The sequence below is a fragment of the Pseudooceanicola sp. genome (assembly GCF_029213205.1).
Lineage (GTDB): Bacteria > Pseudomonadota > Alphaproteobacteria > Rhodobacterales > Rhodobacteraceae > Pseudooceanicola.
In genome coordinates, this window is record NZ_JARGNH010000015.1 from 1 (window position 1) to 57091 (window position 57091).

Annotated in this window: 49 protein-coding genes and 1 pseudogene (1 of these 50 cut by a window edge); 24 read left to right on the top strand and 26 right to left on the bottom strand. The window is 64.8% G+C overall.

The features are described 5' to 3' along the window. Positions 1-1095 (top strand): annotated as a pseudogene (locus P1U48_RS11950) (beta-eliminating lyase-related protein); the annotation flags it as partial. 242 nt (positions 1096-1337) lie between these two features. On the opposite strand, the gene P1U48_RS11955 reads toward P1U48_RS11950, so the two are convergent. Both P1U48_RS11955 and P1U48_RS11960 read right to left on the bottom strand, forming a co-directional pair. After that, positions 1338-3887, bottom strand: a complete 2550-nt coding sequence (locus P1U48_RS11955) for an FtsX-like permease family protein (RefSeq protein WP_301069231.1) — start codon at positions 3885-3887, stop codon at positions 1338-1340. Continuing rightward, the gene (locus P1U48_RS11960) at positions 3884-4594 is read right to left on the bottom strand and encodes an ABC transporter ATP-binding protein (RefSeq protein WP_301069232.1); all 711 of its coding nucleotides are present in this window, start codon (positions 4592-4594) and stop codon (positions 3884-3886) included. The genes P1U48_RS11955 and P1U48_RS11960 overlap by 4 nt, the downstream gene beginning before the upstream one ends. 118 nt (positions 4595-4712) lie before the next feature. Between P1U48_RS11960 and P1U48_RS11965 the strand changes: the two genes are divergently transcribed. Further along, a complete protein-coding gene (locus tag P1U48_RS11965) occupies positions 4713-5276 on the top strand; it encodes an arylesterase (RefSeq protein ID WP_366142882.1) in 564 nt (187 codons plus the stop codon). Between the two features lie 3 nt (positions 5277-5279). On the opposite strand, the gene P1U48_RS11970 is transcribed toward P1U48_RS11965, so the two are convergent. Then, complete coding sequence (locus P1U48_RS11970) at positions 5280-6185, bottom strand: alpha/beta hydrolase (RefSeq protein WP_301069233.1); 906 nt, start codon at positions 6183-6185, stop codon at positions 5280-5282. A 113-nt stretch (positions 6186-6298) separates the two neighbouring features. Here P1U48_RS11970 and trxC point away from each other — a divergent pair, with 113 nt between their 5' ends. After that, positions 6299-6742: a thioredoxin TrxC gene (trxC, locus tag P1U48_RS11975; RefSeq protein WP_301069234.1), complete on the top strand. Its 444-nt coding sequence runs from the start codon at positions 6299-6301 to the stop codon at positions 6740-6742. Positions 6743-7076: 334 nt separating this feature from the next. Here trxC and P1U48_RS11980 read toward each other — a convergent pair whose 3' ends face one another. Together P1U48_RS11980 and P1U48_RS11985 are read right to left on the bottom strand one after the other, a co-directional pair. Next, positions 7077-7664: a L,D-transpeptidase gene (locus P1U48_RS11980; protein ID WP_301069235.1), complete on the bottom strand. Its 588-nt coding sequence runs from the start codon at positions 7662-7664 to the stop codon at positions 7077-7079. 156 nt (positions 7665-7820) lie between these two features. Then, positions 7821-8717, bottom strand: a complete 897-nt coding sequence (locus tag P1U48_RS11985) for a LysR family transcriptional regulator (RefSeq protein ID WP_301069236.1) — start codon at positions 8715-8717, stop codon at positions 7821-7823. Between the two features lie 120 nt (positions 8718-8837). Here P1U48_RS11985 and P1U48_RS11990 point away from each other — a divergent pair, with 120 nt between their 5' ends. Further along, positions 8838-10064 (top strand): acyl-CoA dehydrogenase, encoded by a 1227-nt coding sequence (locus P1U48_RS11990; RefSeq protein WP_301069237.1) that lies wholly within the window; start codon positions 8838-8840, stop codon positions 10062-10064. A gap of 102 nt (positions 10065-10166) precedes the next feature. Here P1U48_RS11990 and rsmD read toward each other — a convergent pair whose 3' ends face one another. Further along, entirely contained in the window at positions 10167-10727 is a 561-nt protein-coding gene (gene rsmD, locus P1U48_RS11995; RefSeq protein WP_301069238.1) for a 16S rRNA (guanine(966)-N(2))-methyltransferase RsmD, read from the bottom strand. Positions 10728-10843: 116 nt separating this feature from the next. On the opposite strand from rsmD, the gene P1U48_RS12000 reads away from it, so the two are divergent. Beyond that, complete coding sequence (locus tag P1U48_RS12000) at positions 10844-11332, top strand: peroxiredoxin (protein WP_301069239.1); 489 nt, start codon at positions 10844-10846, stop codon at positions 11330-11332. Between the two features lie 22 nt (positions 11333-11354). Here P1U48_RS12000 and P1U48_RS12005 read toward each other — a convergent pair whose 3' ends face one another. From P1U48_RS12005 to P1U48_RS12035, 7 genes are all read right to left on the bottom strand, one after another. Continuing rightward, the gene (locus tag P1U48_RS12005; RefSeq protein ID WP_301069240.1) at positions 11355-12236 is read right to left on the bottom strand and encodes a mechanosensitive ion channel domain-containing protein; all 882 of its coding nucleotides are present in this window, start codon (positions 12234-12236) and stop codon (positions 11355-11357) included. Beyond that, positions 12236-12544, bottom strand: coding sequence for a 4a-hydroxytetrahydrobiopterin dehydratase (locus tag P1U48_RS12010; RefSeq protein WP_301069241.1), 309 nt, complete (start codon positions 12542-12544; stop codon positions 12236-12238). The genes P1U48_RS12005 and P1U48_RS12010 overlap by 1 nt, the downstream gene beginning before the upstream one ends. Further along, positions 12544-13728: a GNAT family N-acetyltransferase gene (locus P1U48_RS12015; RefSeq protein WP_301069242.1), complete on the bottom strand. Its 1185-nt coding sequence runs from the start codon at positions 13726-13728 to the stop codon at positions 12544-12546. Before P1U48_RS12015 ends, P1U48_RS12010 begins: the two co-directional genes overlap by 1 nt. Before the next feature lie 83 nt (positions 13729-13811). Then, entirely contained in the window at positions 13812-14600 is a 789-nt protein-coding gene (locus tag P1U48_RS12020) for a glycerophosphodiester phosphodiesterase family protein (RefSeq protein WP_301069243.1), read from the bottom strand. Continuing rightward, entirely contained in the window at positions 14600-15061 is a 462-nt protein-coding gene (locus P1U48_RS12025) for a RidA family protein (protein ID WP_301069244.1), read from the bottom strand. Before P1U48_RS12025 ends, P1U48_RS12020 begins: the two co-directional genes overlap by 1 nt. A gap of 80 nt (positions 15062-15141) precedes the next feature. Next, positions 15142-16458: an HlyD family type I secretion periplasmic adaptor subunit gene (locus P1U48_RS12030; protein WP_301069245.1), complete on the bottom strand. Its 1317-nt coding sequence runs from the start codon at positions 16456-16458 to the stop codon at positions 15142-15144. Beyond that, positions 16455-18218, bottom strand: a complete 1764-nt coding sequence (locus tag P1U48_RS12035) for a type I secretion system permease/ATPase (protein WP_301069246.1) — start codon at positions 18216-18218, stop codon at positions 16455-16457. Before P1U48_RS12035 ends, P1U48_RS12030 begins: the two co-directional genes overlap by 4 nt. Positions 18219-18449: 231 nt before the next feature. Here P1U48_RS12035 and P1U48_RS12040 point away from each other — a divergent pair, with 231 nt between their 5' ends. Together P1U48_RS12040 and P1U48_RS12045 are read left to right on the top strand one after the other, a co-directional pair. After that, entirely contained in the window at positions 18450-19193 is a 744-nt protein-coding gene (locus P1U48_RS12040; protein WP_301069247.1) for a VacJ family lipoprotein, read from the top strand. Then, a complete protein-coding gene (locus P1U48_RS12045) occupies positions 19171-19800 on the top strand; it encodes a phospholipid-binding protein MlaC (RefSeq protein WP_301069248.1) in 630 nt (209 codons plus the stop codon). Before P1U48_RS12040 ends, P1U48_RS12045 begins: the two co-directional genes overlap by 23 nt. Before the next feature lie 33 nt (positions 19801-19833). On the opposite strand, the gene P1U48_RS12050 is transcribed toward P1U48_RS12045, so the two are convergent. After that, complete coding sequence (locus tag P1U48_RS12050; protein WP_301069249.1) at positions 19834-22044, bottom strand: PBP1A family penicillin-binding protein; 2211 nt, start codon at positions 22042-22044, stop codon at positions 19834-19836. Between the two features lie 253 nt (positions 22045-22297). Here P1U48_RS12050 and P1U48_RS12055 point away from each other — a divergent pair, with 253 nt between their 5' ends. The 3 genes from P1U48_RS12055 to P1U48_RS12065 all read left to right on the top strand — a co-directional run bounded on the left by P1U48_RS12055 (position 22298) and on the right by P1U48_RS12065 (position 25414). Beyond that, the gene (locus tag P1U48_RS12055; protein ID WP_301069250.1) at positions 22298-22636 is read left to right on the top strand and encodes a P-II family nitrogen regulator; all 339 of its coding nucleotides are present in this window, start codon (positions 22298-22300) and stop codon (positions 22634-22636) included. Positions 22637-22663: 27 nt separating this feature from the next. Further along, positions 22664-24004 (top strand): ammonium transporter, encoded by a 1341-nt coding sequence (locus tag P1U48_RS12060; protein WP_301069252.1) that lies wholly within the window; start codon positions 22664-22666, stop codon positions 24002-24004. 192 nt (positions 24005-24196) lie between these two features. Then, positions 24197-25414 (top strand): urate hydroxylase PuuD, encoded by a 1218-nt coding sequence (locus P1U48_RS12065; RefSeq protein ID WP_301069253.1) that lies wholly within the window; start codon positions 24197-24199, stop codon positions 25412-25414. 422 nt (positions 25415-25836) lie between these two features. On the opposite strand, the gene P1U48_RS12070 is transcribed toward P1U48_RS12065, so the two are convergent. Next, entirely contained in the window at positions 25837-26694 is an 858-nt protein-coding gene (locus P1U48_RS12070) for an LOG family protein (protein WP_301069255.1), read from the bottom strand. Between the two features lie 125 nt (positions 26695-26819). Here P1U48_RS12070 and dapD point away from each other — a divergent pair, with 125 nt between their 5' ends. Continuing rightward, positions 26820-27647, top strand: coding sequence for a 2,3,4,5-tetrahydropyridine-2,6-dicarboxylate N-succinyltransferase (dapD, locus tag P1U48_RS12075; RefSeq protein ID WP_301069256.1), 828 nt, complete (start codon positions 26820-26822; stop codon positions 27645-27647). Between the two features lie 89 nt (positions 27648-27736). Here the strand turns inward: dapD and P1U48_RS12080 are convergent, their stop codons facing one another. Continuing rightward, positions 27737-28549, bottom strand: a complete 813-nt coding sequence (locus P1U48_RS12080) for a crotonase/enoyl-CoA hydratase family protein (RefSeq protein WP_301069257.1) — start codon at positions 28547-28549, stop codon at positions 27737-27739. A 179-nt stretch (positions 28550-28728) separates the two neighbouring features. On the opposite strand from P1U48_RS12080, the gene P1U48_RS12085 reads away from it, so the two are divergent. The 6 genes from P1U48_RS12085 to rnr all read left to right on the top strand — a co-directional run bounded on the left by P1U48_RS12085 (position 28729) and on the right by rnr (position 34782). Beyond that, complete coding sequence (locus P1U48_RS12085; protein WP_301069258.1) at positions 28729-29484, top strand: YHYH protein; 756 nt, start codon at positions 28729-28731, stop codon at positions 29482-29484. A 135-nt stretch (positions 29485-29619) separates the two neighbouring features. Continuing rightward, positions 29620-29952 carry a hypothetical protein gene (locus P1U48_RS12090; RefSeq protein WP_301069259.1) on the top strand — a complete coding sequence of 111 codons (333 nt, stop codon included), beginning with the start codon at positions 29620-29622 and terminating at the stop codon, positions 29950-29952. Between the two features lie 380 nt (positions 29953-30332). Then, on the top strand, positions 30333-31493 hold the full coding sequence (gene dapE, locus P1U48_RS12095) for a succinyl-diaminopimelate desuccinylase (RefSeq protein ID WP_301069260.1): 1161 nt from the start codon (positions 30333-30335) through the stop codon (positions 31491-31493). After that, the gene (locus P1U48_RS12100; RefSeq protein ID WP_301069261.1) at positions 31490-31873 is read left to right on the top strand and encodes a GNAT family N-acetyltransferase; all 384 of its coding nucleotides are present in this window, start codon (positions 31490-31492) and stop codon (positions 31871-31873) included. The genes dapE and P1U48_RS12100 overlap by 4 nt, the downstream gene beginning before the upstream one ends. Beyond that, the gene (locus P1U48_RS12105) at positions 31866-32483 is read left to right on the top strand and encodes a TIGR04282 family arsenosugar biosynthesis glycosyltransferase (protein WP_301069262.1); all 618 of its coding nucleotides are present in this window, start codon (positions 31866-31868) and stop codon (positions 32481-32483) included. Before P1U48_RS12100 ends, P1U48_RS12105 begins: the two co-directional genes overlap by 8 nt. Before the next feature lie 31 nt (positions 32484-32514). Further along, a complete protein-coding gene (gene rnr, locus P1U48_RS12110) occupies positions 32515-34782 on the top strand; it encodes a ribonuclease R (RefSeq protein WP_301069263.1) in 2268 nt (755 codons plus the stop codon). On the opposite strand, the gene P1U48_RS12115 is transcribed toward rnr, so the two are convergent. Continuing rightward, positions 34779-35207: a DUF1801 domain-containing protein gene (locus tag P1U48_RS12115; RefSeq protein WP_301069264.1), complete on the bottom strand. Its 429-nt coding sequence runs from the start codon at positions 35205-35207 to the stop codon at positions 34779-34781. The two genes, rnr and P1U48_RS12115, sit on opposite strands and share 4 nt — an antisense overlap. A 176-nt stretch (positions 35208-35383) precedes the next feature. On the opposite strand from P1U48_RS12115, the gene P1U48_RS12120 reads away from it, so the two are divergent. After that, positions 35384-36808 (top strand): lytic murein transglycosylase, encoded by a 1425-nt coding sequence (locus P1U48_RS12120; protein ID WP_301069266.1) that lies wholly within the window; start codon positions 35384-35386, stop codon positions 36806-36808. Between the two features lie 16 nt (positions 36809-36824). Here the strand turns inward: P1U48_RS12120 and P1U48_RS12125 are convergent, their stop codons facing one another. The 4 genes from P1U48_RS12125 to P1U48_RS12140 all read right to left on the bottom strand — a co-directional run bounded on the left by P1U48_RS12125 (position 36825) and on the right by P1U48_RS12140 (position 44856). After that, the gene (locus tag P1U48_RS12125) at positions 36825-38225 is read right to left on the bottom strand and encodes an FAD-binding oxidoreductase (protein ID WP_301069267.1); all 1401 of its coding nucleotides are present in this window, start codon (positions 38223-38225) and stop codon (positions 36825-36827) included. Between the two features lie 92 nt (positions 38226-38317). Next, positions 38318-40129 carry a hypothetical protein gene (locus P1U48_RS12130; RefSeq protein ID WP_301069268.1) on the bottom strand — a complete coding sequence of 604 codons (1812 nt, stop codon included), beginning with the start codon at positions 40127-40129 and terminating at the stop codon, positions 38318-38320. Between the two features lie 81 nt (positions 40130-40210). After that, entirely contained in the window at positions 40211-41869 is a 1659-nt protein-coding gene (amrB, locus tag P1U48_RS12135; protein WP_301069269.1) for an AmmeMemoRadiSam system protein B, read from the bottom strand. Positions 41870-41871: 2 nt separating this feature from the next. Continuing rightward, complete coding sequence (locus tag P1U48_RS12140) at positions 41872-44856, bottom strand: caspase family protein (protein WP_301069270.1); 2985 nt, start codon at positions 44854-44856, stop codon at positions 41872-41874. A 238-nt stretch (positions 44857-45094) separates the two neighbouring features. Here P1U48_RS12140 and P1U48_RS12145 point away from each other — a divergent pair, with 238 nt between their 5' ends. After that, the gene (locus P1U48_RS12145; protein ID WP_301069271.1) at positions 45095-45865 is read left to right on the top strand and encodes a VOC family protein; all 771 of its coding nucleotides are present in this window, start codon (positions 45095-45097) and stop codon (positions 45863-45865) included. Positions 45866-46131: 266 nt separating this feature from the next. Here P1U48_RS12145 and P1U48_RS12150 read toward each other — a convergent pair whose 3' ends face one another. From P1U48_RS12150 to P1U48_RS12160, 3 genes are read right to left on the bottom strand one after another with little or no spacing between them, the layout of a single operon-like run. Continuing rightward, the gene (locus P1U48_RS12150) at positions 46132-46545 is read right to left on the bottom strand and encodes a Rieske (2Fe-2S) protein (protein ID WP_301069273.1); all 414 of its coding nucleotides are present in this window, start codon (positions 46543-46545) and stop codon (positions 46132-46134) included. Continuing rightward, positions 46545-47651: an amidohydrolase family protein gene (locus tag P1U48_RS12155; protein WP_301069274.1), complete on the bottom strand. Its 1107-nt coding sequence runs from the start codon at positions 47649-47651 to the stop codon at positions 46545-46547. The genes P1U48_RS12150 and P1U48_RS12155 overlap by 1 nt, the downstream gene beginning before the upstream one ends. Next, positions 47648-48748, bottom strand: a complete 1101-nt coding sequence (locus P1U48_RS12160; protein ID WP_301069275.1) for an amidohydrolase family protein — start codon at positions 48746-48748, stop codon at positions 47648-47650. The genes P1U48_RS12155 and P1U48_RS12160 overlap by 4 nt, the downstream gene beginning before the upstream one ends. 163 nt (positions 48749-48911) lie before the next feature. Between P1U48_RS12160 and P1U48_RS12165 the strand changes: the two genes are divergently transcribed. Genes P1U48_RS12165 through P1U48_RS12175 form a run of 3 tightly spaced genes read left to right on the top strand, consistent with a single transcriptional unit; the run spans position 48912 to position 51004 of the window. Beyond that, entirely contained in the window at positions 48912-49298 is a 387-nt protein-coding gene (locus P1U48_RS12165) for a carboxymuconolactone decarboxylase family protein (protein WP_301069276.1), read from the top strand. Then, positions 49295-50203 (top strand): NAD(P)-dependent oxidoreductase, encoded by a 909-nt coding sequence (locus P1U48_RS12170; protein WP_301069277.1) that lies wholly within the window; start codon positions 49295-49297, stop codon positions 50201-50203. The genes P1U48_RS12165 and P1U48_RS12170 overlap by 4 nt, the downstream gene beginning before the upstream one ends. Before the next feature lie 6 nt (positions 50204-50209). Further along, positions 50210-51004, top strand: coding sequence for an N-acyl homoserine lactonase family protein (locus P1U48_RS12175; RefSeq protein ID WP_301069278.1), 795 nt, complete (start codon positions 50210-50212; stop codon positions 51002-51004). 34 nt (positions 51005-51038) lie between these two features. On the opposite strand, the gene P1U48_RS12180 is transcribed toward P1U48_RS12175, so the two are convergent. Together P1U48_RS12180 and P1U48_RS12185 are read right to left on the bottom strand one after the other, a co-directional pair. After that, complete coding sequence (locus P1U48_RS12180; RefSeq protein ID WP_301069279.1) at positions 51039-52250, bottom strand: FAD-dependent oxidoreductase; 1212 nt, start codon at positions 52248-52250, stop codon at positions 51039-51041. A gap of 134 nt (positions 52251-52384) precedes the next feature. Beyond that, positions 52385-54064, bottom strand: a complete 1680-nt coding sequence (locus P1U48_RS12185; protein ID WP_301069280.1) for a hypothetical protein — start codon at positions 54062-54064, stop codon at positions 52385-52387. A 211-nt stretch (positions 54065-54275) separates the two neighbouring features. Between P1U48_RS12185 and P1U48_RS12190 the strand changes: the two genes are divergently transcribed. Next, positions 54276-55688 carry a hypothetical protein gene (locus P1U48_RS12190; protein WP_301069281.1) on the top strand — a complete coding sequence of 471 codons (1413 nt, stop codon included), beginning with the start codon at positions 54276-54278 and terminating at the stop codon, positions 55686-55688. A 300-nt stretch (positions 55689-55988) separates the two neighbouring features. Further along, positions 55989-57091, top strand: the 5' portion of a protein-coding gene (locus tag P1U48_RS12195) for a polysaccharide biosynthesis tyrosine autokinase (protein ID WP_301069282.1). 1096 nt of this gene lie beyond the right edge of the window; the window shows 1103 of its 2199 coding nt (coding positions 1-1103); it begins with the start codon at positions 55989-55991; its stop codon lies beyond the right edge, outside the window.

Sequence of the window (57091 nt, forward strand, 5' to 3'; positions counted from 1 at the left end):
CATCGCAATGTCTGCCTGATCCCGACCTCGGCCCATGGCACCAACCCGGCCTCGGCGCAGATGGTCGGCTGGAAGGTGGTGCCGGTGAAAAGCCGTGACAACGGTGACATCGACCTCGACGATTTCCGCGCCAAGGCCGAACAGCACGCCGCCGAGCTGGCCGCTTGCATGATCACCTATCCCTCGACCCATGGGGTGTTTGAGGAAACCGTGCGCGAGGTCTGCCAGATCACCCATCAGAATGGCGGGCAGGTCTATATCGACGGGGCCAATATGAATGCCATGGTCGGTCTCAGCCGCCCCGGCGATCTGGGGGGCGACGTCAGCCATTTGAACCTGCACAAGACATTCTGCATCCCGCATGGCGGCGGCGGCCCCGGCATGGGGCCGATCGGGGTCAAGCCGCATCTGGTGCCGCATCTGCCCGGCCATCCGCAGTTTGGCAGCGACGGCGCGGTGGCGGCGGCGCCCTATGGCTCGCCCTCGATCCTGCCGATTTCCTGGGCCTATTGCCTGATGATGGGCGGCGAGGGGCTGACCCAGGCGACGCGGGTGGCAATTCTCAATGCGAATTACATCGCGGCGCGGCTGAAGGGCGCGTTCGAGGTGCTCTACAAAGGGCCGACCGGGCGGGTGGCGCATGAATGCATCCTCGACACACGGCCCTTTGCCGACAGCGCGGATGTCAGCGTGGATGACATCGCCAAGCGGCTGATGGATTGCGGCTTTCACGCCCCGACCATGTCTTGGCCAATTGCCGGGACATTGATGGTCGAGCCGACCGAAAGCGAAACCAAAGCCGAGCTGGATCGCTTCTGTGACGCGATGCTGGCGATCCGCGCCGAGATTGCGGATATCGAGGCGGGCCGCATCGACGCCGCGCAATCGCCACTGAAATTCGCGCCGCACACGGTCGAGGATCTGGTCGGCGATTGGGACCGCGCCTATTCCCGCGAACAGGGCTGTTTTCCCCCCGGCGCCTTTCGGGTCGACAAATACTGGCCGCCGGTCAATCGGGTCGACAATGTCTGGGGCGATCGCAACCTGACCTGCACCTGCCCGCCGATGTCGGATTACGCCGAGGCGGCGGAATGACGTGACCCCGGGGCTGCCGCATCCGGTCGCAGGCATCGATCGGAAGGGCGAGCGACATTCTCCAGCCTTGGCTTTGCAGCGGCAGAAGTGCCGCGCGTCACGATGTCCATGCGCCTGCGGTGCATTCCATCCAAGGCTTTTTGGGGCTCTGCCCCAAACCCCGGGATATTTGGGACCAGAGGAAGCTGGAGATCGTTTCCGGCTTCATCTTGCCAGAAATATTCCCGCCGGAGGCCTGAAATCTAATCGCGGGACCGCAGCACCTGGGCCGGACGGGCGGATAGCGGCGCCCAGGCGAAGGCCAGCCCGGCGGCGAGATTGGCGAGCAGCCCGCCCGCGACAATCGCCAGGGCCGAGGGCCAGATGATCGCGAATTTGGTTTCCATCACGAAGCGGCTGACCGCCCAGCCGCCGGTGATCCCGGCCACCAACGCAACCAGACCCGCCGCCGCCCCCAGCAGCGCGGCGCGCAGGACCAGCGAGGTCAGGATGCGCCGTCGGCTGGCGCCCAGCGTCTTCAGGATCGCCGCCTCATGGATGCGGGCCCCTTCGCCCGAGAGGGCGGCGCCGATCAGCACCAGAAAGCCGGTCAGCAGCGTCGCGGCCGCGCCGTAGGAGGTGGCCGAGGCCAGCCCGGCGAGCAGGGTGCTGACCCGCTCGATCGCGTCGCGGACCCGGATCGCGGTCACATTTGGAAACATGTTCGAGACATCGCGCAGGATCACCGGTTCGGCCGCCTCATCGGTATAGAGCGTGGCGATAAAACTATGCGGTGCGCCGCTGAGTGCTGCCGGGTTCATCGCGGTGACAAAGCCCATGCCGGCGGTCGAGAAATCGACCTCGCGGAACGAGGTCAGCGTCGCGGTGATGTCGCGGCCAAGGATGTTGACGGTGATCTTGTCACCCAGCTTCAGGCCCATTTCACCGGCCTCTTCGGCGGCAAAGCTGATCTGCGGCGGGCCGGTGTAATCGACCGGCCACCAGGCCCCTTGGGTGAGTTTGGTGCTGGCAGGCTGTTCAGCGGAATAGGTCACCCCCCGGTCACCGCGCAGCACCCAGTGGTCCCCCGCCACCTCGCGCGCCGGGCGGTCGTTGATCCGGGTGATCACCCCGCGCAGCATCGGCGCGGTGTCGACCCGGCTGACCGCCGGATCACTGCTGACCCGGGCCAGAAAGGCGTCGATCTGGTCCTTCTGGATATCAACGAAAAAGAACGACGGCGCCCGTTCGGGCAGATCCCGCGAAATCGCGGCGCGCAGGTTGCCGTCGATCTGCCCGACCGCGGCGAGGACCGACAGGCCAAGCCCGAGCGACAGCACCACCGCCACCGCGTCGCTGCGCGGCCCGCCGATCGCCGCCAGTGCCCAGCGCAGTGGCGGGCGGCCCTCGGCACGGCGGCGCAGGCGCCGGGCCAGCGCGCGGATGCCCCAGCCCGCCAGCGCCAGCAGCGCCAGCGCAAAGCCGACGCCGCCCGCAGTCCACAGGGTCAAGCGCAGATTGCCTGAGAACAGCGCCGCGGTCGCCACCAGCAGCGCGGTCAACGCCAGTATTGCCAGCAGGTAGCCGAAGGGCGGCAGCAGGCGGCCCGAGTCCATCGCGTCACGAAACAGCGCCGCGGCGCGGATGTCCCCGGCCCGCGACAGCGGCCACAGAGTAAAGACCAGCGCGGTGAGCAGACCATAGACCGCCGCCTCGGCCAGCGGGCCCGGGTAGATCCCGAAGGCCGCCGGCACCGGCAGCGCGCCCGAGATCAGCGGCGCCAGCGCCAGCGGTGCCAGCCCGCCGAGGATCAGCCCCAGCGCGATACCGGCCAGGGCCAGCACCCCGATCTGGATGAAATAGGTGGCAAAGATCACCCGCCGCTCGGCCCCGAGCGTGCGCAGGGTGGCGATCACCGCGGTCTTGTCGGCCAGGTAGCCGCGCACCGAGGCGGCGACGCCGACGCCACCCACCGCCAGCCCGGACAGGCCGACGAGGATCAGGAACGCCCCCAGCCGGTCGACAAAGGCCCGCACCCCCGGCGCGCCGTTGCGGGAATCGCGCCAGCGCAGACCGGAATCGGCAAAGGCCTGCTTGGCCGCGCGCGCGGTTTCGGCCAGCGGCTGACCCTCTGGCAGGTCCAGCCGGTAATGTGAATCAAACAGGGTCCCAGGCTGCAACAGCCCCGAATTCGCCAGATCGCGGCGCAGCACGATGCTGCGTGGACCAAGGGTGAAGCCGGCCGCCCCCGCGTCCGGCTCATGCGTCAGCGCCGCCATCAACACAAAGCCCTGGGTGCCGAGACGGAACCTCTCTCCAAGGCTCAGCCCCAGCCGGGCGATCAGCAGCGGGTCCATCACCGCGCCGGGCAATGTCCCATCCCCCGCCAGCGCCTGGGCCAGCGGCATCTCGGGGGTCAGTTGCACCTGTCCGACCAGCGGATAGGCGGCATCCACCGCCTTGACCTGGGTCAGCCCGCGTTCGGCGCTGTCCCCTTCGCCGACCACCGCCATCGAGCGGAAATCGGCGATTTCCGACACGGCGACGGCATTGGCCTGCATCCAATCACGCTCTGCCGGTTCGGCAAAGCGATAGGTGAATGACAGTTCCGCGTCACCGCCGAGCAGGGCCGCGCCCTCGCGGGCCAGCCCGGCCTCGATCGCGGCACGAACGCTGCCGACCCCGGCGATGGCGGCGACACCCAGCGCCAGACAGGCGATCAGGATGCGAAAGCCGCGCAGCCCGCCACGCAATTCACGCAGCGCCAGCCGGGCGGCCAAACGCAGGTCGGCGCCCCAATGTGCCAGGCTCATTCCGCCGCCTCACGCGCGCCCGGCGCAGCCGCATCCGGCGCAACCAGCCGCCCGTCGCGCAGGCGGATCACCCGGTCGCAACGTGCCGCCAGTTCCTGTGAATGCGTGACCAAGATCAAGGTCGCCCCATGCCGGTCGCGCAGATCGAACAACAGATCGACGATGGCGGCGCCGTTGGCTTCGTCCAGATTGCCGGTGGGCTCATCCGCCAACAGGATTGCCGGGCGGGTGACCGACGCCCGCGCCAGCGCCACCCGTTGCTGTTCACCGCCCGACATCTGGCTGGGGTAATGATCGGCGCGCAGCGACAGGCCCACCGCGGCAAGCTCGGCCCGGGCGCGATCAAAGGCATCCGGCGCTCCGGCCAGTTCCAGCGGCGTCGCCACGTTCTCCAGTGCGGTCATCGTCGGAATCAGGTGGAAAGATTGGAACACCACGCCCATATGATCCCTGCGGAAGCGGGCCAGCGCGTCTTCGCCCATCGCGGTCAGATCATGGCCCAGCGCCTCGATCCGGCCTCCGGTGGCACGTTCCAGCCCGCCCATGAGCATGAGGAGTGACGATTTGCCCGATCCCGACGGCCCCACCAGACCCAGGGTTTCGCCACGCGCGACCGCCAGCGTGATGCCATGCAGGATGTCCACCCGTCCGGCATTGCCATCCAGTGACAGGCGGACATCGCTGAGAGAGAGAATCGTTTCGGTCATCCGGGGCGCCTTTTCGGGATCGGGGTCAGTCACATATGGGCGGCGTTGGCTGCGTCACAAGGCGGCAGCGGCAATTCTGCTGATCCTACCGGGGTTTGCCCTGGCGGACGAGGTCACTTTGCTGGCCCTCGGCGACAGTCTGACAGCCGGCTATGGCCTGCCCGCCGAAGACGGGCTGGTGCCGCAGCTTGAGGCCTGGTTGCGGGCGCGCGGTGGCGATGTCCGGGTGATCAATGCCGGGGTATCGGGCGACACCACCCGGGGCGGGCTGGCCCGGGTCGACTGGTCGCTGACGCCCGAGGTCGATGCGATGATCGTGGCGCTGGGGGGCAATGACATGCTGCGCGGCATGGATCCCGCCGCCAGCCGCGCCAATCTGGACGGGATTCTGGCGGTGGCGGCGGCGCGCGATCTGCCGGTGCTGCTGGTCGGGCTGCCGGGGCCATCGAATTACGGCCCGGACTACAAGGCCGCCTTTGACGGGATCTACCCCGAACTGGCCGAGAAATGGGGCACGCTGCTTGCGCCGAATTTCTTTGCCGGGCTGGCGGCAGAAGGCGATCCGGCAGCGGTGCGCAAGCTGATGCAGGCGGATGGTCTGCACCCGAGCAAGCAGGGCGTGGCGCTGATCGTCGCGGCATTGGGGCCAAAGGTGGAAGCGTTGGTCGCGGCAGTGAAGTGAGGCTCAGCGGCGCGGCGGCAGGTCAAAAAACCGGCGCACATCCTCCCACAGGGTTGGGGCGGTGACGAACAGCAGATGCCCCTGCCCCGGATAGGTCGCCATCATATCGGCGGGGATCCGGGCCGCGAAACGCCGGGTTTCGGCCAGGTCAAAGATCGAATCCTCGGCGCCGTGAAACACCCCGACCCGCGCCTTGGCCAGGCCCGAATCGCGCGGCAGGGTCCATTGCATCAGGTCCGTGGTATGGGCCAAGGTCAGCCTTGTTGTCGGGGTGCGCAGCGATCCGCGCTGGTGTTCGGCCAGATTTCGGCTGAGGTTTGCCTGCCGCTTCTTGCCGAAATGATTCCGCCCGAACAGCAGGGTGCGATAATTCTCAAGCCAGGCCTCTTCCAGCGATTTGCCATGTGCCCGCGACAGCGCCTCGATCACATCGAAGAACCCGATGATTGAGGCTTTGATCCCGGATGGAAACGGCCCGGCAGAGGAGATCAGCGCGACGCTGACCTGCTTGTCGCCCAGTCGCCGCGCCGCCTCAAGCGCCACCGGGCCGCCGGTGGAAAAGCCGATCAGATAGACCTCTTTGACCTCCAGCGCCCGCATCGCATCGGCGATCAGCGCCCCGGCCTCGGCAAGGTCGAGCCGATGATCCAGCTTGAGCCCGTCGAGCCCGGGAAACCGATAGGCCATCACCGCCCCGTCCGGCACGTTCCAGTCCAGCACCGGCTCATAGATTCCGACCGAGGCCAGGGCACCGGGCACCACCACCACCGCGCGGGTCATGCCGCGCCGGGCCTTGCCATCATGGACCAGCGGCTGCGCCCCGGCCTCGTGCAGGGTCGGCAGGGTCGAACAGCCGGCCAGCAGGGCCAGCGCCAGAACCGGAAGCAGATGAAAGATGCGCGCGAACATTTGGCCAGATATTGCGGGGCCGGTCGGCAGGGTCAAGCGGCAAGGCAGCTGTCGGGCTTGCGGCGGTGAAAGAACAACATATATAACATGCAGAATGTGATGGAGTGTTTGAAATGGCAGGACGTAAAATCGTGTGCCTGGACTGTGGACAGGCCAACCGGGTGCCAGAAGAACGGCTGAGCGCCGGTCCCAAATGCGGCACCTGTGGCGCACCGCTGATGGCCGCGAAACCGGTCGAGATCGACGCCGCAACCCTGGCCAAGGCCGCCCGCACCGATGACGTGCCGCTGGTGGTGGATTTCTGGGCGCCCTGGTGCGGCCCCTGCCGGACGATGGCCCCGCAATTCGCCGAGGCCGCCAAACAGCTGGCCGGGCAGGCACGATTGGCCAAGGTGAATACCGAGGATCATCCCCAGGCCGGCGCAGCGCAGGGCATTCGCGGCATTCCGACGATGGTGATCTTTCGCGGCGGTCGCGAAGTGGCGCGCCAATCCGGCGCGATGCCCGCCAAGCAGATCGTCGATTGGATACGCCAGCAGGTCGGCGTCCGCGCCTGAGGGCGGCGCGCCGGGCGTGATTTTTCGTGAATCGGCAGCGTAGATGACACGGATCGGCCCGGTAGGGCGGTTGACCGAAAGCCACTGACCGCCACCGCCGAGTCCGGCCACGAACGGCGGCGCAAGACAGCCGTCATATCCAGTCTTTTGCCCACTCAGGGTGATGGGTGACGGGGAATGGACTTTGGCCAGCCCTCTCACCCGATCTGCTGACCCTCCGCCTGGCGCGGCCCATCAGCAGCTTAGCAATAAAACTAAGAGACACGAAAAGCGAAACGAGCGACACCTTGCAAGGCGCCGCCCGTGTTCTGTCCCTCATCCACGACTGCGCGTGTCAGAGCACTGTCACCTTGGTGCCGAGTGGAACCCGGTCGTATAGGTCGATGACATTTTCATTCAGCATCCGGAAACACCCCGACGAGGCCGCGCGCCCGATGCTGCTGGGCGCGATGGTGCCATGAATCCGGACATAGGTGTCAATGTTGCCTTCGTAGAGATACATCGCCCGCGCCCCCAGAGGGTTGCCCGGCCCGCCCGCCATCCGCTCGTTTGTGCCCTTGTACTTGCCGTAATGGGCCGGGTCGCGGTCGATCATCTCATCGGTCGGGCGCCAGGTCGGCCATTCGACCTTGCGCTTGATCTCGGCGGTGCCGCGCCAGCCGAGGCCGGGTTTGGCAACGGCGATGCCATAGCGCAGCGCCTTGCCGGGCGCGGTGACGTAATAGAGGAAATAGGCACGCGGCAGCACCACGATCTCGCCTGGTTGATACGCGCTGGAAATCGTCACCTGCTGCTTGGCCAGAATGTTGGCAGCCGGTTTCGCCGGGACCGCCGGTTTCACCTGGGCCAATGCCGGCGCAGGCAGCGCCAGCGCCGCGGCACCGGCGGCGGCTTGGGTCAGGAAAAGGCGGCGGCTGGTCATGGGGCGACTCCGATGGGTTGCGGTGAGCTCTTCGTTACAAGTTACGGCGAACCGGCGATCAACGCCCGCGACTTTGCCCAACTGGCCGGTCGACTGTTGCCGGGATGCCGCGCCTCTCACCGCAATGTGAACACTCTGCGAGTTGGGTGACGGCGCTCAGCCCCAGATGCCTTCGATTTCGGCGCGAATCCAGGCGCGGAAGCGGATGAACTGCGCCATCTCCTCGGCCCGGTCAGGATGGATCAGCGTATAGGCCTGACCGCTGTCCATCTCGCGGGTATTGGCGCGGATCAGCGCGCCCTCCTGTAACGGGCCACGCGCCAGGATTTCCGGGACCAGCGCCACCCCGAGACCGGCAATCGCGGCATCGATGACCATGTCGAAATGATCGAACCTTGCGCCGCGCAGGATCCGGCGCGGGTCCAGTTGGGCGTGGCGGAACCAGTCCAGCCACAACGTCGGCCGGGTGGTCTGTTGCAGCAGCGGCAGGGTCAGGATGTCACGCTCATTCAGCGCGCGCGGGCCGATCAGGCTGGGGGCGGCGACGGCGATCAGGGTCTCGTCGAGCAGATGCAGGTGGTTGGCGGCGCCGGAACGATGCTGCGAGCGCTGGATGGCCAGATCGAAAGGTTCCGTGGTGAAATCCACCGGGTCGAGCCGGGCGGCAATATCGACCGAGGTGCCCGGCGCCGCCGCCAGAAAGGAACCAAGCCGCGGGATCAGCCAGCTGCGCCCGAAGGTCGGCAGCACCGCGATCCGCAGCACCGTCGACTGGCCGCCAAAGGCCATCACCCCGACCGCCGCCGCGTTCAGATCAGCCAGCAGGGTGCGAGCCTTTGGCAGAAAGGCGCGACCGGCATCCGACAGGAACATCCGCTGGCGCTGGCGCAGGAACAGGGCAACGCCCAACCGATCCTCAAGACTGCGGATCGCCCGGCTGACGGCGGTCTGGCTGAGATGCACCCGGCGTGCTGCCAAATGGGTGGTGCCGGATTGTGCCAATTCGCAAAAGGCTTCAAGTTCGCGGATCGTCGGTATGAAATTTTCGGGCATTCAGCGGTATCCGATGCGATTAGGTAATCAACTTTCGCGAATTCCTCGTTAGCAAAGACCGCGCCGCGCGACTAGTCTGCGCGGGAATTCATGTGATGGGCCTGGCCCCGAGGAGGAACGATGACCGACGACACCCGCCCCAAGATCAAGGACAAGGATCGCCCGAATATGGCGTCATTCGCCTGGGAGGATCCCTTTCTGCTCGACGATCAACTGGATGAAGACGAACGGATGATTCGCGATTCGGCACATGCCTTCTGTCAGGAAAAGCTGATGCCGCGGGTCGAGTCGATGTATATGGAAGAGGGCGTTGACCCCTCGATTTTCGCCGAGATGGGCGAACAGGGGATCCTCGGCGTCACCGTGCCCGAGGAATACGGCGGCATCGGCGCAAACTATGTCTCCTACGGGCTGGTCGCGCGCGAGGTCGAACGGGTCGACAGCGGCTTCCGCTCGATGTGCTCGGTGCAATCCTCGCTCGTCATGTATCCGATCTACGCCTATGGCTCGGAAGCGCAGCGCAAGAAGTACCTGCCGAAACTGGCCAGCGGCGAGTGGATCGGCTGCTTTGGCCTGACCGAGCCCGAAGCCGGATCGGATCCGGGCGGGATGAAGACCCGGGCGGTGAAAACCGACGGCGGGTATGTGCTGAACGGCGCCAAGATGTGGATTTCCAACGCGCCAATCGCCGATGTCTTTGTGATCTGGGCCAAATCCGACGCCCATGACGGGGCCATTCGGGGATTCGTGCTGGAAAAAGGCATGAAGGGGCTGAGCGCACCGAAGATCGGCGGCAAGCTGAGCCTGCGCGCCTCGATCACCGGCGAAATCGTGCTGGAGAATGTCGAGGTCGGTGAAGAGGCGCTGCTGCCGCATGTCTCGGGCCTGAAGGGGCCGTTCGGCTGTCTGAACCGGGCGCGCTACGGCATCGGCTGGGGCGTGATGGGCGCGGCCGAGGATTGCTGGTTCCAGGCGCGGCAATACGGGCTGGACCGGACCCAGTTCGGCAAGCCGCTGGCCGGCACCCAGCTCTACCAGAAGAAACTGGCGGATATGCAGACCGAGATCGCGCTGGGTCTGCAGGCCTCGCTGCGGGTCGGACGGCTGTTCGATGCGGCCCGCGCGGCGCCGGAAATGGTGTCGATCATCAAGCGCAACAATTGCGGCAAGGCCCTGGATATCGCGCGGATGGCGCGGGACATGCATGGCGGCAACGGCATCCAGATCGGTTACAAGGTGATGCGGCACGCGGCGAACCTGGAGACGGTGAACACCTATGAGGGCACCCATGATGTGCATGCGCTGATCCTGGGCCGGGCGCAGACCGGATTGCAGGCTTTTGTCTGAGGATTGAGAATTGCGGGACGGGTGGGGGCGCTGCCCCCACACCCCCGGAATATTTCTGGCAAGATGAAGAATGGACGGCGGCGCGAGATGGCGCCGCCGTTTTCATGTCAGGCGCAGAAAGGTGACATGGGTGTCACCGTAGCGGCGGCTGTCGAGCCGGGTAAACCCGGGCGGCGGCGGTTGCGGGGCATTGTCCTCCCAGACCACCAGAGCCTTGTCCGCGATCCAGCCTGCGGCCAGGGCGGCGGCCAGGGCGGGCGCGCCGAGGGCCTTGCCATAGGGCGGATCGAGGAACACCAGCGTCGCGGCGGCGCCGGTGTTGGCTGGCAGGCGGCGGGCGTCGCGGGTGATCAGACGGCTGCGGTCGGCGCAAGCCAGGCTGGCGATGTTCTGGCGGATCAGGCTCTGCGCCTTGCGCCCATCATCGACGAAGGTGGCGTGGTCGGCACCGCGCGACAGCGCCTCAAGCCCGAGCGCGCCGGTTCCGGCAAAGAGGTCGAGCACCTGGGCATCGGTGATCGGGTCGTCAAAATGGCCGCCGCTGAGGGTCGAGAACAGGCTTTCGCGGATCCGGTCGGTGGTCGGGCGCAGATGGGTGCCGGGATCGCCCTTGCCAACCGTGGCCAAATTTCGCCCCCGCCAACTGCCCGCAATGATCCTCATGCTGTGATTTGGTGCATCTCTGGCCCCGATTTTCCGGTTGTTGTCGCTTGTCGTCCATCTATATCTGCCGGGTGAGTGAACACAACGGACCGAAACCAAACACGGACGGAGCGACCATGACCATAGCCATCGGTGACAAACTGCCCCAGGCCACCCTCATTGCAACCGCGGGCGACAAGCCGGCGCCGGTTACGCTACCGGATTATGTCGCCGGGCGCAAAGTGGTGGTTTTCGCCCTGCCCGCCGCCTTTAGCGGCACCTGCACCACTGCCCATGTCCCGAGCTTCATGCGCAATATGGACGCGCTGAAGGCCAAGGGCGTGGATGAGGTGATCTGCCTGACCGTGAACGATTATTTCTGCGTGAAAGCCTGGGATGAAAGCATGGGGGCCAGCGCTGCCGGGATCACCATGCTGGCCGATGGCATGTCCGAATTCACCAAGGCCGTGGGCATGAATGTCACCGCGCCGGCGGTCGGGTTCGTCGACCGCTCCAAGCGCTATTCGATGCTGGTCGAAGACGGGGTTGTGACCCAGTTGAACCTGGAAGTCGTGCCCGGCGCCTGTGAGATCGCCGCCGCCGAGACCATGTTGGACAAGATGTAAGACCATCGGGCGCGGGCGCGGATTAGTCGCCCGCGTCCTGTCCGGGCTGAATGCCCGAAGGCTGAGCGGCATAATGCACCGTCTGGGTCGGGAACGGTATGTCGATCCCACCCGCATCCAGCGCCTCTTTCACCGCGCGTTTCATATCCGCCTGATAGGCGAAATAGACAGCTGAATCACACCAGGCCCGGACCAGGAAATCGACCGAGCTGGCGCCGAGGTTGTTGACCTGCACGAATGGCGCCGGGTCGGCGTGAGTGCGCGAATCCGCCTCGACGGTGTCGCGGATAATGCTTTCGGCGCTTTTCAGATCGCTGTCATAGCTGACCCCAAAACCCCATTCCGCACGCCGTTTCGGGTAGCTCGAATAATTAGTGATGGTGTTGCCCCAGACCGAGGCATTGGGGATGATGATCTGCACATTGCCGGTGCTGGCCAGTTCGGTGAAATTCAGGGTAATGTCGCGCACGCTGCCCATCTGGCCACCGACCTCGACAAAATCGCCGGTCTTGAAGGGGCGAAACAGGATCAGCATCATCCCCGCCGCGACATTGGACAGGGTGCCCTGCAGCGCCAGGCCGATGGCCAGCCCGGCGGCGCCGATGATCGCAACCACGCTGGTGGTCTGCACCCCGAAGGTGTTGAGCACAAACAGACAGGCAAAGCCGATGATCGCATAGCGCACCAGCGAGCCGAGAAAGGCGAACAGGGTGTCATCGAACGCGGCGTGGCGGCGCGCCAGCGCCTTGATCCGGCGATTGGCCCATCCGGCCAGGATGTAGCCCAGAAAGAGGATCGCGGCGGCCGAGAGCACGCTGCCGACAATCGACACCAGAAAGTCGAGCGTCACCAGGTCGTTCAGGCTGTGGCCGTTCCAGATTTCGCGGTTCAGTAGGTCGAGCATCAAATCTCCGTCAATTGGTCCAGTTTTCCGGCGAGCCTGGCGTCGCGGGCGGTGAGGCCGCCGCTGTCATGGCTGGTCAGCAGCACTGTGACGCGGTTGTAGCTGTTGTGCCAGTCGGGATGGTGATCCCATTTCTCGGCCCAGAGCGCGGCGCGGGTCATGAAGCCAAAGGCCGCGATGAAATCGCTGAAGGTGAAGGTCTTTTCGATGGCGTCCTGCCCGGTGGCGGTCTGCACCCTGGCCCAGCGATTGGCCAGCAGCGGCGCGAAGAGGACGGCATCGGGGGAGTTGGCGCCTGGCTCTGACATCAATCCTGTTCCTCGATCTGGTCGCGACGGAACGGGCCATAGGCGGTCAGCACCTCGATATCCTCTTCGACGGCGGCGCGTTCCTGTTTCAAGAAACTTTCGACGGCGCGGGCAAAGCCGGGCTCGGCGATCCAATGCAGCGAATGGCATTCAGCCGGCAGATAGCCGCGCGCCAGCTTGTGTTCGCCCTGCGCCCCGGCCTCGACCCGGGCCAGCCCCTGGCGGATCGCATAGTCGATGGCGCGGTAATAACAGGCCTCGAAATGCAGGCAATCGTGATGCTCGATGCAGCCCCAATAGCGGCCATAGAGCACCTCACGCCCGATCATGTTCAGCGCCCCAGCCACCGGCAGCCCGTCGCGTTCGCAGATCACCAGCAGGATGTCGTCGCGCAGGGTCTCTTGCGCGATGTCGAAAAATTCGCGGGTCAGATAGGGGGTGCCCCATTTGCGGCTGCCGGTGTCCTGGTAGAATTGCCAGAAGGCATCCCAATGCTCCGGTTCGATCTGGTCGCCGGTCAATTCGTGGATGGTGCCGCCGAATTCATTGGCGCGCTGGCGCTCCTTGCGGATCACTTTGCGCTTGCGCGAGGACAGCGAGGCGAGGAAGGCGTCGAAATCCGCATAGCCCTGGTTCTGCCAATGGAACTGCTGGCTGGTGCGGCGCATCAGCCCCATCGCTTCGCCCGCCAGCGCCTCGGCTTCGGTGCAGAAGGTGACATGCAGCGAGGACAGCCGATTGTCGGCGGCCAGCTTCACTGCGCCCTGCACCAGCGCCGCCATGCCGTCGGCCTCGGCCCCCGGCCTTGTCAGGAAACGGCGACCGGTGGCGGGGGTGAAGGGCACCGCGATCTGCAGTTTCGGGTAATAGCGCCCACCCGCGTTTTCATAGGCATGCGCCCAAGAGAAATCGAAGATGTATTCACCCTGGGAATGGCCCTTGGCATAGAGCGGCGCGACGGCGATCACGTCACCATTCTTGCGGGCAATGAGGTGGCGCGGCTCCCAGCCGGTGCCGGGCCCGACCGAGCCGCTGTCCTCAAGCGCCTTGAGAAAGCGGTGGGTGGTGAAGGGATCGAAGGGGCGGCCCCCATCCGCCGCCTCGGGGCAGGCGCAGGCATCCCAATCGGCGGCGGCAATGCGGGCGAGACTGGTCAGAACGTCGATTTCGATCACATCGTCCATCGGCGTTTTGACTCCTTCAATTTCGGCCCCATATCTTTTTGGCCTCGCATTTTCGCCGGTCCCGCCGCGCGATCAAGCGGATCTTAACCCGACAGGGCGGCGGCATAGCCTTCAAAGGTGACATTGTCGGCATATTTGCGCGCCTCGGCCTCTTGTTCGGGCGAACGGATGGTCCAGCACAGCACCGGCAGGCCCCGCGCGCGGATCTCGGCCACCCGGGGGCGAGCCAGATCCTCCGCCTCATGGCTGATAAACGCGGCACCGGCTCCGTCAATGTCGGGAATGCCACGCAGACGCACCCTTGTGGCGGCAGGGACCAGCATCCAATCCTTGGGCCGATAGGCCGAGGTGACGATGCCACGCGGGATATCCGGGGCCAGGCCTGAGAGCACCCGCACCGAATGCGGGTTGAACGACATGAAGGCAAGCGGGCCGCCATAGCCTGCCGCATCCCGCGCCGCCGCCGCCTCCAACTGGCCGATGCCGGGACCGAGGGCGCCGTCCTGATCCTTGATCTCGACCAGCAGCGGCACCCGCCCGGCGACCAGGGCCAGCACCTCGGTGAACCGCGGGATGGGGCTGGCGCCGCCGGTCAGGGTGATCTGCCCCAGTTCGGCGGCGCGGCTCTGGCGGATTGCGCCGGTCTGGCCGGTCAGCCGTTCCAGCGCGTAATCGTGAAACACCATCGCCGCGCCGTCGGCGGACAATTGCAGATCGATCTCGATGCCATAGCCCGCGGCCATTGCCGCCGCGATCGCCTCGCGCGAATTTTCGGGGCGGCCCTGGCTGCGGTCATGCAGCGCGCGATGCGCGATCGGGGCCTGTAGAAAGGCGGTGGGGAGCGGCGGCACCTGCATCGGGCGTTTTGGCATCAGTCGATCTGAAAGATGCCTTCGATTTCGACCGCGACACCGAATGGCAGCGCCCCGGCGGAAACTGCGGACCGGGCGTGGCGCCCGGCGTCGCCCAGCACCTCGACCAGGAAATCCGAGGCGCCGTTGACCACCTTGGGCTGATCGCCGAAATCGGGGGAGGAATTGACAAAGGCAGTCAGCTTTACCGCGCGTTTCAGCCGCGACAGATCACCGCCACAGGCCGCCTTGACCTGGGCCAGCAGGCCAATGGCGCAGCTGCGCGCAGCAACGGCGCCCTCTTCGACGCTAAGGTCAACGCCGAGCTTGCCGGTGATCAGTTTGCCCTCGGCCATCGACACCTGGCCCGAGATATAGAGCGTGTCACCGACCTGCACGAAGGGGATGTAATTGGCCGCCGGCGCATTGGCTTTCGGCAGGGTGATGCCCATTTCGGACAGGCGGGTTTCGATGGCGTTCATGACATTCCTCGGGCTGACCATATGGGCGGGACGCTAAGCGCCCAGCCCGGGAATGCAACCGGATTCCGGCGCGGGCCGGGTCAGTCTTCGCGCAGGGCGTGACGGAAATAATCGGCCACCGGTGCCATCAGATAGGACAACGGCGTGCGCTCTCCGATCAGGATGAAGGCCTCGACCGGCATTCCGGGCAACAGGTCGATACCGTCTTGGTGGCTCCCATCCGGTCTGAGATCGGACTCGATCGCGATCTCGACCCGGTAGAAATCCCGCATCGTGTTGGAATCGGTAAAGGCATCGGGCGAGATCATGGTGATGCGGCCCTGGACCTCGGGTGCCGCCATCCGGTTCAGTGCCGGAAAGGTCAGCCGCACCGGTTGGCTGCGACTGACCTGATCGACCACTGCGGGATCAATGTGCACCGTCACGATCAGCGGCCGATTCTGCGGCACGATATAGGCCAACGGCTCGCCGGAATGCACCACCGCGCCGCGGCCGAACACCGTCAGCCCATAGAGCACCCCGGCCACCGGTGCGCGGATTTCCAGCCGGGCGATCCGGGTGCCGAGCGCGCGTACCCGTTCGGTCAATTCGCGTTCGCGCGGCGCTAGGTCGCGCAGATCGGCCCGAGCAGCGTCGCTGACGGCGGTGGCAACGCGGGCGGCCTCTAGCCGGAGTTCGGCCAACCGCGCCTCGGCCTCGTCACGGGCGGCGTTCAGGGCCCCGTCCTGGCCCTTCAACTGCGCCCTTTCGCGGCGCAGCGCGATCAATCGGGCGCTCGGGGCCAACTGACGCGCGACGAGGGATTCCTGGGCGCCGAGCTCTTGATCGACCAGGGAAATCTGGCTCATCAGGGCCTGCACCTGGGCCCGGTTGCCAGCGATCTGGCTGATGACCTGCTGGCGTTGCGCGGCGACCTGCGCGCTGTCGCGCAGCAGAGCGGCACGGCGGGCGGCAAAGATCGCCCGTTGCGCCGAGATCAGCTGCCGGGCGGCCTCGGCACCTGCCAGATCCGACAGACTCGGATCGAAGGTCACCCGCTCGGCGCCGTCACGCTCGGCCTCAAGGCGGGCGCGGCGGGCGATCAACTCGGCCAGCGCAGAGCGGGTCAGCGCCTGTTCGGCGATCAGATCCCCGGGCTCCAGCCGGATCAACAGCGAATCCATCGCCACGGTCTCGCCCTCGTTGACCAGCAGCGCGTCGACGACGCCGCCATCGGGATGCTGCACCACCTGCCGATTCCGTTCAACCTCGACCCGACCGGGCAGGATCAGGGCGCTGGACAACTGCGCGGTGGCGGCCCAGGTGCCGAGACCGCCAAACAGCCCGAACAGGGCCAGGAACCCGATCAGCAGCGGCTTGGCGGCGGACCAATGGGGTATCGACGGTTCGTCGGTCATGGCTTGGCTCCGCCCTCCGAGGCGCGCTTGATCGCTTCGTGATTGGCGACGGCGTTTTGCAGCACCTCGTTCTTTTCGCCAAAGGCGGTGCCGCCGCCATTTTCCAGGATCAGCAGCAGGTCGCATTCCTGCACCGCCGCCGGGCGATGCGCGACGATCACCACCGCGCCGCCTGCCGCCTTGTGCGCCCGCACCGCCCGGTTCAGCGCAACGCTGCCGCGATGATCCAGATTGGAATTGGGTTCATCCAGAACCAGCAGCACCGGGTCACCGAACAGCGCCCGGGCCAGCCCGATCCGCTGCGCCTGCCCGCCGGAAAAATGTCCGGCCCCGGCGCTGACCCTGGTGTCATAGCCCTGTGGCAGGCTCAGGATCATCTCATGCGCATCGGCCCGCTTGGCGGCCTCGATCACCTTGTCAGGATTGGCGTCGATGCCCAGGCGGGCGATGTTTTCAGCGACGGTGCCGTCAAACAGGCTGACCCGCTGCGGCAGATAGCCGACCAGGAGCCCATGCGCATCGCCGTCATAGAGGTTGAGCGGCGCACCACCCAGCAGGATGGTGCCGTCAAGCACCGGCCAGGTTCCGGTCAGGGCCCGCGCCAAGGTGGATTTGCCCGCCCCCGACGGGCCGATCACCCCCAGCGCCTGCCCCGGTTCCAGCTGGAAACTCACCTTGTTGAGTGTCACTTGGCCGCTTTCCGGCGGCCCGATGCAGGCCTGTTCCGCGACCAGCCGCGCCTCGGGACGGGGCAATGCGGTATGCGCCGCCTCTGGTGGTGATTCCGCCAGCAGCCGGGTCAGGTTGCGCCAAGCCTCGACCGCACGCAGGATCACCGGCCATTGGCCGATGGTCAGTTCCACCGGCGCCAGCGCCCGGCCCAGCATCAGTGTTCCGGCGATCATCGCCCCCGGCGAGAGTTCATTCTGCAACACCAGATAGGCGGCACCGCCCAGCATCGCCGATTGCAGGAATTGCCGCAGACTCTTGGCGCAGGCGGTGAATGCGGTGCTGAGATCGTTGGCGAGCAATTTGCGGCGCTGCGCCTCGGTCCTTGCCGCGGTCCAGCGGTTGAAGGCGGCCTGCCGCATGCCCAGGGCGGTCAGCGATTCGGCCCCTTCGCGCATGTTGCTGGCCATCAGATCGGCCCGGGCCGAGGCCAGTTGCGCCTGCGCCTGAGGTTCCCGGGTCAGGGTCTGGTTCAACGCCGTCACCAGCACCACCAGACCGCCGCCGACAAAGGCCAATACCCCCAACCAGGGATGGAACAGGGTGATCCCGGCCAGAAAGATCGGCGTCCAGATCAAATCGAACAGGGCGATCAGCGACGGCGAGGCGAACATCCGCTGCAGCGCCTCGACATCGCGCAGCCCGCTGGCAGCCAGGGTATCGGACCGGACCGCGGCGCGGCGCAACACCGCATCAAAGGCGCGCCCGTCCAGACGGGATTGCATCCGCGCCCCGATCCGGGTCAGCACCCGCGCCCGCGCCGCGTCGAGCATCCAAAGGATGAACAGCAGGAACATCACCAGGGTGGTCAGCACGATCAGCGTCGGCACCGAGCGCGAGGCCAGCACCCGGTCATAGACCTGAAGCATGTAAAGCGGCCCGGTCAGCATCAGCAGGTTGGCCACCATGCTGAACCCGAATACCGCCCAGAGCAGCGGCAGATTCTCATGGCGGGCGGCACGCAGTTCCGCCCGGGCGCCCAACTCAAAAACGCTGAATTCATCGGATCGCGTCGCATGGAAAGGTTGCATCAGTGAGTTTCCGCCGTTTACCGGTTGTGCTACGCTTTTCATGCGACAAACTGGCAAATCATTGGTTTATGCATTGCTTTAAAGTCACAGCGACACCAAATCGTGTTTAGCCATTCGGGCTTTTGCGCCAGTATGCAGCCAATGGCGGCAAACGGATCGAACCAGGATTCCAGTGTGGGCAGAGACGTGGCAAAATCGAACGACAGCAGAACCCGCGGCTTGCGGCGCGGATTGGCGATTGTCGTTCTTCCACTGCTGCTTTCGGCCTGTTCGGGCAGTTTGAACGGTGCGGACGGGATTCATGACCCCTATGAGGCCACCAACCGCGTGATCCATGAAAACAACAAACGCATCGACCGCGCGGTGATCCGACCGCTGGCGCTGGCCTATGTCGAAGGGACTCCGCCGGGCCTGCAGGAATCAATCCGGAATTTTCGCATAAACTTTTCCACACCGGGCATGGTGGTGAATGATCTGCTGCAGCTGAACGGCGAAGACGCGCTGGTCAACACACTGCGCTTTGCGTTGAACACCGTGGTCGGGCTCGGCGGCCTGGTCGATGTCGCCGGGCTCCATGGCCTGCCAGCGCGCGAGACGGATTTTGGCGAAACCCTGCATTTCTGGCGGGTGACCGAAGGCGCTTACCTGGAATTGCCGCTGCGTGGCCCGACCACCGAGCGCGACGCGGTCGGCGGTCTTGTCGATTTCTTCCTCAACCCGATGCGCTATCTGCTGCCGGTGCCGGAACGCTATGCGGGCAGCGTCGCGCGGGTGTTTGACCTGGCCGGAAGCCGGGGCCGTTTCGCCGAAACCGTGGACAGCGTGCTATACGACAGTGCCGACAGCTATATTCAGTATCGCAACACCTACCTGCAGCGGCGGCGCTATGAGCTGGGCGGTGATGAGACCATTGGCGACCCTTACTTGGACCCCTACGGAACAGGTGACCCCTATGTTGATCCCTACACCGAATAATCCCCACACCAGCCTGACCCGGCGCAGCTTGTTGTCTGGAACGGCGGCGCTGGCGCTGGTTGCGCTGTTGCCACGCGACGCCTTGGCCTTGACCGATGCAACCGCACGGACCTTGGTCGACAAGCTCGTCGCCGAAATCAACCGGGTCATCGATTCCGGTAAATCGGAATCTGCGATGATCCGGGATTTCACCGGCATTTTCGACCGCTATGCGGATGTACCGATCATCGCCCGCTCCTGCCTCGGGGCAGACGTGCGGAATTATTCTTCGGCCCAGATCGCCGCCTACACCGCAGTATTTCGCGGCTACGTCGGGCGCAAATACGGCAAGCGGTTCCGTGAATTCATCGGTGGCAAGGTGATTGTGATCGGGGTGCGGCCAGTGAAGACCTGGCACGAGGTTTCGGCCCAGGCGATCCTGACCGCCCGCGCGCCGTTTGAGGTGCGGTTCCTGGTCTCGGACAAATCGGGCAAGCCGCTGTTCTTTGACCTGTTCATCGAAGGCGTGTCGATGCGGCTGACCGAACGCACCGAAATCGGCTCGATGCTGGACCGGGCGCGTGGCGACATTGCCAAGATGACCGAGGCGCTGAAATCCGCAGGCTGATCGGGCGTCGGTCATTGCTGCCGGTCGTCGGCGCTAATTGACCCCGAGGAGATCCTTCAACAGCCGCTCGATCGGGTTTTCCCTGGCCTTTTCCCTGGGCTCAGAGCCATCGCCATCCAGCGGTTCACCCGGCACCTCGGGCACCAGCATCGGCAGCGGGCGATGTTCACGTCCCTCATGCACCCGCACCATGGCCTCGCGCCAGATTTCGGCCGGAAGGCCGGATCCGGTAACCCCGGTCAGCGGCGTGTTGTCGTCATAGCCCATCCAGACCCCGGCGACGTAATCCGCCGAAAAGCCGACGAACCAGGCGTCGCGGGCGGCCTGGGTGGTGCCGGTCTTGCCCGCCACCTCAAGCCCGTCGATATTGGCGCGCGAGCCGGTGCCGGACAGCACCACCTGGCGCATCATCCAAATCAGCTCACGCGCGGCGGATTCGCGGATCACCCGCTCGCCGATGCCACTTTCGTTTTCCATCAGCGGTTCGGTTTCGCCCTGCAGCGTCAGGCTGGTCAGCCCGTAGGGGGTGACCGAAGACCCGCCATTCAGGATGCCGGCATAGGCGCCGACCATTTCGATCAGGGTGCTTTCCGACACCCCCAGTGCCAGCGCCGGACCATCGGCCAGGTCGCTGCGAATACCGAAGTCGCTGGCGATCTGGCGGACATTGTCCAGCCCGACCGTCGTGGCCACCCGCACCGCCGGGATGTTCAGCGAATATTTCAGCGCATCGGCCAGGGTGACGGTGCCGCGAAATTTGTGATCATAGTTTTCCGGGCTCCACGGCCCCGATCCCGGCACATTGATGGTCAGCGGCTCATCCTGAACCGTGGTAAAAGGGCTGTGGCCCAGGTCCAGCGCGGCGGCATAGACAAAGGGTTTGAACGAAGATCCGGTTTGCCGCAGCGCCTGGGTGGCGCGGTTGAAGGCGCCTGACACCTTGGTGCGGCGGCCACCGACCATGGCGCGCACCGCGCCGTCGGCGCTCATCACCACGATCGCCGCCTGCGCCTTGGAGCCTTCTTTCACCTTGTCCGAAAAGATCGTTTTCATTGCCGCCTCGGCAGCGGCCTGAATGCGCTGATCCAGGGTGGTGACGATGGTCACGTCCTCGGTGGTCTTGCGGGTCAGGAATTCCGGGCCCGAGGCCATCACCCAATCGGCGAAATAGCCGCCCGCCTTGGCCTCGGCCGCTTCGGACAATTGCGCGGGATTGGCCAGCGCCTCGGCGGCGGCACTGTCAGAGAGATAGCCCTGCTCGCGCATCAGCCCGATGATCACCCCGGCGCGGTTCTGCGACCGGGTCAGGTCATTGGTCGGCGCATAGCGGGTCGGGGCCACCAGCAGCCCGGCCAGCATCGCCGATTCCGCCGGGGTGACCGAGGCGGCGGATTTACCGAAATAGCGCTGGCTGGCGGCCTCAAAGCCGCGCGCCCCGGCGCCGAGGAAGGCCCGGTTCATGTAGATCGTCAGGATCTCGGCCTTGGTGTATTTCATCTCGAGACCGACCGAAAACACCGCCTCTTTGGCCTTGCGCCACAGGGTGGTACGGCGGCAGTCCGCCTCGTATTCGGTTTCGTTTTTCCAGATCTTGGGATCAAACGGCGTGCCCAGGCACAGCAGCTTGGCGGTCTGCTGGGTGATGGTCGACCCGCCATGGCCCTGCAGCGGCCCGCGCCCTTCGCGCAGATTGATGCTGATGGCGCTGGCAATGCCGCGCGGCGACACGCCGAAATGTTTGTAGAACCGCTTGTCCTCGGTGGCGACAATGGCGTTGCGAAGATGTGGCGATACATTTTCCGCCGTCACCACACCGCCGAACTGATCGCCGCGCCAGGCAAAGACCTGACCCTCGGCATCCAGCATCGTCACTGATCCACGGGCGCGGCCATCCAGCAGATCGCTGACCGGCGGCAGGCCTATGGCGATAAAACCGGAAACGCCAAAGATGATCAGCGCGGTGATGGCGCCCAGCCGCCAGGACAGGCCCCAGACAATCCGCCAGACCCAGCGCAGCACCGCCAGCAGCGCTGCGACGATCGGATTGCGCTTGGCCTTGGCGGGCGCGCGTTTGCGCGGCGTAGCGCGTTTGGCGGGGGGCTTGCCGCGGCCACCACCGTTGCCGCCCTTGCCGCCGCCGGTTCCACCACCCGTGCGGGAAGGGCCGACGCGGCTGGACGCTGCGGATTTCTGCGGATACCGCCGGTCCGCGACCAGCGGCTTGCGCTTTTTAGACTCACTCATGCTGCCCTGCCCGGCGCCTTTTGTTTGTGGGCACAATACAGGCTGCGCGGGCCGATGTTGAGGATTGAATAGAGGTCAGGGCGTTTTTCATTTGCCTATTTTTTGGGCTAAAGCAAGTAGCTGATTAACAATTAGGCAAATATTCTCGTTTCGCCCGAAGATTCCGCCGTGAAACCTTTCTTGCACCCGGGCGCGGCGGCTTAGTGACCCCTGCGACCGGCGGGAGTGGCCCGCGTCCAGGAAGGGGATCACAGTGAAACTCATCATCGCAACGATAAAACCGTTCAAGCTTGAGGAGGTCCGCGAAGCGCTGACCGAAATCGGCGTACGCGGTATGATGGTTACGGAAATCAAGGGCTTCGGCTCACAATCCGGGCATACGGAAATCTATCGCGGCGCCGAATACGCCGTGAATTTCGTGCCCAAGATCAAGCTTGAAATCGCGGTCAGTTCGGCGATGGCCGACCAGGTGGTCGATACGATTACCGCAACCGCAAAAACCGGCAAGATTGGCGACGGCAAAATCTTCGTTCTCGATATCTCGCAAGCAGTTCGTGTGCGGACCGGCGAGACGAACGAAGACGCTCTCTGAGCGCAGAACAGGGGAAAGGAAATGCAAATGAAATCCGTAACGAAACTGGGCCTCGCCGCGACATTGATCGCGCTGCCCAGCCTGGGGTTGGCGCAGGACGCCGATATGACCCCGCCGACTGGCGAAGTCGGCTATATTTTCAACACGTTCATGTTCCTGGTCACCGGCTTTCTGGTGATGTGGATGGGCGCTGGCTTCTCGATGCTCGAGGCCGGGCTGGTGCGCCAGAAGAACGTCACCATGCAGCTGATGAAGAACGTCTCGCTCTTCGCGATTGCCTCGATCATGTATTACGTCATCGGCTACAATCTGATGTATCCGGGCGATGGCTGGTCGATTGACGGCATCCTCGGGGCGTTTTCAACCGCATCGGTGGAACCTGTCGGGCTGGCCGACACGGAAACCGACCTGACCTATGCCTCGGTCGGCTCGGACTTCTTCTTTCAGCTGATGTTCTGTGCGACCACCGCGTCGATCGTTTCCGGCACCCTGGCCGAGCGGATCAAGCTGTGGCCGTTCCTGATCTTCACCGTCGCGCTGACCGCGGTGATCTACCCGATCCAGGCCTCCTGGAAATGGGGCGGCGGCTTCCTGGCGCCGGGCACCGAAGGCGTGACCGACTTCCTCGATTTCGCAGGCTCGACCGTGGTGCATTCGGTTGGTGGCTGGGCGGCTCTGACCGGGGCGCTTATCCTGGGACCGCGGATCGGCAAATACAGCAAAGAAGGCCGCACCATCCCGATGCCGGGTTCGAACCTGACGCTGGCGACGCTGGGCACGTTCATCCTGTGGCTGGGTTGGTTCGGCTTCAACGGTGGGTCGCAGCTCTATATGGACACCGCTGGCAATGTGGCTGACATCAGCCGGATCTTTGCCAATACCAATACGGCGGCTGCCGGTGGCGCGATTGCCGCGCTGTTGCTGACCCAGGCGCTGTACAAGAAGCCTGACCTGACCATGGTGCTGAACGGCGCGCTGGCCGGTCTGGTGTCGATCACCGCCGAACCGCTGACCCCGTCACTGGGCGCGGCCACGCTGATCGGTGCCTTTGGTGGTATCCTGGTGGTTCTGGCGGTTCCGCTGCTGGACAAGCTGAAGATCGACGATGTCGTCGGGGCGATCCCGGTGCACCTGGTCTGTGGCATCTGGGGCACGATCGCGGTGGTTCTGACCAACCCCGACGCGTCGCTGGGCAAGCAGCTCTATTCGATCGTGGTTGTCGGCATCTTTGTGGTCGTCTCCTCCGGGATCGTCTGGTTCATCCTCAAGGCGACGATGGGCCTCAGGGTCAGCGAAGAGGACGAGATCATGGGCCTCGACATGGCCGAGCTGGGGATGGAAGCCTATCCCGAATTTTCCAAGGGCTGATATCCTTCCAATCCGTCTCTTGTGACCGGCCCGGGCGTTCGCGCCCGGGCTTTTTTGTGCCACCGTGCCAAGGGGTGAAGAGTTTTCGCGAAAAGAATTGGCACAAGGCGGGTGTCAGGCCAGGTTCGCAACCGTCGCGATTGCGGTGCGGCGCGGCGCGGCGTAGCCTTTGACAAAAGACGAGGGACTGCCATGTATGATCTTGCCGCCATCGGGGCCTGGCTGGAATTCGCGCTGCGCTGGGTGCATGTGATCACCGCCATCGCCTGGATCGGGTCGTCGTTCTATTTTATCGCGCTCGACCTCGGGCTGCACCGGGACCGCAACCTGGCCTCGGGCGCAGATGGTGAGGAATGGCAGGTGCATGGCGGCGGCTTTTACCATGTGCAGAAATACCTGGTCGCCCCGGCGGCGATGCCGGACGATCTGATCTGGTTCAAATGGGAAAGCTATTCGACCTGGCTTTCGGGCTTTGCCATGCTGATCCTGGTCTATTACCTCGGTGCCGAATTCTATCTGGTCGATCCGGCGGTGATGGATCTGGCAGCCTGGCAGGCGATCCTGATCTCGCTCGGCTCACTCGGCTTTGGCTGGCTGGCCTATGACCGGATCTGCAAATCGAAATTCGGCGACAACAACACCCGGTTGATGCTGGCGCTTTATCTGATCCTGGTCGGGCTCGCCTATTTCTACACCCATGTCTTCACCGGTCGCGCTGCGATGCTGCATCTGGGCGCCTTCACCGCCACGATCATGAGCGCCAATGTCTTCTTCATCATCATGCCGAACCAGCGGATCGTGGTGGCCGATCTCAAGGCCGGGCGCGTGCCGGATGCCAAATACGGCAAGATCGCCAAGCAGCGCAGCACCCATAACAACTACCTGACCCTGCCGGTCATCTTCATGATGCTGAGCAACCATTACCCGCTGGCGTTTTCCACCGAATGGACCTGGCTGATCGCCAGTCTGGTGTTCCTGATGGGGGTGACGATCCGGCATTATTTCAACTCGGTCCATGCCCGCAAGGGCAACCCGACCTGGACCTGGGCGGTGACGGCGGTGCTGTTCATTGTGGTGATGTGGCTCTCGACCGCGCCGATGTTCCGGGACGAGCCGGAAGAGGCACAGGGCGCCGCGCTGCGCTTTGCCGAGGCGGAGGGGTTTGAGGCGGTGCATGACATCGTGCTGGGCCGCTGTTCGATGTGCCATGCCGCCGAACCGGCCTGGGAGGGGCTGCTCTGGCCGCCCAAGGGCGTGCGGCTGGAAACCGAAGCGCAGATCGCGCGGGCGGCGCGGGCAATCTATTTGCAAGCCGGGCTGGGCCATGCGATGCCGCCCGCCAATCTGAGCTTTATCGAGCCGGAGGAGCGGGCGAAGATCGTGGCCTGGTATCAGGCGGCGGTGAAGTGAGAAGCCCTGCCTGATTTTGACTTAGTAGAACTCGCTTACGAAGCAGATGATATGATCCGTCAGCCTTAGCGGGTTGCTGAACGAGCCCTGCCTCGACAGGGCTTTGAGAACATGAGTCACCCTTTTGGCCGCACCGACGGGGTGAGGATGCGCGGGACGGACGAGACGAGCGGGTCGCGGTTCATCCTGACAATGGCTGCCAACCACCTCGCCAGACCACCCCGGTTGCGTGCCGCATGACCCGAAGAGACGACCCACGGGGCACATGTCGAGCCGCCAAAGGGCATCGCGATCAGGCGAAACAGCCCTGATGCGGGGACAGCCTTCCTGATAAGGGAAGTTTCGGCACCCTATTCGGCCAGCAAAGCACAGCGAACGCCTGTTACCTCCCACCCCTCACCCGCCTCGACAGAAACACTAGTTCACCCCCCTCTCACCGCCCCGGAATCTCCCCCCCGCTTCTCGCCCGCGCCCGGCCAGGTCTCGATCGCTTCCATCGCCTCTTCGGCGGTTTCGACAAAGCGGAACAGCTTCAGATCCTCTGACGAGATCGTCCCGGCCTCGGCCAGCGCCTCCCAGTTGATGATCTTTTCCCAGAATGCCCGGCCAAACAGCAGGAACGGCACCCGCTCCATCCGCCCGGTCTGGATCAGGGTCAGCGCCTCGAAAGTCTCGTCCATGGTGCCAAAGCCGCCGGGAAACACGCAGACCGCCCGCGCCCGCATCAGGAAATGCATCTTGCGGATGGCGAAATAGTGGAAGTTGAAGCACAGGTCCGGCGTCACCCATTCATTCGGCGCCTGTTCATGCGGCAGCACGATGTTCAGGCCGATGGAATGCCCGCCGACGTCATCGGCACCGCGATTGCCGGCCTCCATCACCCCCGGGCCGCCGCCGGTGCAGATCACCCATTCGCGGCCATAGCTGTCCAGCGATTTCCGGGTGATCAGCTGCGCCAGCTTGCGGGCCTCGTCGTAATAGCAGCTGAGATCGGCCAGCGCCGTGCTGCGCGCGGTGTCGCGCTTGTCGGGCGCCGGGATCCGCGCGCCGCCGAACAGCACCACGGTGGATTCGATGCCGCGCTCCTCCATCACCATCTGCGGTTTCAGCAGTTCCAGCTGCAACCGCACCGGGCGCAGTTCGTCCCGGCAGAGGAAATTATCGTCGGCAAAGGCCAGCCGGTAGGCCGGGGCGCGGGTCTGCGGGGTGTCGGGCACCTCACGCGCGGTTTCGATATCGGCATGGGCCTTGCGGAACGGATGGCGGTGGTCGTCGTTCATTGGGATCTCCTGTTTGCCGCCCTGCCTATCGCGCCGGGCAAAGACAGGCCAGTGCCGCCCGCGATTGCGCCCGCGCCCGGCGAAGGCTATAGCCGCGACAACAGTAAGACACCGGAGATGCCGCCATGAACCTTGCCCAACTTGAATCTGCCATCGAAGCCGCCTGGGAGGTCCGCGACACCATCACCCCGGCCACCAGTGGCGAAACCCGCGAGGCGATCGAAGACACGCTGAACGCGCTGGACAGTGGCGCCCTGCGGGTTGCCCAATGCGGCGAGGACGGCAACTGGCATGTCCACCAATGGGCGAAGAAGGCGGTGCTGCTCGGCTTTCGCCTGAAGGATATGGAACAGCAGACCGGCGGCCCGCAGGGTGGCGGCTGGTGGGACAAGGTCGACAGCAAGTTCGAAGGCTGGGGCGACAATCAATGGCGCGCCGCCGGGTTTCGCGCGGTGCCCAATTGCGTGGTGCGAAAATCGGCGTTCATCGCCAAGAATGTGGTGCTGATGCCGTCCTTCGTGAACCTCGGTGCCTATGTCGATGAGGGCACGATGGTCGACACCTGGGCCACCGTCGGCTCCTGCGCCCAGATCGGCAAGAACGTGCATCTCTCCGGTGGTGTTGGCATTGGCGGCGTGCTGGAACCGATGCAGGCCAACCCGACGATCATCGAGGACAACTGCTTCATCGGCGCCCGCTCCGAGGTGGTCGAGGGCGTGATCGTCCGCGAAGGTTCGGTGCTCGGGATGGGCGTGTTCCTTGGCCAGTCCACCAAGATCCTGAATCGCGACACCGGCGAGGTGTTCTATGGCGAAGTGCCGCCGTTCTCGGTGGTCGTGGCCGGATCGATGCCGTCGAAAAACGGCGTTCACCTCTATTGCGCGGTGATCGTGAAAACGGTGGATGAGCAGACCCGCTCAAAAACCGCCGTGAACGAGTTGCTGCGCGACTGATCCGAGTCACCCTGCGCTGTGCCTGACCGAGGACGGTCAGGCACAGCGCAGGGTGACAGGGCACCACGGGTGCCCAACCAGGCCCGTCCCTATTCCCCGGTAAACTTCGGCTCACGCTTGTCCTTGAACGCGGCCACCCCTTCGGCGGCGTCCTTGGTAAAGGCGATCTCGCGTTGCTGGGCCTCGATCCAGTCGATCGCCGCCGCCTCGCCATTGCGCTGATAGACCCGCCCGGCCTCCAGAATCGCCTGGATCGCCAGCGGGGCATTCTTGCCGATCGCCTCGGCAATCTCGATGGCGCGGTCCAACTCCTGCCCGGCGGGCACGACCTGTTGCACCAGCCCCATCCTCAGCGCGTCGTCCGAGCCGAATTCCGGCGTCGGCAGCAACAGCAGCATCGCGTTGCCATAGCCGGCACGTTCAATGAACCGCTGGATCGCGCCGCCGCCGGGGATGATCCCGCGCTTGGCCTCGATCTGGGCAAAGCGGCAATCGTCGGCGGCAATCACGATATCGGCGCCCAGCATCAGTTCGATCCCGGCGGTAAAGGTGATGCCCTGCACCGCCGCGATCACCGGCTTGCGGCAGCGCCGCCAGCGCGCATAGGGATCGACCCGGTTCTTGTCGAGGTGATACTTCCCCTGCTTGCGCAAGGCCGAGGTCTGCACCAGGTCCAGCCCGGCGGTGAAATGCCCGGCATGGCCAAAGACGATCCCGGCACGCAGATCCGGGTTTTCATCCAATTCGCAGAACGCATCCTGCAATTGTCCGAACATTCGTGGCGTCAGGCTGTTGCGCTTCTCGCGCCGGTCGATGCCCATCAACAGGATATCACCCCGCCGTTCGACGGTGATCTGGCCATCGGGATGGCGTTCGGGGTCTTTCGATTGGTCACTCGGCACGGCCGGTCTCCTCCTGTTGGTCACGCAATAGCGAGGCCATTCTGCCACGCGCATCCTGAAACCGACGCGAAATCCGTAAGGATTCCGCATATCTGGCACACCCCCCGTCAGAGGCCCCGTCAGACCGACGGAAAAGCGCCTTGGGCGCGTGCTATTGCCACCCAACGGAAGGAGACACCATGACACGCATTCCTCTTGCCATCGCCTTTGCCCTGCTCGCCATTCCGGCGCAGGCGCATGACAACCAGGTCTCGATCAAGGTCAGCGGCGATCAGCGCTGCATCACGTCGAACGGCACTCCCAACCATGACATTGGCCAGTTCCCGAATTCAGGCGATCCGAATTCATTTCGCGCCCAGACGATCAGCGTCTGCGTCGATGCCACCCCGACCAAGACCGGGCGAGTGACCCAACACCGGGGCTCTGTCGGGATTTCTCTGACCGGGATTTTCTTTCGCCCGGGAACCGCTGACTATTATGACGCCTCCTCGCCGCGCGGCCATTCGCGCAGCCCGGCCAGCGGCTGGAATCTGGAAGGCATGGGCGCGGCGGAAACCCTCGGCATGGATGCGCAGAACGCGCATGTGGATGAGCGCGGGCTCTATCACTACCACGGCGTGTCCAGCGCCCTCGCCAATTCGCTGAGCGGCACCCAGATCGGCTATGCCGCCGATGGGTTTCCGATCCATTATGCCGGATCCAGGGCGCAATCCTCCTGGCGACTGAAATCCGGCACCCGCCCGACCGCGCCCGGGGGCCGCTACGACGGCACCTATGAGGAAGATTGGACCTTTGTCTCCGGCAGCGGCAATCTGGATCAGTGCAACGGCGCGACGGTGGACGGCGAATATGTGTATTTCGCCACCGACACCTATCCGTTCTATCCGCGCTGTTTCCTGGGCAGCGTCAGTTCGGATTTCGGGCGCAAGCGCTGACCGCTGTGGCGGCTGGCGCAGGCGGCGCCGGGCATGTCGGGCTGGCGGCGCCCAGCCCCGGCACAACCCGGCTTGACCCCGACGAACACCTCGCCCAGACAGGGGCACCTGCGTCGCGGCGGGTGAGGGGAAGCAATGGCCAATGAAAAGAAACCAAGCCGGCAAAAGGTGTTCACCTTGCTGGTCGAAGTCGGTCGCAAGGCCGGGGACGGGCTGCCGGACGGGGCAACCGGGGCGGCGCTGATGTGTTTCGCCAGCGGTGTCGACGAGGCCGAGGCGGTGCGCGAAACCGTAGCGGTGCTGAAACAGGCCGAGATGAACCCGCTCGACGTATCCGGCTATGGCACCCTCGACGAACGTCTGGAAGAGGGCCATGACATCAGCGATGACGAGCGCGAATTGATGGGCCGGGCGCTGGCCGAAAATGCGGTGATCGTCGCCCAGATGACACCGTTTTATGACCAATAGTTTATGACCAATAGCGATCAGACGGCGCGCTAACCGGCCAGGGTCACCGCCTCGGCCCCGCTCATAATCGGATGCGCCGGGGCCGGATGATCCGGCAGTGGCGACATCGGCACCGCGCTCAGGTCCCGCCAAAGCGGAAGGGAACTATGGCCAGATCGCAACCGGTCGCACCCTGCCCTGGTTGTTTCGGGGTCTGCCGATGCGCTGCCTCACGTATTTACTCTTGGCGCGCCCTTATCGGAACATTTAATGTTCTGTTAAACCATCAAGCTAAATGACGTGAACCTGGCCTTTTTCCGCCATAAACCGCGAGCGACGCGCCACAATAAGTGGATTCCACCCCGGTATCCGCTATCCGACGCAGAATTGAAGGAGAGGCCATGACATCCCCCCACGAACCGATTGATCCGATTGCCCTGACCGCCGATCTGATCCGCTGCCCCTCGGTCACCCCGGATGAAGGCGGCGCGCTGGTGCTGCTGGCGGATTTGCTGAGCGCCGCCGGGTTTGACTGCCAGCGGGTGGATCGCGGCAAGGTTTCAAACCTCTTTGCCCGCTGGGGTGCCAAGGGCCATGCCCGCAGCTTTGGCTTTAATGGCCATACCGATGTGGTGCCGGTGGGTGACGAAGCCGCCTGGACAGTCGATCCTTTCGGCGCCGAGGTGAAAAACGGGATGCTCTGGGGGCGCGGCGCGACCGACATGAAATCCGGCGTCGCCGCCTTTGCCGCCGCCGCCATTGATTTCGTCCATGAAACGCCACCAGACGGCGCGGTGATCCTGACGATCACCGGGGATGAGGAAGGCCCGGCCATCGACGGCACCACCGCGCTGCTCGACTGGATGACGGCGAATGGCGAGGTCATGAGCGATTGCCTGGTGGGTGAGCCGACCTGCCCCGAGGTGATGGGCGAGATGATCAAGATCGGGCGACGCGGCTCGATCTCGGCCTGGTTCACGGCGAACGGGGTGCAGGGGCATTCGGCCTATCCGCACCGGGCCAACAACCCGATCCCGCCGATGGCGCGGCTGATGGACCGGCTCGCCTCACATACCTTGGACGAGGGCACCGATCATTTCGACGCCTCGACCCTGGCGGTGGTGACCTTTGACACTGGCAACACCGCGACCAATGTGATTCCCGCCAAATGCCGCGCGGCGGTGAACATCCGCTTTAACGATCTGCATTCCGGTGCGTCATTGACCAAATGGATGCAGGCCGAGACCGACAAGATCGCCAAGGAATTCGGCATCGAGATGGAAATGAAGGTCAAGATCACCGGCGAATCCTTTCTGACCCCGCCGGGGGCATTGTCCCGGCTGGTGTCTTCGGCGGTGGCGGCGGAAACCAATGTGGTGCCGGTGCTGTCGACAACCGGCGGCACCTCGGACGCGCGTTTCGTCAAGGATCTTTGCCCGGTGGTCGAATTCGGCTTGGTCGGCCAGACCATGCATGAGGTCGATGAACGGGTGCCGCTGGAACAGATCAGCCAGCTGAAACGGGTCTATGCCCGCATCCTGCGCGATTATTTCGATCAATGATCCGGCTGAAGGAAGCGCCGGATTTGACCGCCCCCCATGCCCTGCGTCGCGCGGTGTTCATCGTCGAACAGGGCATAGCCGAGGACGAGGAATGGGATGATCTGGACGCGGGTGCGCGGCATATCCTGGCCCGCGACGGCGACACGCCGGTCGGCACCGCCCGGCTGATTGTCGACGGCTCCACCGGGCGCATCACCCGGGTCTGCGTGCTTGACAGCCATCGCGGCCCCGGGCTGACCCGCGCCGAACTTTCCGCGCAGGTACAGGCGCGCGGGTTTTATGAGGCATTGGGCTTTGTCGCCGAAGGACCGGACTATGACGACGCCGGAATCCCGCATGTGACCATGACCCGGACGCTCGGCCAGACTGACAATGGCTGATGCCTCGCGCCGGCACCGCCCCAGGCTGATCGTGATGCTGAAGGCGCCGCAGCCAGGGCAGGTCAAGACCCGGCTCGGCCATGACATCGGCATGGTTGGCGCAGCCTGGTGGATGCGCCATCAAATCCGCGCGCTGCTGCGCAACATTTCGGATCCACGCTGGGATCTGGCGCTGGCAATTGCACCCGACACCGCCATTCGAGCGCCGATATGGCCCGCTGGCCTGCCACGTCTGGCGCAGGGCCAGGGCGACCTCGGCACCCGGATGGCCCGCGCTCTGCGCCAGGCGCCGCCCGGCCCGACCTGCCTCATCGGCGCCGACATTCCCGCCCTGCGCCGCCCCCATATCGCCCGCGCTTTTGCGGCACTGGGGCGGGCGGATGCGGTGTTTGGCCCGGCCCGCGATGGCGGCTATTGGCTGATCGGGCTACGGCACGGCGGCGCGGTGCCTGCCAGCCTGTTCCGCAATGTCCGCTGGTCCAGCCCGGACGCGCTGCGTGACAGCATCGCCAGCCTGCCCGGCGCACGCATCGCGCTGGTCGATACCCTGGCCGATGTCGACAACGCGGCGGATCTGGCGGCCCACCGCCGCCTCGGCTTTTCCCGATGACGCGCCCGCCGCCGCGTGCTAGGCGAGAAGCATGAGCACCCTGCCCTCCAAGGCCGAAATCCTGCAATGGATCGCCGACAATCCCACCCTGACGGCCAAGCGCGATATCGCCCGGGCCTTTGGGATCAAGGGCGCCGCCCGGATCGATCTGAAACGGGCGCTGAAAGAGCTTGAGGCCGAAGGCCATCTGCACAAGCGCAACAAGACCTATCGCGACCCTGAAAGCCTGCCGCCGGTGTCGGTTCTTGAGGTCAATGCGCCGGATGAGAATGGCGATCTGACCGCCCGACCGCTGGAATGGCAGGGCGAGGGTGTTGAACCAAAGGTCATCCTGATCCCGCGCGCCACCGATCCGGCGTTGGGTCAGGGCGACCGTATCCTGGCCCGTCTCACCCAGATTCGCGGCGGTGACTATCATTATGAGGCCCGGCTGATTCGCCGGGTCGGCACCAACCCGACACGGATCCTGGGGGTGTTTCACAAGGGGGCCGAAGGCGGTCGGGTGCTGCCGATCGACAAGGGCGCCGGTCTGGAATGGCAGGTGCCGCCCGGTGCCACCGGTGGTGCCCAGGACGGCGAGCTGATCGAGGCCGAACAGAGCGGCCCGAAATCCCGCCTCGGCCTGCCCCGCGCCCGGGTGATCGCCCGGCTTGGCGACCCGACGGCGCCGCGCGCCGTGTCGCTGATCGCGATCCACCAACATGGCATCCCCGACAGTTTTTCCGACGAGGCGATTGCCGCCGCCGATGCCGCCACCCCCGCCGGGCTGGAAGGCCGTGAGGATCTGCGCGAGCTGCCGCTGATCACCATCGACCCTTTCGATGCCCGTGACCATGACGACGCTTGTTATGCCGAGGCCGACAGCGACCCCAAGAACCCCGGCGGCCACATCATCTGGGTCGCCATCGCCGATGTCGCCAGCTACGTCACCCCGGGATCGGCGTTGGATCACGAGGCCAAGAACCGCGGCAATTCCACCTATTTCCCTGACCGGGTGGTGCCAATGCTGCCCGACCGGCTGTCGGGTGACCTCTGTTCGCTGCACGAGGGCGTGCCGCGCGCCTGTATTGCGGTGCGCATGGTGCTGGATGCCCAAGGGCACAAACGCAGCCACGATTTTCATCGCGGGATGATGAAATCCGTCGCCTCGCTGAATTACCAAGAGGTGCAGGCGGCCCAGGACGGCAGCCCCAACGACAAGACCGCGCCGCTGCTTGAGTCGATCATTCGCCCGCTCTTTGCCGCCTACCGCGCGCTGAATATGGCGCGTGAAACCCGTCAGCCGCTGCACCTCGACCTGCCGGAACGGCGCATCGAACTGAGCGAAGAGGGTCAGGTCACCTCGGTCAGTTTCCGCGACCGGCTGGAGGCGCATAAGCTGATCGAGGAATTCATGATCCTCGCCAATGTCGCCGCGGCCGAAACCCTGATCGCCAAGAAATCGCCCCTGCTGTTCCGGGTGCATGAGGAACCGCCGCCCGAAAAGATCGAGGCGCTGCGCGAAACCGCCCAGGCCGCCGGTCTGAATCTGGCCAAGGGCCAGGTGATGAAGACCCGGCATCTGAACGCCCTGCTGGATCAGGCGGCGGGCACCGACCACGCCGAACTGATCAACATGTCGACGCTGCGCTCGATGACCCAGGCCTATTACAGCCCGGTGAACTTTGGCCATTTCGGCCTCGCCCTGGCCAATTACGCACATTTCACCTCGCCGATCCGGCGCTATTCCGACCTGATCGTGCACCGGGCGCTGATCTCTGCGCATGGCTGGGGGCCAAACCCGAAGAAAGACGGGCTGACGGCGAATGACATCGAACGGCTGGAGGCAACGGCGGCGCATATTTCGGAAACCGAGCGCCGCTCGATGACCGCCGAGCGTGACACCACCGATCGCTATCTCGCCGCGTTCCTGTCCGAACGGGTCGGTGCCGAGATGACCGGACGGATTTCCGGCGTGGCGCGGTTCGGGGCCTTTGTCCGGCTGGATGAAACCGGCGCGGACGGGCTGATCCCGATCCGCACCCTGGGTCGCGAGTTCTTTCACTATGACCGCGAGGGCGCGACCCTGATCGGCGCCGACACCGGGCTGACGATTGCCCCCGGCCAGCGGGTCAAGGTGCGGCTGGCACAGGCAACCCCGGTCACCGGCGGGCTAGAGCTTGAACTGCTCGAGCTTGAAGACAAGGCGCTGCCGCGAGGGCCGCAGCGCGGTCGGTCGCGGCCGGTCCGGCGCAAGCTGGTCAAAGCCAAGCGCAAGGGCGCCAAGACCAAGGCCAAGGTCACCAGATCGCGCCGCTAACCCCGCCGCGAACGCCGCCGGTGATAGGTGAGCGCGTGACGGATCAGCACCGCGTGCCGGTCCGGGTCAACCTCGGCCAGATCGCGGAAATGCAACGCGCGATTACCCTCGATTCGGTCCATGCCGGGAAAGGCCTCGGCAAAAGACGAAATGATAGTGGTCTGGCAATGCGCGTAGAGCGCGAAGCCTTCGGCGGTCGCGGCGAGCCGCAGGGTCGAGCCGGATTTGGTTTCCGGGGTCAGATAGGCGGGCTGTTTCCAGCGCAACGCCTCCTCCAACCGCCCGACCTCAGGCATTTCCGCCGCACAATGCAGGATCAGCCCGCGCAACAGCAGCAGGCCACGACGGGCGCCCGGCGCGACCCCATCGAAATACTGTGCCACCTCGGGTCGCGCAAAGCGCGGATTCGGGTCAATTGCGGCCATTCCTTGCCTCCGTTCGGCGACACTCTGCCGGATCCCGCCAGACACCGTCATGTCAGTTGCCGCCCGCATCCCGGGTCAGGCACCACGCAATCACCAGTTTTCTTCAGACTGCTTCCGAATTGGAAACAATCGCGGTAGTATAGGGGAAAATATAACAACGAGCAGGCGGTGGTGACATGAGGCAATTTCTGATTGCAGCCCTGACGATTCCAGCACTGGCAAGCGCTCTGGCAGCGGAATCACCGTTGGCCGGTATCCGCCCCGAGGCGCGCCCCTCAAGCGTGCGAATTGTCGCCGCGGCGAGCCGGGCAATTGATGCGGCGACCCGGCTCAGCACCGATGTGTCGATGACCAAGGTGGCGCCGGTCGTCTCCGCCCCCGCAACCGGAATGTCGCGCAGCTTGCGCCCTCGTCCCCGGCCTGAAAACCTGACAGAGGTCGCCTATCGCGGCCCGACACCGGAATCCCGGCAGCAGGCGGTGGCGGATTTCGGGTTCCAACGCTGGGTCAAGGGATTCCGCACCCGCGCCCAGGCTCAGGGGATCAGCCTGGCAACGCTGAACGCCGCCTTTTCCCATGCGGAATTTCTGCCAGATGTGATCGAACGCGATGGCAATCAGGCCGAATTCACCCTCTCTGTCGGTCAATATCTGGGCCGCGCCGTCTCTGACGCGCGGGTCAGCACGGGCCGCGCCAACGCCCAGACCCATGCCCGGACCCTGGCGGCAATCGAGGCGCGCTATGACGTCGACCGGGAAATCGTCGCGGCAATCTGGGGCATGGAAAGCAATTACGGCGCCAATCGCGGCAAGACGCATCTGATCTCGGCGCTGGCCACGCTGGCCTATGACGGACGGCGCGGGTCGTTCTTTGAAAAGCAACTGATCGCAGCGCTGAAAATCCTGCAGACCGGCGACACCACCGAGGACCGAATGCTGGCCAGCTGGGCCGGGGCGATGGGGCATACCCAGTTCATCCCGACCTCTTACCTGGCCTATGCGGTGGATTTCACCGGCGATGGCAAACGTGACATCTGGGCCGACGATCCCAGCGACGCGCTGGCCTCCACCGCCGCCTATCTGGCGAAATCCGGCTGGATCAAGGGCCAGCCCTGGGGCGTCGAGGTGAACTTGCCCAAGGGCTTTGACTTCACCCATGCCGCCGGCAAGCGGATGCCGTCAGATTGGGCCCGCCTCGGGGTCAAGGGGGTGGATGGCAAACCGGTGCCGGATCACGGCACCGCCCGGCTGCTGCTGCCCGCCGGGGCGCTGGGCATCGCCTTTCTGGTGTTCAAGAATTTCGACGTGATCCGCCGCTACAATGCCTCCGACGCCTATGCGCTGGGGGTCGGGCATCTGGGTGATCGGATCAACGGCAGGGGCCCGTTGGCGGGCAGTTGGCCCGAGGGCGAGCGATCCTTGCTCCGCGCCGAGGCGCGCGAATTGCAGAGCCTGCTCAGCGCCAAGGGCTATGCCACCGGCGGTGTCGACGGCAAGATCGGAAGCAAGACGATTGCCGCGATCCGCGCCTATCAAAAGGCCAGCGGCATCGCCGCCGACGGCTATCCGTCGCTGGCGCTGCTGACCCGGCTGCGGTCCTGAGGCATCGGCCCGGTACTCAGGGCAGCAATTTGCCGGGGTTCATGATCCCCTTGGGGTCAAGCGCTGCCTTGATCGCCCGCATCGCCTCAAGCGCCACCGGCGATTTGCGCCGCGCCATCGAGTTCAGCTTGAACGTGCCAATGCCATGCTCGGCGGAGAAACTGCCGCGCATGTCGACGACGATATCCTCAATCGCCTCGACGATCCGGTCGTGATCGGCCGGGTCGCTGCTGTCCGGCCAGACGGTGTAATGGATATTGCCATCGCCCAGATGCGCCACGATCGAGCGTCCGGCGGCGGGATCGACCCGGGCCAACACCTCATCGGCGCGGGTCAGGAATTCGTCGATCCGGTCGATCTCGACCGCGACATCATTGGTGATTCTTGGCGCCCTTGTGCCCGCCACCTCAGCCGCCGCTTCGCGCCTTGCCCACATCGCGGCGCGCTGCGCCTGGTTCTGGGCGATAACCGCATCCAACAGCAGGCCCTGCTCCAGATACTCCCCCAGGATCGCCTCGAACCGCGCCGCCAGCGGCACCGCGCCATCAGGACCGGGCTGGCAATCGCGCGGCGCGGTGGCACCGACCTCAAGCATCACCGTCACCGCATAGGGGCGATCAAACGGCAGGCCGACCTCGGGGTGCAGATCCGCATAGGCCTGCACATAATCGCCGGGCATGAATTCGCAGGCCTCGACCGCGCCACCGGTGTCCTGCTGCACCGCATTCAACAGATTCAGCGCGGTCGGCAGATCCGGTAGCGCCAGCATCGCGGTGGCATAGGCGCCGGGCTGCGGCGCCAGTTTCAGCACCGCGGCGGTGATGATCCCCAGCGTGCCCTCGGCCCCGATCAGCAGATGCCGCAGGTCATAGCCCGAATTGTTCTTGTGCAGCCCGGTCATCAGATCCAGCACCTCGCCCGAGGGCAGCACGGCCTCGATCCCCAGCACCAGGTCGCGGGTGTTGCCATAGCGCAGGACGTTTGACCCCCCGGCATTGGTGGACAGAAAGCCCCCGACCATTGCCGAACCGCGCGCGCCGAAGGTCAGTGGAAACACCAAACCCTCGGTGGCGGCCGCTTCATGCAGATGGCTCAGGATCACCCCGGCCTCCACCACCGCCACCCGCGCCTCCGCGCGGATCTCGCGGATCGCGTTCATCCGGTCGAGCGAGATCACCAATGCCCCGCCCGCCAGGGTGGCGCCGGTCAGGCCGCTGCGCCCGCCGGCGGGCACAATGGCCACCCCGGCTGCGGCAGCGGCACGCACCAGATCCGCGACCTCGGCGGTCGAGGCAGGGCGGGCAACGGCCAGAGGCTCCTGCCGGAATTTGCCAATGAAATCGCTGGCCCAGGGCTCCATATCGGATCCGGTCAGCAGGTATTTGTCACCCACGATAGCGCGAAATGTCTCGATCACCGGCCGCCCTCCCCTCAGCTTTGCACATTGATGCCGCCGGGCGCGGGCCGGGGCAACCCCTTGGCGCGGCCACCCGCCCGCACCCGATGGCCTCAGCAGGAGGGCGAATCTTCACTCAGATAACAGCTGGCGGGCTGGGTCTGACTGGTAAAGTTCGGCTGGCGTGGATGCAGAAAGAACAATTGCAGGATCGGCGACAGCCGCTGGCTGCCATCGGCAAAGCTGGCCTTGATCTGCATCTGATGCCAGGCGGTCTTCTCCGACCACAGCGCCAGGCCCGACAGCAACCGCGAGGTATTGGGATTGCCACGCAGCGGCAGATTGACCGAATAATCACGCCCCTCGGCGGGCAGTTCGATATGCTGATATGTCGGTGCCTCTGCGGCAAAAGCACCGCTGCCGCCGCATTCCGCCAACGGGCCGCCGGCCTCGATCTTCAACAATGGGATGTAGGCTTCAAACATCTGGGTCGAGGTCTTGGAATCGCCGTTGAAATCGGTCCAGTTATAACTGATCTGCCCCTGCAACTTGGTTCCCAGCCCGTCGTAGCCATCGACATAGGGCGCGATCTGCCCCCAGTTCACGCTGGCTTTGGTATCGGCCCGGCATTGGTCGATCAGATCGGCGGAGGGGCAATAAAACCGTTCGGCCTCCAACCGCGCCACATCCACCCCGGCCAAGGCCAAGACATCGCGCACCCAGACATCGATACCCTGATCAATGTCGCCAAGGTTCAGATCAAAGGTGCCCGAACCCGGCTCATCCCCCATCTTGACCTTGGGGTCATAGAAATTCGGATCAATGAACCGCACCTTGGCACTGGCGCTTTCCACCGCACCCCAGCCAAAGTTGCGCAGGCTGAAACTGGGTCGGAACCCGACACAGCCAGAATGGTTGTCCACCCGCAGCATCGGCTGCAGATGCGGCACCGATTGCTTGACCTCCAGATCAAGGGATTTGATCCGCTCGCGGCTGCCACCCAGGGTCGCAAGATCCATCAGCACAAAGGCCCGGCTTTCGTCCCAATCCGAGGGCAGGAAACTGTTCAGGTAATAGTCGAAAAACATCAGCGCGCCCTGACCGTTCCACATCGACTGCAGGTGCTTGTCGGTCGGATAGATCAAGATCTGACCGTCATGGGCGCTGCTGACATATTGCATCTCAAGGTTGGCGCTGACGCGCTGGTCGACCGCCACCGTCATCATGGTCTGCGAGGCGGAATCACCGCCCTGCGCGGGCAGCAGCCCGGCGATCAGCGGGTCTGGCAGGTTGGGCCGGTCCGTCGTGACCAGCTGGCCCATGTCATAGCGCACCGCATAGCGCAGCCCGCCAGGTTCGGTGATCTGCCCGTCACCATGCCGCAGCCCGGCGTGGAACCCGCCCTCATAGACCTGCCCGTCAATGCCGCGCCAGATACCCCGTCCCTCGAACTGGCTATCGTGGAACCCGCCCTCATATAGGTTGCCTGCCGCATCCCGGGCCTGACCCTGGCCCTGCAGCTGGCCTGCGGACCAGATGCCGCTCAATGTGGCGCCGTCGCGATAGCTCAGCCGCCCTTGGCCATCAAAGCGGCCAGACTTCAAACGCCCCTCAAACCGGTGATGCATGGCGCGCGGGTCATAGGCCGCCAGCCCGTCGATCCGCCAGACCAGCACCCCCGGCCCCTCGGCCAGACCGGCCGCGCTCACCCCGGGCCAATTGCCCTCGGCCGGTTCCCAGTGAAAAGCCAGGTTCAACTCGGGATGCAGGTCAGCGACCCGGACCATGCGGCGCTCCACCGCGCGGTTGATCGGGTCATAGAGGACATGCAGCCGCTCTTGCATCACGGGCGCCGGATCAGCCAGCGTGGCACTGGCCAGAACGGTAGAGGCAATCAGCGCGGCACATCGCAACAGGCAGGACATTGGCGGATCTCCGGAACATAATTTTCGGCACATTCACCCAAGGTTAGGCGCAGGCCCCCCCAGAGGGCAAGAATTTCGAGGTCACGGCCGACGCGCCAGCGCAAACAGCGGCGGCAGCGGGATCTCGCGCAGAAACACCGTGCCCTGGGCAAAGCTGCGCAGCTCGACCAATGCACCCGAGGCCTTTGGCGGCATCTGATCGAACAGCAGGTTCCCAAGCGAATGGAAAACCACGGTGTCGCCGCCATTCAGCGCCTCGGCCCCGGCGCTGGCGACATGCGGATGGGCGCCGACAATCGCACTGACCCCGCGCCGCGACATCGCCAGCGCCAGGTCGCGTTCGCGGTCGGACGGGGCGCGGTTCCACTCCCGCCCCCAATGCACAAAGGCCAGCACCGGCTCCGTCGGGTCGTCAGAAATCAGCCGGTCCAGCAGCGCCTCGTCCAGCCGGTCAACCCGGGGCAGCGCGGTGCTGTCCAGATCGCTCAGCGCCACCAGCCGCAGCCCCGGCAGGGTCAGCGCCTCGCCTGGCCCGGCAAACGCGATCCCTGCGGCAGTCAGCGCCGCCTGGGTCTCGGCCCGACCGCTGGCGCCAATGTCATTGGCATGGTTGTTGGCAAGGCCAAAGCCGACCACATTCAGCCGTTGCGCCATATCCACCGCCAGCCCGGCAGGCATCCCCAGGGTCAGATGCTCCAGATTGCCAGGCACCTCGGGCAGCACCACACCTTCGAGATTGGCAATCAGCGGCAGGCCACGGGTGGCACGGTGCGCCGCCGTGGCGACCCGGTCGGCAATCAGGTCATCGCTGAGCAATCCGGTCAGATTGCGCCCGACAAAGAAATCACCGCCCAGCATATAGACCGGTTGGCCCGCCGGGGCAGGCCCGGGATCGGCACCGGGTTTCTGATAGAGCGCGACCACATAGCTGGTGGTTTCGGCGATGAATTGCGCCTGTCCCTCTTGCAAATTGCGATTTGCGATCACCACTGGCGCGGCACCGACCTTCTCGGCCATCAGCCGGGTCATCAGGTAGAGCGCGCCGAGGCTGTCGATATGGCCGGGCTGGGTCAGCCGGGCGATCTGATCCAGATCCGCCGCCGCGATCAGGTTCAGCATCTGTTGGTCGCGCTGGCGCGCCAGATGATGCGGCAGGTAATGCGAGAAATCCGTCGCCTGCACCAGCAGGGTCTCAGGCCCGATCAACGGCGCCAACGCCACGGCGGCCTGATCCCAATCGCCGCGCTCGGAGCCGATGGCAATCGCCAGCGGCAGCACCGGCACCCCGGGGAACAACCGGGCCAGAAACGGCAGCACCGCGCGCAGCCCGTGTTCACGATCGAATATGCAGGTGTCCGAGGCCAGCCCCGAGGCGATCAGCCGCGCCGCCGCCGGGTCGCCGGGCACCGGGCCAAGCAGGGTGTCAAAGCCGCGCGCGCTGGTCCCGAACGCCCCGGAGAGGCGATAGAAATGATCCGGGAACAGCACGATGATCCGGGTCGGTGTCCGCCCCGCGGCGCGGCGCAGCCCGGTGGCGATCAGATCGGGCGCCGCCAGGTGATGCGGCACCGTCACCCCATAGACCGGGTCCGGCGCAGCGGTGAGATCGGCGCTGTCGGCCAGCGCGGTTTCAAACAGGGACCGGTCGGAATAGAGCGGTGGAAACGGCGCCTTGCCCTCTGGGCATTCCGCCGCCGCCGTCGCCGTCGTCAGGAAAACCGCCAGCGCTGCAAATCGCATGATCACGGCCGCGCCACCACGAAATTCGAGGTTTCGAGCAGACTGTAATAGGGTTCCTGCCGCGCATTCGACAGGCGCACCACCTCGCGATAGACATAATCCGCCAGCCCCAACAGCCGCACCCCGTCGCTGCCGGTCGCGGCCTTGCCGCGCAGCCCCTCGAGCAGCGCATAGGTGAAAATCCCATGCCCGAGATCGCGGCGTTCGGCGGCGGTATTATTGGCGGCGGTGGCGGAAAACACCACGATCCGCGCATCGGCGGCGTCCTTTTCCAACCGCGCGTTAAAGGCTCCGGCGGCGTGGCAGGTGTCGATCAACAGCAGGCGACGGCCCTTGGCATAGCTCAGCTCCTCTTGCAGGATTTGCCAGTCAAACAGCGAGCGCAGCCGCAATTCGCCACCCCGCTGTTCGGCATCGCCGGGCATCAGGTAATAGTTTTCGCCCAGCGTCACCCCATGCCCGGCAACGAAAACGATGGTGGTGTCCTCCGGGCCGGGCCGGGCCAGGAATTCGATCAGCGCATCCTCGACCACCCGGTTGTCCGGCGGCTGAATCTGATCGATGGGCATCACATTGGCCAAGGCGCGGCGCAGATCCTCGGACCCGTCCAGACGCGACGGGCTGACCAGCACCAACGTCTCGATCGCGGAATAGAGCGGCCCGGCGGTCTTGGCCAGGGTCGCCACCATCTCGACCGCGTCATGCACCGGGTAGGCCAGATCACAGGATGTGCCGTTGCAGGCCACCGGCAGCTTCGGATAATCGGCCACCCCAATCGCCGCGACGTACAGCTTGCCACGTTTTTCCGGCGCCGGGCCGCGCCGCGACGACAGGGCGACGGCGGACCGTTCGGTGACGTATCCAAAATTATTCTCGCCGGTCACACGGATCGCGTTTTCGCCCGGCTCCAGCGGAATCTGATAGAGCTGGCGGCCCTGACCGCTGGGATCGGGATAGCGCTGTGGCGGCACCCGGCGATCATTGACCAGGATGGAATAGCCCCAGGCCTCGACCTCATCGGCACTGGCGCCCTTGATTTCCACCACCGCCAGACCCTCGGGTATGTCGATCTCTTCGGCCAGCCGCAGATCGAAGTCCGGCGGCGCCCGGGTCAGCAACGCGTCAAGCTCGCCATCCTTGCCACGCAAGTCAACTGCCGCCTGCGTCGGATCGCCGATCAGGATCGCCCGGCGCACGATTTCCGGGGAATGCAGGTGCTTTTTCAAGGCGCTGGCACTGATATACCGTGCGGCCTCGTCACGACCCCGGTTGATCCGCCAGCCGATCATCCTGTCTCCATTCGGTGACGAATGGTAATAACCTTGCGGTGTCCAGATGACCCATTCCGCACCAGCAAAAAAGAACCGGGCGATTTCGGCGCGGGTGTCGAGGTTCCACAGGATCAGGGTCTGATCGGCACTGGCGGACAGCAACCGTGCCCGCGTCTCTGAGGCGGCAAGCGCCAGGATATCGCCGGTATGGCCGACGAATTCGCCGGCAAAACGGCCGTCGGGCCCATAGGCGATCAAGGCACCATTGCCGCCGCCGCTGACCGCGCTGCCATCCGCCAGCAGGGTGACGGCGCTGTGATAATAGCCATCCACCGCCCCGCGCCGGATCGCCGCTGACGACCCCGGTCCGGTGACGGTCAGAAGATCGCCATCAAAGCCGCCGCCGGGCGCATCAGAGATGCTCAGACGGAAATCACCCGCCGCCAACACCGCGCGCAGCGCCCCCGCCACATCGCCCTGCCCCGGCGGGCCAAAACCGCGATCCCCGACCGGCAGATCCAGCCGGGCAGAGAGCGGCGCCAACGCCTCGGGGCAGATCGTCCGCTCCGGGCAGGGGTCATCAAAACCCCAGCCGATCCAGCTGCCATCCGCCGCGATGCCCGCCGCGCTCACCATGGTGCCGCTGCCGCGCAGGATGCGGCTGGCCTTGCCGATATCGGGCTGCCAGAGGTGCAGCGCCAGGGCCCGTCCGCCGGCCGACACGACGGCACCGGATGGTAACGCGAGCAGGGCGCTGATCGGGCCATCGTGGTCGCGATAATTGCCCTGCAGCTCCACCGGGTCCAGCCGCCAAATCTCGGCCTCATGCACCCCGCCGCAGCGATAACCGCAGCCGACGATCAACCGGTCCTGATCGACAAAGGCCAAAGCATCCGGCCGGAATGGGCGCAGCGGCAACCGCGCCAGCACTGCGCCATCTCCTGAGGCGCGGATCTCTACCCGCCCATCCTCCCCAGCCAGGGCAAAGCGCGCACCATCAGCGCTGACCGCCAGCGCCGTCAGCGGCACATCCCAAAGCGGTTCAGCCTCCGGCGCCTCGATTTCGGCACCGCTGACGCTGTCCCAGATCCGCAGCCCGTAATCCAGACTTACCGCCAGCAGCCGCGTGCCGCCAGCGGCATAGGCGACATGCAGCACCCTGAGGGCGGCGCTGTCCAAATCGCCGATCCGCTCCGGCGCCTCCGAAAACGGGGCCTGCCAGCGCTGCACGATGCCACCCTGCCCGGTCACCGCCAATTCGTCACGCTCCGGCGCATAGGCCAGGCTGTCGACCACCAGCGGAAACCCCTTCAGCACCCGGACAATCGACCGGCTGCCGACATCAAAGATCCGCACATCGCCGAATTCTGCATCGGGCGACAGATGCGGCCCGAAATAGCCCGCCACGGCGGCGAATTTGCCATCTGGTGACAGCGCCACGGCGTTGATCACCCCGTCCGGCCCGTCACCGGCGAACCCGCGCAGAACCACCGGCTCCGAGGCGCCGGAGAGGTCCCAGATCCGCGCTGTCTTGTCATCCGAGGCCGAGGCGACGAATCGCCCCGCCGCGTCAGTGGCCAGCGCCCGGATCACCGCGCGATGGCCACCGGTTTCCAGTTCCAGCCGGAAATCGGGCCGCTCCTGTGCCGCCAGCGGCAGCCCCAGAACGGAAATCAGCGCCGCGTTGGCTAACCATCTGTGCACTCGGGTCAACACGCCTGCCTCCTGCGGATCAAGCCAGAGGATGAGAGATATCGAGCCGCCTGTAAATGCCGCCGGTAAACGCCACAACAATCCGCCCACCCCGCCATGGTTCTGAATTCTCTGCATCGGAGTTTGTGCAACACATGACTTCCCCTAACCTGAACCGCAACGAAAGGTCATCGAGGACCGCCAGGAGGCGCTTGAAGCCTTTTTCGAGAAACGCAAACCAGAATTCGGGACCCGTTGAGCCATGGCCATTCACCTTCGTCAAATCTGCCTTGTCGCCCGACAGTTGCAGCCAACCATCGACGCCCTCACTGATGTGCTGGGGATCCCGGTGGTGTTCGTCGATCCGGCGGTCGGGCGCTATGGGCTGGAAAACACCCTGATGCTGATCGGCACCCAGTTCCTTGAGGTTGTCGCCCCGACCGAGGACGGCACCGCCGCGGGCCGGTTCATGGACCGGATCGGCGGCGATGGCGGCTATATGGTCATCACCCAATCCAGTTCGCGTGACGTGCAGGAAAGCGTGCGCGCCAATGCCGCCGCCAATGGCGTGCGGGTGGCAAATGAGCGCGACCACGGCTGGTATCGGCTGTTCCAGCTGCATCCCGGCGACATGGGCGCCTCGTTCTTTTCCGCCCCCTGGGTCGAGGGCGGCGATCCGGTCGGGCGCTGGCCGTTTGGCGGTGACCGGGTGTGGATGGACAAGCGGGATCAGTGCAAAGCAACGGCGATCACCGCCGCCGAATTGCGCGCCACCGACCCTGAGGCGCTGGCGAAGCACTGGGCCGCTGTCGCCGGGCGCGAGATGAATGTGCAGGACGGGGTGCCGGGCTATGACCTCGACAATGTGCGCATCCGTTTTGTTCCGGCCGGCGATCAGCCGCAATGCCTGGCGGCGCTGGACCTGACGGTGGATGATGTGGCGGCGACGATTGCCCGGGCCAAGGCGCGCGGCTTGCCCACCAGTGAGGACAGCGTCACCATCTGCGGCACCAGGTTCAACCTCAGCGCCTGAGGGCGACCAGACTTCGACCTCACGCTCGATCGAACAGCTGCGGAACCGGGTGCAGAGCGGCGCCTACATGGCATTCGCCAGCGTCGGTTCGCCAAACGAGGGTCGCGGTCGCGGTGATCTCGCCGCGCCACAATCCCTGCACCTCGCGCAGCATGACCCTGATGGCCGGTCCCATCGATATGCGTGAAAGCCCGTCATCAATGACGCGCTGGGAGCGCGAGACCTATCCGGTGGCGCGCAACATGATCCTGGCGCTGGAACGGCGGCTAGAGCTCGACCACCACCAGATCGGCCTCGGTGCTGACGTCATAAAGCTCAAGGTCGCCAACGGTTTCGGTATCATCGGCACTCAGCACTGACACCCCCACCGGCCGGGCGCGAAACTTGCCCGGGCGCGCACAGGCCTCACCGGTGCGAATGTCGAATTCCCAGCCATGCCAGGGGCAGCGCAGGATTTCGCCGCGCCGCGACAGCCGATAGTCGCCGGGCCGGTCGCTGTCGACCTGCGAGATCAGGTGTCCGGCGCAGAGCGATCCACCCTGATGCGGGCAACGGTTCAGCATGCCGAACCATTCCTCACCCAGCTTGAAGATCACAATCGGACGGCCCTTGACCTCGACCAGCTTGCGGTCGGTGTCGGCGAAATCCGCAACCTTTGCGACGACGTGCTTTTCCGCCATCAGCTCAGCCCATAGGCTTTGAACGCGTTGTTGCGGAAGAATCCGTCGCGTTGCTCCTGTGTCAATTGCACAGGCAGCGCGCGCTTGGGATCGTCGAAATCCCAATGCGGGTAATCCGAGGCGTAAAGCACGTTTTCCCAGCCGATCCAGTCGATGGTTTCAACCAATTGCTGGCGCTTGTCCGGCTCCTCGATCGGTTGCGAGGTCAGCCAGACATGCTCGCGGATGATCTCAGAAGGGGGCCGTTTCACATGGCTCAACTCCATCCGGTTCTTTTCCCAGATCTTGTCCAGCCGCCAGGCCAGAGACGGCAGCCAGGCGATGCCGCCCTCGACGATGATCAGCTTCATATCCGGGATCCGGTCGAACACGCCCTCATAGACCATCGACACGATCAGTGACTGGCAGCTCTGCGCATGTGCCATCATGTCCTCGATATAATAGGACGGATAGCCGCCCCCAGTCGGCGGGTTGCCACCATAGCCAAAGGCATGGACACCCACCGGCAGCCCGTTGGCCGCCGCCGCCTCATAGATCGGCCAGTATTTGCGGTGACCCAGGGGATCGGGGGTGCGTGACAGCATCGAGATCTGGACGAAATCGTCCTTATGCGCGTGCTTTTCGATCTGGGCGACGCAATCGCTGGCATTCTCATAGGCCATCACGATCGAGCCTTTGATCCGCGGCTCTTTCCGGGTCCAGAATTCCTGTTGCCATTCATTGATCGCCGCACAGAGCGCAACCGCCAGATCCATGTTCTGCAACGCCTGCCCGATCCTGAGCGGGATCATCACCGCCAGATCGACATGATGCGGATCAAGGTGCTGTTCGCGAAAGAACGACAGGCTTGAGGCCGGCGGCCCGCCCTCGGGCGGATAGGAATCGCGGCGCGAGGCGCGCGGTTGGCCCTTGGGATATTGGGTGCCTCCGGCAAAGCCGATGCGCTGCGGCATGCCATAGGTTTCAATATGGTCACGCCATTTCTGTTCGAGAAACGGGAACACCTCGTCTTCCAATGAGGTCGGGTTCGGATGGACATCGCAATCGGCAATGCCGACCCGCGCCTCTTGCACCTTGGACAGGTTTGGTCTGGCTTCGACATTCATTTTGCAGCCTCGCTCAGCCGGGGATAGGTGGCCATGGGATTGTCGATCATCATCCGCCGGATCTGGCTGTCGCTCAGACCCTCGGGCACGGCATTGTCGCCGTCAAATTGCCAATGCGGATAATCGGTGGAAAACAGCAACAGGTCCTCGGTGCCGACATGTTCCATCACCCGCGACAGCACCGCCGCATCCTGCGGCGCATCGACCGGTTGCAGGGTAAAACGGACGTTCGAAGCGACGATTTCGCGCGGCATCCGGTCGACCCAGGGGGTCAGCATCCGCAGCCCGTGCCAGTATTTGTCGAGCCGCCACAGGAATGACGGCAGCCAGGTAACGCCGCTTTCCGACATCACGATCTTGAGGTCGGGATGGGTAGAAAACACGCCTTCGGTGATCAGGCTGGTCAGCGTTGTCTGGAAATTCACCGCATTGGCGGCGTAGTCCTGGGAATGAAAGGTCGACCAGCCGATGCCGGTGGTCGGATGGCGATACATCGACCCGGCATGGATCGCGACAGGCAGCCCGTGTTTCTCTGCCGCCTGGTAGATCGGCCAATACATCTGATTGCCCAGCGGCCTGTCGCCCATCACCAGCAACAGCACCTGAACAAAGCGCTTGTCGCCCGCCAGCCGCTCAATCTCATCCACCGCCAATTCGGGGCTCTGCTGCGCCACCACGATCGACGACCGCAGACGCGGATCCCGGTCCAGCCATTCGCGGGCGGTGTAATCGTTCAGCCCCCGCGCAAACCCGGCGGCCATATCGGCGTTGAACAGCAATTGCACGCCCAGCAGCGGGTTCAGGATCGCGGTGCCGACTCCGATCCCGTCCAGCAGATGTGCCTGCAACCGCGCCAGCCCGTCGCCATCCCCTTGGCGCCAATCGGCGCGGATCGTGATCGGCGCATTGGGCGGGTAATGCACGCTCTGCAATTGCTCGATGCCGCGATTGACCACCGATTCCGCCAGATATTCATCCAGATAGGGCATCAGCTGGGTCATCGTCGGGGCGCTGGGATGCACATCGCAATCCACCGCGCCGGGCAATATCGCCCGCACGTCAGCGGCGCGGGTCTTTGGGTCCATCAGGGTTTCCAACGGGTCCTCCCTTGATCGTCGCCACAACCATACCAGTCTGGACGCCATTTCTCACCAAGAATACCATGATATGCAGATATACGATGAACTGCCGCCGAGGTGGCTTGCAACTTGCCGGGATTCGCGGCCACTTTGCCGCGAACACAAATGAACGAGGGAACAGATGGATCGCGAAACCTACGACAAGGGCATGAAAATCCGGCGCGCGACATTGGGCGATGCCTATGTCGACAAGGCCGTCGACGGGATGGACGATTTCACCCGCGAGCTGCAAGAGCTGGTGACCACCTATTGCTGGGGCGAGGTCTGGGGCCGCGAAGGTCTGGATCGCAAGACCCGCTCGATCATCAATATCGCGATGATTTCAACGCTCAATCGCCAGCATGAGCTGGGCGCGCATGTGCGCGGCGCGCTGAACAACGGGGTCAGCCGGGACGAGATCAAGGAGGTGCTGCTGCAGGTCGGTATCTATGCCGGGGTGCCGGCGATGGTCGACAGTTTCCGCACCGCCCGCGCGGTGCTGGCCGAGATCGACAGCGAAGCGCAATGACCGTGCTGGGGTTCATCGGCATCGGCACCATGGGGGCGCCGATGGTGCATTGCCTGGCCATGGCCGGACAACGCCCTCTGCTCCAGGATGCCAGCATCGCGGCGGCGCAAGTGGCGGCGGATCGGGACGGGCTCAGCGCTGCGACCACGGCGGTCGAAGTTGGCGCCACCTGTGACCTGGTCATCCTGATGCTGCCCGACAGCGCCATTGTCCGCGATGTCTGCCTCGGCGCCGGGGGGCTGGCCGCCGCGATGGCGCCGGGCGGGGTGATCGTCGATATGTCCTCCTCCGACCCGATCGAGACCCGCAAACTCGGCGCCGAACTGGCGGCGCGCGGATTGATCCTGCTTGACGCGCCGGTGTCCGGCGGGCTGCGCAAGGCGCGCGACGGCAGCCTGGCGATCATGCTCGGCGGTGACGACGCGGCGGCAATGGACCGCGCCGAACCCATACTGACCAGTATGGGAAAGGTGTTTCGTGCCGGGCCGTTGGCCGCTGGTCACGCCACCAAGGCGCTGAACAATTACGTTTCCGCCGCCGGGCTGGTTGCCGCCTGCGAGGCGGTGATCGTCGGGCGCGACTTCGGCCTCGACCCGGCGGTGCTGACCCAGATCGTCAACGCCTCGACCGGGCGCAACAACTCGACCGAAAACAAGATTGCCCAATTCGTCCTGTCCGGGGCCTTCCGCGACGCCGGATTTTCCCTCAGACTGATGACCAAGGACGTTGGCCTCGCCGCCGGCCTCGGTCAGCACACCGGCCATGACCTGCCGGGGCTTGAGGCGCTGGCAAAGATCTGGCGCGACGCTGCAGACGTGTTGGAGCCTGCCGCCGATCACACTGAAATATTTCACTTTCTCGAATCTATCGACGGGGCAAACGCGCCGGAGACCAGTCAAGGATGAATTCCCATGAGTGACCCACATTATCAGGTCTACGCGGTAAAATACGCGAGGTTCGACCGGCATTCTTCTGGCAATTTCATGGGCGGCGACCCGCATGACGGGCCGATGCCGCTCTATTTCTTTGTCTGGCTGATCCGTGGCCATGGCCGCACCATCCTGGTTGACACCGGGTTCAACGCCGACCGCGCGGCCAAGCGGGGCCGTGCCCTCGAACGCTGCCCGATCGAGGCGCTGGCGTCGCTCGGCGTCGCGCCGGGTGATGTCGATACGGTGGTGATCACCCATCTGCATTACGACCATGCCGGCAATATGGACAAGCTGCCCAACGCCCGCTTTGTCCTGCAAGAGGCCGAAATGAACTATGCCACCGGCCGCTATATGCGGCACCGTATGGTGCGACACCCGTTCGAGCTGGGCGATGTGCAACTGATGGTGGCGCTGAACTATGCCGAACGCGTCGATTGGGTGAATGGGGTCTCGGAGATCGCGCCGGGGGTCACGGTGCACCACCTGCCCGGCCATTCACTCGGCCTGCAGGCGGTCACTGTGGAAACCGACGTCGGCCGCATCTGTCTGGCCTCGGACGTGGCGCATTTCTATGCCAATGTCGAACACGGGCTGCCGTTTCCGATCACCGCCAGCGTTGTTGATCAGCTCGACGGGCATGAGGCGGCGCGGAAACTGGCCAGCCACCCGGACCTGATGATCCCCGGCCATGATCCCTTGGTTACCGAACGCTTTGCCGCGCTGGCCGACGATCCTGAGATCTATGACCTGACCCGACCTTTGCCACGCGGCTAGGTCGAGACCGTGCGATGCAATATGGAGACGCAGGTCAGCCCTGTGCCTTCATCTCTTTCAACACCTGACGCAGGTCGAAATCTGCCGCGGCAAGCCGCTCACGGCTGACTGCCGGATCAAGCTTCAGGATTTGGCGCGCGGCCATATGCGGGGCGGGCATATTGACGCTTTCCAGCGCCGCAAAGACCCCGCCACGGAACCGCAAAACCAGTAGCTTGCCCGGTTCAGTCGGGATCACCTCGGCGCTGTCGTCGGATTGCGCCAGCCCGGCGATTTGCAGCTTGGCCTCGGCCTGATCGCTCCAGAACCAGGGCACCGCATCATAGGGCGCGGGCGTGCCGGTGATCGTCGCCGCAATGGCGCGCGCATGGTCGGTGGCCGCCTGCACCGATTCCAGCCGCACCGGCGCGCCGGTCACCGGGTCCGGAAAGGCCGCGCAATCGCCCAGGGCAAAGATCGCCGGATCGGCGGTGCGCAGATGATCGTCAACCAGAATGCCGTTCGACACCGGCAATCCGGCGGCAGCGGCCAGTTCGGCATTCGGGCGCACCCCGGCGGCCAGAACCACCAGATCACCGCTCAATACCTCACCGTCTGCCAAGGTGACGCTGCTCGCGTTCATCGCCGCAGCCGGGGTGCTTGTCAGCAGGCGCACGCCGGCGTTGCGGTGAAGATCGGCAAAGAAGGCGGAGGTCGGTTCCGACACCGCCCGCGCCATCACCCGATCCGCCGCCTCGACCACGCTCACCTGCCAGCCCGCGGCGCGCGCAACTGCGGCGAATTCCAGCCCGATAAAGCCGCCGCCGACAACAATCGCATGGCCATTGGCGCCCATACGGTCACGCAGGTCAACCGCATGGCCAAGGGTGCGCAACGACACAATCGCCGGATCGTCGGCGCCGGGCAACGGCGGCAGGGCGTTGCGGGCACCGGTGGCCAGTATCAGATATTCATAAGCGAGAACCGCGCCATCCTCGGTGGTGATCGTGTGGGCGGCGCGATCAATCGCAGCCACCTTGTCATTGCGCAGGGTGATATCGTTCTGCGTATAAAAGGCGGCGGTGCGCAGCAACAGCCGGTCGGCATCGCCCTCTTTCAGATAGGCCTTGGACAGCGGCGGGCGTTGATAAGGCAGGCCCGGCTCATCGCCGATCAGTGTTACCGGCCCGGCATACCCCGCCGTGCGCAGGCTCGCCGCCGCCTGAAATCCGCCCTGCCCGGCACCGATGATCACTACACCCGTCATTTCGTCTTCTCCGTTTACCATTGGCCGCACCCGCGACGCAGCCAGGCGCCGCGCGGTTGTGATCTTGGTTGGCACAGTGCCGTCGGATGCTCAACCCGCACGAAGGACACAGCACGGACGCAGCACCGCGAAACTCAATCAGCGTGGCGCAGAGTGATGCGATAACGGGTCAGGTCGCCCTCGGTGGTGGCGCCGGGGGACAGGGCGATCTCCAGCCGCGCACCGGCGGGCAGGGACAGCACCGGCGGGCGGTAGGCGACCAGCCCGGTATCGACCCATTTCGCCAGGTCCTCACCGTTCAGCCGCACCACAACGCTGATCCCGTCCCGGCTTTCCCCGACCAGATCGAACTGGGCGTCAAGCCTGACGCGCATCGCCCGAGGCGCACGAAACTCATGCACGATTTCAACTGGATAAGATGGAAATCCGGCGGGAAGCATAACCTGCGACAACACCCGGACATCGGCGTTTTTCGACACCCCCAGCCAGGGCGTCCAGGGCCGCCCGGGGCCGCCCTGACCCGGCATCGTCGCCAGCGGCGTTTCGCCGTCAGGATCGCGGACAAAGCGGCGGAAGGGATCGGTGCCACCACCCGGCACAGCCGGATCGGGAAAGCTGAACTGGTGGAAACTGTCGGCGATGACCTCTTGCGCGCCCAGCACGAAATCCCGGCTCAGATCGATCGGCCCGGTCGAGGTCAGCACCAACGGCGCGGTCTCGGACAGACGGAAATCGCGCCCCGGCAGCACCTGTCCGGTGGCGTCCCGCATCTGGACCTGGTCCGACATCAGCCGCAGATCGCGCGGAACGCCCCAGATCACCAAAACGCGCTCATCGAACAGGCAGGCATAGGTAAACGGATCAGGCGCGACATCCTGCACCTGCCGCCCCTCCATGGTCTCGCGCAGAAACAGGAAACTGCGCATCACCTCGGTCTGGCGCAGGTCGCTGTCGATCAGCGGCATATAGCCGTCGCCGCGCTGGTTCAGCGCATACCAGGCCAGCCGCGACACCCCGGACAGGGCCATCTGGCAATAGCCGCGCAGCAAAGCGTCCGGCGCCCCGGCCGGATCCTGCGAGCCAAATTCGGTGATCTCGACCGGCATCTTCTCCAGCCCCGGCAGCCGCCGCATCACCGCGATCTGGCGCGCCAGCTGTTCGATTGGCGTGTCGTAGGGATGCAGGGCAATACTGTCCATATAGCCCGCCGCACCCAGCGCCAGCATCTGGCCAAGGTAGCCGCTCGGGATCGAATGCACCCCGCCGCCGATGATCCGAACCTCGGGGCGCAACGCCTTGACCTGGTCATACACCGACTTCAACAGCGCGACATAGGCGGCCGCCCGCGCCGCAAGCGGCTGCTTCAGCAACGGGCCAGAAACGAAATCGCCACTGTTGAATTCATTGCCAACCTCGACTGAGGTCACCGCCGGGAACCGCGCCACCACCGCCGCTGCGTGGCGGCCAAAGCCGCGCACCGCCGCCGGGCTGAGCGGGGTCGTGCCACCGTCAAACTTCGGATGGCCATTGTTGACCAGCAGGCTGATCGTCGCCCCACCGGCTCCGGCCTGGTCAGGATAGACGGTCATCGGTTCATCGTAATGGAAACCACCGCTGCGATCCTCGACCCGATACCAGAACAATTCATCCCTGAGGTCATCGATGCCAAGGCTGAGCGCCCGGTCCAGCAATCCCGGCGGCACCCCCTGCCCGAAGCTCGAGGCAACGGCGAGCTTTGGGCCACGCAGCTCGACAGCGCCGCCGGGGAGGGCGCCGAGGATCAGTGCAACCAAGATCGAGACAACCCAGCGCATCGCCTGCCTTTGCTGTTGAGGCCCGTCGAACTTGCGGTAATCCCGGCCTCCGTTCAAGCCGCAGGTCAAGCGCGGCTCCGGCGGCGCCGCCCTATTGTTTCGAAAACGGCAACAATCGTGCTTAATGGAAATACTCTCGCCGGAACGGCAACAATTTGCGGGCCAACCCGCCACCGCACACTTGACGTCGGGTCCCGTGCCGGGGCCAGTGATGCGCATGGAACTCCTGCCCAGCTCATTCCTTGCTCTTGTCGTGCTGGCCGCGCTTGCGGTGACCGGCCCTTATCGGGGACTCGCGCTGTTCCTGGCGACGACCTGCTTCGGTGCGGCGGCGGCGTTCAACCTACCTGCACTTGGCGGCGCCTCGATCCTGATTGCCGATATCGCCGCCTTGATGATGTTTGCGCTGGTCGCCCTGCGCCGTGACGGTCCGGGTCTGATTGCCGGCAGTATGCGGTTGGGTGAGCCGGGGTTCTGGCTGCTGCTGCTGGCCCTGTTCGCGATCCTCGCCACCCTGTTTTTCCCGCGCCTGTTCGAAGGCCAGACCCTGGTGTTCAGCCTGACCCGCGACCTGGGCGAGGAAGGGATCATCGCGATCCCGCTGCGCCCCAGCGCCGGAAACTTGACTCAGCTGTTCCGGCTGATGCTCGGGGTGGCCATTTTCTATGCTTTGGCAACGGTGTTTCGGCTGCGCCCCGACGGGCCGCATGTGCTGCGCGCGATTGCGGTGCTCACCGCCGTCAATGTCGGGCTGGGCTGGATTGACGTGCTGAGCCATGCGATTGGCCTGCCGCATCTGCTCGACCTGATCCGCAGCGCCAATTACGCGATGTTGGATGACGTTTACATGGCGGGAGTGAAACGCATGGTCGGCGGTTATCCCGAGGCCAGCGCCTACGGCTATTTCAGCCTGGGCATATTTGCCTTCTGGGCCCGCTACTGGATCAGTGCGCCGCGCCTGCCAATGGCCGGGATCATGCTGGCGCTGTCGACCATAGCCATCCTGCATTCGACATCCTCGGCCTCCTATGTCGCCACGCTGGCCTTTCTGTTGGTCACTGCGGCATTGGCGATGCTCGCCAGATTGCGCAGTCAGGTCAGCCGCCGCGGCCTTGCGGTGTCGACCTTTGCCTTTGTGCTGACCGGTCTGACGGCGCTTCTGCTGATCACCAGCTATGCGTTCCTTGCCCCGGTTCAGAACTTCTTTGACAATGTTCTGTTCGACAAGCTGGCCAGCGATTCCGGCGTCGAACGGATGAGCTGGAACGCCCAGGCGTTCAAGAACTTCCTTGAAACCCGGATGATGGGCGCCGGGCTGGGCTCTGTGCGCGCCTCAAGCTGGATCATGGCGACACTGGCCAGCCTCGGGGTGATCGGCACCCTGTTGTTCCTGCTGTTCATCGCCAGCGTCCTGAAGCCCCTCCCCCGTAATGCCGGGACCGGCACCCGCGCCATCACCATAGCGGCGCTGAAATCCGCCTGCCTCGGCTTGCTGATATCCTCGCTGCTGACCGGGGCGACTCCGGATCTGGGCCTGATCTTCTTTGCCTGCGCCGGGCTGGCCGCCGGTCTGTCACGCGGGGCGATTCTCCAACATCGAGATCGCGCTCAACCACCTCTGTGATCGGTTACGATCCTGGCAACAATCCGGGTGATCCCTGGCTATTGTTAACGAATATTACCAAAAAATAAGCCATTATTGTCAACAACTTGTTCAAAACTTGACAGGAGTCCGTCCGGGTCACGATAGTGCCCCGAACTTGTCTTATTTCGCCCAATTCCGGGCCGCCCTGCGATTGCCATCGCGATCCGGGCATCCCCGGGGCCAGGCGGCAGCGGCAGATAAAAATTCAAACACGCCTCAGGGCGCCACTTTCACCGCACCGCACGCGGGCAGAGAACGGGCCAGAAAATGGTAGCAAGCATGACCGATATCTTCGATCGCGGGCCCTTGGCGCCGCGTCGCCGGTCCGCCGCGACGCAGGATGGCGATTCCGTCGATCTGCGGATGATGTTCCGTGGCGTCTGGAATGACCGTTTCATCATCCTCGGCGCGGCGCTGGCCTGCGGAATTCTGGCCGCGTTTCTGGTGCTGCAGGTGACCCCGCGCTACACCTCGGTGTCGCAAATCCTGCTCGATCCACGCGAACGCCAGGTGATAACCAATCAACAGGTGGTGTCCGACCTCAAGCTCAGCGATCAGGTGGTCGCCAGCGAGTTGTCGATCATGCGCTCCAACCTGCTGTTGGAAAAGGTGATCGAGGAAATCGACGCGATCGACCCGAAAGCGTTGGAAATCCTCGATCCGGCGGAGAAATCGCCACGATTCATCGACAGTGTCACCTCGTCGATGCTGGGCCTGTTCCGGCGCTCGAAATCCGATGGTGCAGGCAGCGCCGAAATGGCCGAACGCGCCCGGCTTGAACGGTTGACCTGGGCGATCCGGCGCAGCGTGACCCTGTCGCGTGACGGCAAGGCCTATGTGATCACCATCAAGGCGGAAACCGAGGATCCGGGATTCTCTGCGCTTCTGGCCGCCACCATCGCCGAACAATATGTCGCCCAGCAATTGCAGGGACGTCGCAACACCGCGACCCAGGCCGCCGACTGGATCGAAACCCGGGTCGAGGACCTGCGCAAACAGGTCGAACTGGCCGAGGCCGCAGTCGAGGATTACCGCGCCGACAGCCTGGAAAAGAACGGCACCAGCGCCGATATCGTGTCGCAGCGGATGGTCAGCCTGAACAAGGAACTGATCGCCACCCGGGTCGACCGCGTCGCCGCCGAAGCCCGCTATAATGAAATGGCCCGCCTGTTAGAGACCGGGGGTTTCGACGCGCTTGGCAGCATGTTCACCTCGGATACCATCAAGGAACTCGACACCCGCCGGGTCGAGATCGAGGCCACGGATGCGCAATGGGCCGAACGCTTTGACGACAACCACCCGGAACGGCGGCGGATCGCCGGGCAATTGGCCGAGGTCAACCGTGCCCTGTCGGTGGAATTCCAACGCGCCCTCGATGCCCA

Excerpts from the sequence above, each read along its gene's own strand:
- P1U48_RS11955 (WP_301069231.1), bottom strand. The coding sequence starts at position 3,887 with ATGAGCCTGGCACATTGGGGCGCCGACCTGCGTTTGGCCGCCCGGCTG.
- P1U48_RS11960 (WP_301069232.1), bottom strand. The coding sequence starts at position 4,594 with ATGACCGAAACGATTCTCTCTCTCAGCGATGTCCGCCTGTCACTGGAT.
- P1U48_RS11970 (WP_301069233.1), bottom strand. The coding sequence starts at position 6,185 with ATGTTCGCGCGCATCTTTCATCTGCTTCCGGTTCTGGCGCTGGCCCTG.
- trxC (WP_301069234.1), top strand. The coding sequence starts at position 6,299 with ATGGCAGGACGTAAAATCGTGTGCCTGGACTGTGGACAGGCCAACCGG.
- P1U48_RS11980 (WP_301069235.1), bottom strand. The coding sequence starts at position 7,664 with ATGACCAGCCGCCGCCTTTTCCTGACCCAAGCCGCCGCCGGTGCCGCG.
- P1U48_RS11985 (WP_301069236.1), bottom strand. The coding sequence starts at position 8,717 with ATGCCCGAAAATTTCATACCGACGATCCGCGAACTTGAAGCCTTTTGC.
- P1U48_RS11990 (WP_301069237.1), top strand. The coding sequence starts at position 8,838 with ATGACCGACGACACCCGCCCCAAGATCAAGGACAAGGATCGCCCGAAT.
- rsmD (WP_301069238.1), bottom strand. The coding sequence starts at position 10,727 with ATGAGGATCATTGCGGGCAGTTGGCGGGGGCGAAATTTGGCCACGGTT.
- P1U48_RS12000 (WP_301069239.1), top strand. The coding sequence starts at position 10,844 with ATGACCATAGCCATCGGTGACAAACTGCCCCAGGCCACCCTCATTGCA.
- P1U48_RS12005 (WP_301069240.1), bottom strand. The coding sequence starts at position 12,236 with ATGCTCGACCTACTGAACCGCGAAATCTGGAACGGCCACAGCCTGAAC.
- P1U48_RS12010 (WP_301069241.1), bottom strand. The coding sequence starts at position 12,544 with ATGTCAGAGCCAGGCGCCAACTCCCCCGATGCCGTCCTCTTCGCGCCG.
- P1U48_RS12015 (WP_301069242.1), bottom strand. The coding sequence starts at position 13,728 with ATGGACGATGTGATCGAAATCGACGTTCTGACCAGTCTCGCCCGCATT.
- P1U48_RS12020 (WP_301069243.1), bottom strand. The coding sequence starts at position 14,600 with ATGCCAAAACGCCCGATGCAGGTGCCGCCGCTCCCCACCGCCTTTCTA.
- P1U48_RS12025 (WP_301069244.1), bottom strand. The coding sequence starts at position 15,061 with ATGAACGCCATCGAAACCCGCCTGTCCGAAATGGGCATCACCCTGCCG.
- P1U48_RS12030 (WP_301069245.1), bottom strand. The coding sequence starts at position 16,458 with ATGACCGACGAACCGTCGATACCCCATTGGTCCGCCGCCAAGCCGCTG.
- P1U48_RS12035 (WP_301069246.1), bottom strand. The coding sequence starts at position 18,218 with ATGCAACCTTTCCATGCGACGCGATCCGATGAATTCAGCGTTTTTGAG.
- P1U48_RS12045 (WP_301069248.1), top strand. The coding sequence starts at position 19,171 with ATGTTGATCCCTACACCGAATAATCCCCACACCAGCCTGACCCGGCGC.
- P1U48_RS12050 (WP_301069249.1), bottom strand. The coding sequence starts at position 22,044 with ATGAGTGAGTCTAAAAAGCGCAAGCCGCTGGTCGCGGACCGGCGGTAT.
- P1U48_RS12060 (WP_301069252.1), top strand. The coding sequence starts at position 22,664 with ATGAAATCCGTAACGAAACTGGGCCTCGCCGCGACATTGATCGCGCTG.
- P1U48_RS12065 (WP_301069253.1), top strand. The coding sequence starts at position 24,197 with ATGTATGATCTTGCCGCCATCGGGGCCTGGCTGGAATTCGCGCTGCGC.
- P1U48_RS12070 (WP_301069255.1), bottom strand. The coding sequence starts at position 26,694 with ATGAACGACGACCACCGCCATCCGTTCCGCAAGGCCCATGCCGATATC.
- dapD (WP_301069256.1), top strand. The coding sequence starts at position 26,820 with ATGAACCTTGCCCAACTTGAATCTGCCATCGAAGCCGCCTGGGAGGTC.
- P1U48_RS12085 (WP_301069258.1), top strand. The coding sequence starts at position 28,729 with ATGACACGCATTCCTCTTGCCATCGCCTTTGCCCTGCTCGCCATTCCG.
- P1U48_RS12090 (WP_301069259.1), top strand. The coding sequence starts at position 29,620 with ATGGCCAATGAAAAGAAACCAAGCCGGCAAAAGGTGTTCACCTTGCTG.
- dapE (WP_301069260.1), top strand. The coding sequence starts at position 30,333 with ATGACATCCCCCCACGAACCGATTGATCCGATTGCCCTGACCGCCGAT.
- P1U48_RS12100 (WP_301069261.1), top strand. The coding sequence starts at position 31,490 with ATGATCCGGCTGAAGGAAGCGCCGGATTTGACCGCCCCCCATGCCCTG.
- P1U48_RS12105 (WP_301069262.1), top strand. The coding sequence starts at position 31,866 with ATGGCTGATGCCTCGCGCCGGCACCGCCCCAGGCTGATCGTGATGCTG.
- rnr (WP_301069263.1), top strand. The coding sequence starts at position 32,515 with ATGAGCACCCTGCCCTCCAAGGCCGAAATCCTGCAATGGATCGCCGAC.
- P1U48_RS12115 (WP_301069264.1), bottom strand. The coding sequence starts at position 35,207 with ATGGCCGCAATTGACCCGAATCCGCGCTTTGCGCGACCCGAGGTGGCA.
- P1U48_RS12120 (WP_301069266.1), top strand. The coding sequence starts at position 35,384 with ATGAGGCAATTTCTGATTGCAGCCCTGACGATTCCAGCACTGGCAAGC.
- P1U48_RS12130 (WP_301069268.1), bottom strand. The coding sequence starts at position 40,129 with ATGTCCTGCCTGTTGCGATGTGCCGCGCTGATTGCCTCTACCGTTCTG.
- amrB (WP_301069269.1), bottom strand. The coding sequence starts at position 41,869 with ATGCGATTTGCAGCGCTGGCGGTTTTCCTGACGACGGCGACGGCGGCG.
- P1U48_RS12145 (WP_301069271.1), top strand. The coding sequence starts at position 45,095 with ATGGCCATTCACCTTCGTCAAATCTGCCTTGTCGCCCGACAGTTGCAG.
- P1U48_RS12150 (WP_301069273.1), bottom strand. The coding sequence starts at position 46,545 with ATGGCGGAAAAGCACGTCGTCGCAAAGGTTGCGGATTTCGCCGACACC.
- P1U48_RS12155 (WP_301069274.1), bottom strand. The coding sequence starts at position 47,651 with ATGAATGTCGAAGCCAGACCAAACCTGTCCAAGGTGCAAGAGGCGCGG.
- P1U48_RS12165 (WP_301069276.1), top strand. The coding sequence starts at position 48,912 with ATGGATCGCGAAACCTACGACAAGGGCATGAAAATCCGGCGCGCGACA.
- P1U48_RS12170 (WP_301069277.1), top strand. The coding sequence starts at position 49,295 with ATGACCGTGCTGGGGTTCATCGGCATCGGCACCATGGGGGCGCCGATG.
- P1U48_RS12175 (WP_301069278.1), top strand. The coding sequence starts at position 50,210 with ATGAGTGACCCACATTATCAGGTCTACGCGGTAAAATACGCGAGGTTC.
- P1U48_RS12180 (WP_301069279.1), bottom strand. The coding sequence starts at position 52,250 with ATGACGGGTGTAGTGATCATCGGTGCCGGGCAGGGCGGATTTCAGGCG.
- P1U48_RS12185 (WP_301069280.1), bottom strand. The coding sequence starts at position 54,064 with ATGCGCTGGGTTGTCTCGATCTTGGTTGCACTGATCCTCGGCGCCCTC.
- P1U48_RS12190 (WP_301069281.1), top strand. The coding sequence starts at position 54,276 with ATGCGCATGGAACTCCTGCCCAGCTCATTCCTTGCTCTTGTCGTGCTG.